Origin of the sequence: Ruegeria atlantica, from assembly GCF_013033965.1 — a bacterium.
Taxonomy (GTDB): domain Bacteria; phylum Pseudomonadota; class Alphaproteobacteria; order Rhodobacterales; family Rhodobacteraceae; genus Ruegeria; species Ruegeria atlantica_D.
Genome location: NZ_WQFE01000007.1, coordinates 1 through 57,451, shown reverse-complemented (window position 1 = coordinate 57,451; position 57,451 = coordinate 1). Strand labels below are relative to the sequence as shown.

The window sequence follows — 57,451 nt, the reverse complement described above, 5'->3', positions numbered from 1 at the left end:
CAAAATATTTAGGGTGATAGGCGGTCACCGTATGGCTGTTTCCCGGGTCCCGGTTGGTGAAACGAACGGTTGAACCCGGCGTCACCGAAAGGCCGAGCGGATCAAACCAAACCTTCTCTCCACGGGCGCTGCCGCGCATTTTGACATCAGTAACCGTTTGCGCGCCTGAGGAACGTGTGACTGCGCAGACGGCGATCGTACCACCTGCGAGCCACAGTGCATGACGTCGTGTACAGTTCATTCAGCCAGCCGTTCTTTTGCCCCCTCATCATGAAACAACACAACATGAGCGTGGGGTTTCTCCACTCCGGGGTGACCGGCATTGAAATAGACATCGGTCGAACTGACGGTGTGCGATCCAAGATTGAGCCCGTCGAATGAAACTCCATTCTGCAGGTCGTCGAGCGGAGTCATGTAGACCGTCGCCGACAACCGTCCGTCGCGATCATACGCCAGAAACGGACCGGCGGGCAGGGTGGCAGGGTCTACAAACAGCGTGCCAAGGCCCGGGATGAATTCTGGCAGAGGCAGCACATCGCTTACTTTCACATAAGGCTCACCGGCGGGTGCATTCATAAGGGCTTTTTCGTCATGCGCATTGGCAAGCGTTGTCGAGACGAACAACAGTCCTATTGCAGTCATAGAGATTTTAGTCATGGGCTTGTCCTTTCCAGGCTTCACATCCGGTGCGTAATTTTTGGCACCTGTGATATTGGATGCGCCGCAGACGAAAAGGTTCCCAAGTTTCTGAAATGGTTTTCCGGCAACCAACTGAGTCGTGGTCAGCTGTTTTAGGTTTCCCGGCGACAAGGAACGTGTTTGGGGCGTTTTTGTGTGGCTCGGCTTTGCTAGTGGGCGGTTCTCCACCTTATACCCAAATCCGACAGATGCCTTTGGACGCGGCCAGGATAGTCAGACACTATTGCATCCACGCCCAGTTCAATCATCCTGCAGATATCATCGTGTTCATTGACGGTCCAAACCGCGACGCACAGGCCTAGCTCTTTTGCCAATGCCACATTTTCAGCTGTCACATCCGCGAAGTACGGGCACCAAAGTGAACCACCGGCTTCCTTGACCAACACTGGGATTTCGTCGCGACGGCCACGAAAGTCCGGACAAACAGCTTTCGAAGAGTCCTCGCCTACGTCGTCTGAGTTATCTGGCAACTGCGTCAAGTAAGAAGAAGGCATATCAGGAGCCTGATGCTGGCATTCCTCCAACAAATTCCAATCAAAGCTGTGCAGGACCGCGCGTGATGACATGCTTTTCGCACGAAGTTCTTGAAGCACGCACTTTACGAATTTCTGCCTATGGGATGCATCATGGGCCAAGTCGGGATCCGACTTAAGTTCGAGCATCAAGCAGGCATTGCCGTATTTTGGACTTTCGACCAGTTCCAGCAAGTTCATAAGCGTCGGAACACGAATACCATCCAATTGAGCCTGATCCGGGAAGCGACGACCATAGGCAGATTGACCGTCCAATCGCCCGATGTCGAATTGCTGAATCTGCTCGACGGTCAGGGACGAGACCTTGGGTTCTTCCCCCGCTAAAAACCGACCAGTGGTATCACGAAAAGTCGGCGCATGTAGCCGGTGGTTGTGGGTTATGACCGGCACGTCATCTGCCGTCAGAACGACATCAAACTCAAGAAGCGGGACATCGATCGACAGTGAAAAGTCAAAGCCGATCATGCTGTTTTCCGGTAGAACGCCTCTTGCCCCGCGATGTCCCACAACCCGGATCAGGTTTTCACCGCCCCGAAAGGCTTCAACCTGTGGAAATGCCATTAGCTTTCCAGCCTTTCGCCCGTCGCGTGGTCAAACAGGTGCATGTTCTCCGCGGCGACCGAAAACCGCATTTTCGGGTGCCGGCCTTCGATCGGGTGGACACCCGGAAGGCTTATCGTAATCGCACCGCCAGAACCGGTAAGCTGGCCGTGCAATAACGTGTTCGCCCCCAATGGTTCGGCCATCTGAATCGCGGCTTCCATCGGACCCTTGTCATCCAACAACAGGTGCTCTGGCCGTATCCCCAGCTTTATCGCGGTATCTGGCCCCGGGGACGCGCCAACTTCTATATCGCCGATTTTGATTGCCCCATTTTCACGCTGGGCTTCAAATACATTCATTGCGGGGCTACCAATGAACTGGGCCGCGAAAAGGGTTCTTGGTGTTTCGTATACCTCTAAGGGCGTTCCAATTTGTTCGGCTATGCCACCATTCATCACGATCATCCGGTCTGCCATCGTCATAGCTTCGACCTGATCGTGAGTAACATACAGCGAGGTGATCCCGAGCTTTTCCTGAAGCTCGCGAATTTCCAAACGCATCTGAACCCGCAGCTTGGCGTCTAGGTTCGAGAGCGGCTCATCAAACAGGAAAACTGCCGGTTCACGTACGATGGCACGACCCATTGCCACCCTTTGGCGTTGACCGCCTGACAATTGCCGCGGCTTGCGGTCCAGCAAGGCTTCAAGCTGCAGTAGCTTGGCCGCCTCGGTAACTTTTTGATCGATTTGATCTTTGGGCAACCCGGCAATTTTCAGGCCATAACCCATGTTCTGGCGCACGGACATATGCGGATAAAGCGCATAGTTCTGGAACACCATGGCGATGTCGCGATCCATCGGTTCCTTCTCGTTGGCCCGTTCTTCGCCGATCCGAATTTCTCCGGAGGTTATCGTTTCAAGCCCCGCCACCATCCGCAAAAGCGTGGATTTCCCACAACCCGAGGGGCCGACGATCACGATGAACTCTCCATCTGCGATATGGACATCGATTCCGTGGATCACATCCGTCGGGCCGAAGCTCTTTTTGACATTCTCAAGGGTTACTGTTGCCATTTCTTATTTCTCGCTATCGACAAGGCCGCGGACAAAGAGCTTTTGCATCGACACCACCACGATGACCGGAGGGATCATCGCCAGAATTGAAGTCGCCATGATTGTCGGCCAGTGCGCAAAGTCGTCTCCGGACGGGAACATTTGCTTGATGCCCATCACGATGGTGTTCATTTCAGGATCTGTCGTGATCAGCAGCGGCCACAAGTATTGGTTCCAGCCATATATGAACAGGATCACGAACAGCGCCGCGATATTGGTCCGGCTCATGGGCACCACGATGTCGATGAAAAATCGCATGGGGCGCGCGCCATCCACGCGGGCGGCTTCGGCCAACTCATCCGGGATTGTCAGAAAGAACTGACGGAACAGGAACGTTGCAGTTGCAGAGGCGATCAGTGGGAAGATCAGCCCGTAATAGCTGTTGAGCATGCCAAACCCCGCTACAACCTCGAAGGTGGGAACGATCCGCACTTCAACCGGTAACATCAGGGTCAGGAAGATCAGCCAAAAAAATGTCGTCCGGCCGGGAAACTTGAAATAGACGATCGCAAAAGCGGACAGTAGCGAGATGACTATTTTACCCACAGCAATGCCAATGGCCATCACCAGACTGTTGAACAACATCGTCGCGACGGGCACGTTAATACCCGAGAACAGCGCCGCCTTGTAGTTCACCCAAAACTGATCGCCCGGCACAACTGGCATGGGCGGTGAGACGATATCGGCTTGTGTCACGGTCGAAGCCACAAAGGCCAGCCAGATCGGGAAAAAGATGATCAGAACGCCAAGTATCATGAACGCATGGGTCAACCAGATGCCCGCGCCGCGCTTTTCGACCATTCCGTGTTGTTGGGCCGCCATCAGTAATGCACCCTCTTTTCCACGTATTTGAACTGGATCACGGTCAGCAGGCCGACCACGATCAGCAGAATGACCGATTGCGCCGAGGATGAGCCAAGGTCTTGTCCGACAAACCCGTCTGAGAAGACCTTGTAGACAAGAATCGTAGTCGCCTGTTGCGGGCCGCCGCCGGTGATTGTGTGGATAACGCCAAAGGTTTCAAAGAAGGCGTAAACAACGTTGACTACCAGCAAGAAGAAGGCTGTCGGGGATAGCAGCGGCAATACAATCGTGAAGAACCGGCGCCAGAAATGGGCCCCGTCGATCGCCGCAGCCTCGATGACCGAGCGGGGTACGGATTGAAGCGCTGCAAAGAAGAACAGGAAGTTATAGCTGATGCGGCCCCAGGCCGAGGCGACAACAACCAACCCCATAGCTTCGGTATCATTCAAGACATGGTTCCAGTCATAACCAAGCTGGCTGAGATACCATGACACCACGCCGACGCGTGTATTGAACATGAATAGCCACAGCACACCGGCTACGGCGGGGGCAACTGCGTAAGGCCAAATCAGCAATGTCCGATAAACGCCCGACCCTTTGATCAGCCGGTCTGCGATAACCGCCAGAAACAGCGCCGGGATCATCGAACAGAGTGTTACAAGCGTCGAAAACACGGCCGTTGTGACGAAAGAAGCGCGATAATACTTGTCGCTGAGCAGGAATTCAAAGTTTCCCAGCCCCACAAACTGAGATGACAGGCCGAAGGGGTCAGGTATGAACAGAGACTGCCAAACGGCCTGACCAGCGGGATAAAAGAAGAAGACGGCGGAGATGATGACCTGAGGGGCGATCAGCGCCAATGGCAACAGCCAGCCGCGAAAAGTGACGCGTTTTTCCATCCTGAAAACCCACCGAAGAAGGAAAATGCGGGCCTTAAGAGGGCCCGCATGAAATTACGACTTATTGATTGGCGGATTCGAACCGGCGCAGCAGCGCATCACCGCGTTCTTTTGCGCTGTCCATCGCTTCCTGAGCGGTTTTTTCGCCGGACCAGACGGCTTCAAGCTCTTCGTCGATGATGCCGCGGATCTGGTCGAAGGATCCGAGCCGAAGACCTTTGGAATTCGCAGTCGGCTCTTTCGCGGTCATCTGAATAACGGCGATGTCGGTGCCGGGGTTTTCGTCATAGAAGCCCGCTGCTCGGGTCACCTCACCCGCTTCAGCCGTGATCGGAAGATAACCCGTGTTCTGGTGCCAATTGGCTTGAACGTCGGACGAGGACAGGAAGCTCAAGAATTCACCAACGCCTTTGTACTCTTCGGGATCATGGCCTTCCATAACCCAAAGGGATGCACCACCGATAATGGTGTTTTGCGGCTCGCTGGTGACAGCTTCCCAATAGGGCAGGGGACGCACGTCAAAATCAAACTCGGCCTCTGCTTTGATGCCCGCGTATCCGGCAGAGCTTTCGGTGAACAAAGCACACTCACCTGACCGGAAGTTAGCTCCACCCTCGTTTCTGCGTCCGGTGTAGATGAACTTGCCATCCTTGGCCCAGTCGCCCATCGCGGTCAGGTGTGCCACTTGCGCCGGGCCGTTCAGCATCAGCTCGGTATCCAGACCGGCAAAGCCGTTGTCCTGTGAGGCAAACGGGACGTCGTGATAGGCCGACATGTTTTCAAGGTGAATCCAGCTTTGCCACGCGGTGACCAGCGGGCAGTCTTCTCCGCCAGCTTTCAGCTGCTCAAGCACGTCACCAACTTTTTCCCAAGTGGACAGGTCCGTGTCAGGATCGACTCCTGCCGCCTCGAACGCGTTGCGGTTGACCCACAGAACCGGTGTGGACGAGTTGAAGGGCAGCGAAAGCATGTCACCGTCAGTGGTCGTATAATACCCTTTGACAGAGCCAATATATGCGTCCGGATCAAATGACGCGCCGCTTTCTGCCATCACTTCATAGACCGGCCTGATCGCGCCTTCGGCCGACATCATCGTAGCGGTGCCAACTTCAAAGACCATCAGGACGTGCGGTTGTTCACCAGCGCGGAAGGCGGCGATGCCCGCGTTCAGGGTTTCCGAGTAGTTTCCTTTGTGGCTTTCGACTACGACAAACTCATCCTGGCTGGCGTTAAACTCTTCAACCTGAGCTTTCACCAGTTCACCCAGCCGCCCTGTGAAGGCATGCCAGAACTGGACTTCGGTTTGCGCCATTGCCGCCACCGGGGACAAGGCAGTTGTGACGGCGAGAGCGCCGAGAAAATTCTTTTTCATGATTCCTCCCATGCATCAGGCTCGATGCTTCGTTGAATACCGACCGCAACGCGTAATCGGCACACATGACGATTTCACGACGTTAACGTTACAGTTTTATAATTCAAGCATTTATTTTTTGAGAAAAACATAACATAACATTATGCAGTAAGTAAGCAGACAACGAAATCGGTTGGAAAATGAGTCAAACTTTGAGGATCCGACAGCTGGAAGCGCTTATGGCGGTATCCACAAATGGCTCGGTAACGGCGGCAGCGATGGACCTTGGGGTCAGTCAACCCGCCGTCAGCAGGCTCCTATCCGATCTTGAAAAATCACTTGGGTTTCAACTTTTTGACCGGCGCGAGGGTCGATTGGTTCCAACGCAGGAGGTGCGTTATCTGCAACCCAGCGTAGAGCGTGTTCTGGAGTTGATGAAGCAGATTTCGGATGTCAGCCAAGACATCACGCAACGAAAAGCCGGTCATATCCGCGTGGCCTGCCTGCCTGGATTTGCCACCAGTCACCTGCCAAACGTCGTCGCCGATTTTCTCAAAAACCGGCCCGGCGTCACCATGACGATCGAGCCTGACAGGCCGGAACGCATTCTGGAATGGATGATCGGCGAGCAATATGACTTTGGGATCACCGACGGCTTTAATGGCCATCCGGCCGTGGAAAGCAGAAACATCAATGTGCGCACAGTTTGTGTGTTCCCCAAGGGTCACGATCTTGAACACGTCCCAGAAGTGACGCCAGCCGACCTTGCGCATGCGAAAATCATCCATACGCGACGTGATAGCGACTTTTTTGCACGCCTTTCCAAGGCGTTTCTAAATGCCAATGTCGAACTGAACTCGCATATCGAGGTCAGGCAATTCACGGCGGCATGTGAACTGGCCGTGAAAGGTGTGGGCGTTTCTGTCGTGAGCGAACTGGATGCCGTACAGTACACTGCGCATGGGCTAAGTTATCGACCTTTCAAGCCGTTTTTACCGCATACCCTTTCACTCGTACGCCCGATTTTGAAGCAACCGTCGCTGGTGACCCTGGAGTTCATCGAACTGTTTCAAGAAAGCCTTGAGGTTTTCAAAGCAGATTGATCACCCTCAATTCGGTTGTTTTGATTCCTGTGATTGGTGTGTCGGATTGCGTTACATCGCATTCGGTATTTGGCGCGGAAACTCTCCTGTTGTTCTGACGGGTCACCGTATCGGCGGGCGGAAATCACTCTATTGCCCGATTGGCCTGACGTTCACCGAAGATAGCGCTGCCGCCGACTGACAAGAGCAAGGGTTTTGCTAGCGTGCGATCCAAGCCGCGCTAGTGGATTTCTATCTGTCCAAAATTAAATCTTGCAACCGGTTGCAAAAATCATGATGGTGTCATCGAAGAATTGATTCGAGGAACCGTATGCTAAAAATCGGATTGCTGGGGGCTGGACGAATTGGTCGCGTGCATGCGGAAGCAATTTCGGCGCACCCCCAAACCGAAATGACGGCTATTTCAGACGCGGTGAATGCCGCTGCTGTTGATTTGGCTGGGGAATACGGAGCCAGAGTACAAAGCTCGGAAGAGATTATCGGTGATGCAACAATAGATGCGGTTCTGATCGCAACGCCAACCGACACTCATTCCGAACTGATCGAGGCGGCAACACAGGCCGGAAAAGCGGTTCTGTGTGAAAAACCCGTCGACCTGGACCTTGAGCGAGCGAAGATTTGCCAAAAGGCTGCCGCCGCAACTGGTCAACCGGTCATGCTGGGTTTCAATCGTCGCTTCGACCCCAATTTTCAAGCGCTGAAAGCTGCCTTTGATTCAGGCGAAGTGGGGAAAGCCGAGCTGTTGTCAATTACGTCGTTTGATCCGGCACCGCCTCCGGTGAGCTACGTCAAGGTATCCGGTGGTTTGTACCGGGACATGATGATCCATGATTTTGATATGTCCAATTACCTGATGGGGCAGATGCCCGTCACGATTTCAGCCGTGGGAACCTCGGTTGTTGATCCGGAGATTGGGCAAGCTGGAGACGTGGATACAGCCGTCGTAACAATGACTTACGCGGACGGAAGTCTGGCTGTCATCAAGAATTCGCGACGGGCGGCCTACGGGTATGATCAACGGGTCGAATTGCTTGGGTCACAGGGGCTTTTGCAGGCGCATAATATCCTTGAGAATTCGGTTGTTAAGTCTACGGCTGACGGTGTGACGGGCGCAAAGCCCACATATTTTTTTCTTGAGCGCTATATGTCTGCTTACCGTGCCGAATGGGATGCGTTTACCCGCGCTGTTCAATCCGGGTCGGACATGCCGGTGACGCTCAAGGACGGCGTCGCGGCGTTGGCGATGGCCGAAGCCGCAACACGTTCGGCGCGGTCCGGACGGCCGGTTGCAATGGAGGAAGTTTTTTGAAACCGGTTGCAAAATGATCGGAATTCCGGAAACTGAGGGAAGCCCGATCACGGATCGGAGCGAAGGAGATTCGGTTTAGCCGAATGGCCGGGCTGACCCGGCGACAAGTTTGACTTTTCTATTGGGAGGAATGGAAATGAAGAAGTTCGTAAAAGGGGTGCTGATGGCCAGCGCAGTCGCATTTGCCGGTGCCACCGGCGTTGCGGCAGAAGGCGAGAAGTACATTCTGGTCAGCCATGCTCCGGACAGCGACAGCTGGTGGAACACCATCAAAAACGGTATTGCCCTGGCGGGCGATCAGATGGGGGTTGAGGTCGAATACCGCAATCCGCCAACCGGCGACCTTGCCGACATGGCGCGGATCATCGATCAGGCTGCGGCATCGGGGCCGAATGGCATCATCACAACTCTGGCTGATCCGGATATTCTGGAAGGCCCGATTAAGGCTGCCGTGGATTCCGGCATTGACGTTATCATCATGAACACCGGTACGCCGGAAAAAGCGCGCGAAGTTGGTGCGCTGATGTATGTCGGCCAACCGGAATATGACGCGGGTTTTGCTGCAGGTCAGCGGGCCAAAGATGATGGTATCGGTTCTTTCCTGTGTGTGAACCACTACATCGTGCAGCCATCCAGTCAAGAACGCTGTCAGGGCTTTGCAGATGGCCTGGGCATCGAACTCGGTGAGCAGATGATCGACGCAGGCCAGGACCCGGCCGAGATCAAGAACCGTGTTCTAGCGTACTTGTCGGCGAACCCCGAAACGGACGCCGTTCTGACGCTCGGCCCGACCTCGGCAGACCCGACCATTCTGGCGCTGGAAGAGAACGGCATGGCCGGCGACATCTATTTTGGCACCTTCGATCTGGGTGGTGAGATCGTCAAAGGCATCAAAAGCGGCGTGATCCAGTGGGGCATCGACCAGCAGCCCTTCCTGCAGGCCTACCTGCCTGTCGTCGTAATGGCGAACTACCACCGTTATGGCGTGCTGCCGGGCAACAACATCAACTCGGGACCAGGTTTCGTAACCGCGGACGGGTTGGAAAAGATCGAAGAGTTTGCGGGCGAATACCGCTGATCTTCAAAATGGTGCGGACGCCGAATGTGTGTCCGCACCACCTGATGCAAGCATTCAGACGCACGCGCCAAGGAGGCAACAATGGCTGAGTCAGCGCAATCCGCAGTTGGTGGTGACGAGCGGATAAAAGAGATCTCACCCCTGCGCCGGGCCCTGATCCGCCCAGAATTGGGCGGTATGGTTGGTACCGTTGCGGTCTTCACGTTTTTCCTGCTGTTTGCTTTTGACAGCGGCATGTTCACCAGTCAGGGCGTGATGAACTGGTCCGTGGTTTCTGCGCAGTTCATGATCATCGCCGTTGGTGCTTGTTTGCTCATGATCGCAGGTGAGTTTGACCTGTCCGTCGGCTCGATGATCGGGTTTGCGGGCATGATGATCGCGATCTTCTCAGTCACGCTCAGCTGGCCGGTTTGGATGGCCATCATCGTGACCTTTGCGCTTTGTGTCTCGATCGGGGCAGTCAACGGGTACATCGTCGTACGCACCGGATTGCCCAGCTTTATCGTGACGCTGGCCTTCCTGTTCATCCTGCGCGGCTTCACCATCTACCTGCCCCAGACCATCGAACGGAAGACCATCATTGGCGGTATCCGGGACGTGGCCGAGGGTGACTGGCTCGCGTCCATCTTCGGCGGTAAAGTCGGGCAAGGCTTTTTCGTCTGGCTTGGTGACAACGGCCTAATCGAGACTTTTGAGCGCGGTACGCGCCAAGGGCAGCCCGTGGTTGATGGCATTCCGATGCTGCTGATCTGGGCGCTGGCGATCATTATCTTTGGCCACGTGCTGCTGACAAAAACAAAATTCGGAAATTGGATCTTTGCCTCGGGCGGTGACGCCGAAGCCGCGCGGAACTCTGGTGTTCCTGTGAACCGGGTCAAAATCCTGATGTTCATGTTCACAGCCTTCTGCGCGACAGTTTTTGCAACCTGTCAGGTCATGGAATTTGGCTCGGCCGGAGCGGATCGCGGGTTGCTGAAGGAATTCGAGGCGATCATCGCAGTGGTGATCGGTGGCGCACTGCTGACCGGCGGATACGGCTCGGTTCTGGGGGCGGCTCTTGGGGCGCTGATCTTTGGCGTGGTGCAGCAGGGACTGTTCTTTGCTGGGGTCGAAAGCTCACTATTCCGGGTGTTCCTGGGCGTGATCCTGCTGGGTGCTGTGATCCTCAACACCTACATCCGTCGCATCATCACAGGAGAACGCTGAGATGACCGAAGATTCCAAATTCCATCACGGCGATACAAATGCTCAAGAACCGATCATCCGGATGATCGACATCCAAAAGCACTTTGGCTCTGTGATCGCTCTTGCCGGGGTCAGCTTTGATCTGAAGCCAGGGGAGTGTCACTGTCTGCTGGGCGATAATGGTGCAGGCAAATCGACTTTCATCAAGACCATGTCCGGGGTCCACAAGCCGACCGCGGGTGAGATCATCTTTGAAGATAAGCCGATGCATTTTGAAGACCCGCGCGATGCGATCGAAGCCGGTATCGCAACGGTGCACCAACATCTGGCGATGATCCCGTTGATGAGTGTCAGTCGAAATTTCTTCATGGGCAATGAGCCAACTCGCAAGGTCGCAGGGATCAATTTCTTCGACAAGAAACTTGCTGACGAAATCACCATGGAAGAAATGCGCAAGATGGGCATCAACCTGCGTGGCCCTGATCAGGCTGTGGGTACGTTGTCAGGCGGAGAGCGCCAGACAGTTGCTATTGCACGCGCAGTGCATTTTGGTGCCAAGATCCTAATCCTGGACGAGCCGACTTCGGCGCTGGGTGTGCGCCAGACTTCGAACGTTCTAGCGACCATCGACAAAGTGCGCAGTCAGGGTGTGGGTGTGGTTTTTATTAGCCACAATGTGCGCCATGCATTGGCCGTCGGCGACAGGTTTACTGTGTTGAACCGGGGTCAAACGCTGGGCACGGCCAAACGCGGCGAAATTTCGCCCGAAGAATTGCAAGACCTGATGGCAGGTGGTCAGGAATTGGCCGAGCTGGAAGGGTCTTTGGGCGGAACGGTCTGACGCGGTCCCGCGCAGACCCAGCTTTCGAAAACTGGTATTCAACGGACTGGCCGGGTGGCCTTGTGTTGAAAGGGATCAATATGGGCAAAACTATCAGACTGACCGCAGCGCAAGCTCTGGTCCGCTATCTGGGCGCGCAAATGAACGAGGCCGGAGAGCCGTTTATCGCAGGCGTCTGGGCTATTTTCGGCCACGGTAACGTGGCCGGTTTGGGTGAGGCGCTGCACGCTGTGAAAGACAGCCTGCCGACCTATCGCGGCCATAACGAACAGACAATGGCGCATTGTGCCATTGCCTATGCCAAGCAAATGCGGCGCACGCGGGCGATGGCGGTGACCTCGTCCATCGGGCCGGGTGCGACCAATATGGTGACAGCCGCTGCGCTGGCGCATGTGAACCGCTTGCCGGTTCTGATTATTCCTGGCGACGTATTTGCAACGCGTGGCCCCGACCCGGTGTTGCAGCAAATCGAGAGTTTTGGCGACGGAACAGTCAGCGCTAACGATTGCTTTAAACCCGTCAGCCGGTACTTCGACCGCATCTCGCGGCCGGAACATCTGCTGACCGCGTTGCCGCGGGCGTTCCGCACCATGACGGACCCTGCCGATTGTGGCCCGGCGACACTGGCCTTTTGTCAGGATGTGCAGGCCGAGGCCTATGATTACCCCGAAAGCTTCTTTGAGCCGCGCGTCTGGTATCAGCGCCGCATCCGCCCGGATGAAGGCGAACTGGCCCGCGCTGTCGCGGCCATCAAGGCGGCAAAGCGCCCGGTAATCGTGGCCGGAGGCGGTGTTCATTACTCTGACGCGACCGATGCGCTGCAGAGTTTTGTGGAAACACACAATATCCCGATTACGGAAACGCAGGCTGGTAAGTCCGCCTTGGCGTGGGACCACCCGCTGAACCTTGGACCGGTGGGTGTGACTGGTGGCGAGCCGGCTAACTCGATCTGTTCCGAGGCGGATCTGGTGCTGGCGGTCGGCTCTCGCCTCCAGGATTTCACCACCGGCTCGTGGGGCCTGTTTTCGAACCCTGAACGTGAGATGATCTGCCTGAATACGGCCGCCTACGATGTGGACAAACACGGCGCGGTGCCGCTGCAATCAGACGCACGGGTCGGGTTGGAAGAGCTGGGCGCGGCGCTGCAGGGATACCGCGCTAATCCTGTGGCGGATACGCTAAAGGCGGAATGGTATGGCAAGGTCGACAAGCTGACGGATGCCCCCGGCGACGGCAATGCGCTGCCGACCGATATGCAGGTGGTCGGCGCGGTTCAACGAGCCTCGAACAACGATACTGTCGTCATGTGCGCGGCGGGCACCATGCCCGGAGAGCTGCACAAGCTGTGGAAAGCCCCGCGTCCCGGTGCCTATCACATGGAGTACGGCTTTAGCTGCATGGGCTATGAAATTGCCGGCGCTATGGGCATCAAGACGGCCCAGCCTGATCGTGACGTGATCTGCTTTACTGGTGACGGCACCTACATGATGGCGAATTCGGAAATGGCTTCGGCGGCGATGATGGGTATCTCGTTCACCGTGGTGATCACCGATAACCGGGGCTTTGGCTGCATCAACCGTTTGCAGATGGGCACTGGTGGGGCAGAGTTTAACAATCTGCTGGATCACGCGGTGCACGAAACGCCCTCGGCCATCGATTTTGCCGCCCACGCGGCGGCGATGGGGGCGACCTCGGTCAAGGTCAGCTCGATTGCCGAGCTGGAAGACGCGCTTGCCAAACGTGGCGATGTCAAAGGCCCTTACGTGGTGGTCATCGACACCGATCCGTACCCGTCGACCGAATACGGCGGCACGTGGTGGGAAGTTGCGGTGCCCGAGGTCAGCATCCGCCCCGAAGTGAACGAAAAACGCGCAGCCTATGAGCTGGCGATTAAGGAAAGAAACACGAAATGAGCGTGAAAATCGGGATTTCTCCGATCGCCTGGCAAAATGACGATTTGCCGGACCTGACGGCGGCGTACACGATGGAACAGGCCCTGAAAGAGGCGCGCGAGATCGGGTACACCGGTGTCGAGCGTGGTCAGCGGATGCCCAGCGATACTGAAGGGCTGCGTGCCTATCTGGAAGGCAATGACATCGCGCTCTGTGGCGGGTGGTGCTCGGGTGCCTCGCTGGTCAATGATTTTGCGGCAGAACGCGAAGCTGTGCGGGAGCAGGTTGAACAGTTTGTTGCGCTGAGCAGCCCATGTATCGTCTATGCCGAATGCTCAAACACCGTTCAGGGTCTGGCTGGCACGCCGGTGAACCACCGACCCAAGCTGTCCAAAGACGAAGTGTTGGCTTATGCCGCCAAGATCACTGAGCTGGCCAAATGGATGGCCGACCAAGGTATGCCGATGGCCTATCATCATCACATGGGCACCATCATCGAGACCGAGGATGACGTGAACTGGTTGATGGAAGGTTCGGGTCCCGAGGTGAACTTGTGCTTTGATACCGGTCACCTGCTTTTCGGGGGCGGGGACGTGATGGCGACCCTCAACCGCTGGGGCGACCGTGTGCACCATGTGCATTTCAAAGATATCCGCCCGGCTGTGGTGCAGGACGTAAAGGACAATGATCGCAGCTTTCTGGACGCGGTCGTCGGCGGAGCGTTCACCGTGCCGGGTGACGGTTGTATCGACTTTCAGGCCGTAGCGAACGCCCTTAAGTCCATGAGCTACGACGGCTGGATTGTGGTTGAGGCCGAACAGGATCCGGCTAAGGCTCCGCCGTATGAATACTCCAAGAAAGGCTACGAGCACATCCTCGACGTTTGCGGGCGGGCAGGATTGGAGGTTCGGGCTTAAAAACACTCCCTGTGGGGTTAACACCGAAGCCATGAAAAAGGAGAACTCTCATGGTAAATCAGGAACTAGGTTTTGTCGGCTATTTCGACCGGGAATCCTGTGATCTGGATGAATTCAAGGTGTTGACCTCGCAAAACCTTTTGGCCGCGGACGTCCCGCACGCCGCCGCGATCGAAAAAAATGTTCCAATCTACGATATGTACGCGCTGCGCCCTGCACTGGAGGACACCGGTAAGCGCAAAGCTCTGCTGGCAGAGTGGGGGCATGTTTTGAACAATTTGGCGGGTGTGATTGTTCTGAAAACTGCGTTCGCTGATACCTCTGTTATTGATCGCGCCACCGATGTCTTTCGCCAGATCATAATTGACGAAAGACAAAGCGACGCGGGCGAGGGCGATCACTTTGCCGCGTCCGGGGCCAATGATCGGATATGGAACGCCCTGCAAAAGCAATGTCTGCGTGACCCCGAGGGCTTTGCGCTCTATTTCGGGAATACGGCTGTTGCTGCAGCCTGCGAGGCATGGTTGGGGCCGAATTATCAAGTTACCGCGCAGATCAATCAGGTGCGTCCAGGTGGAAAGGCGCAACAGGCGCACAGGGATTACCACCTTGGGTTTCAAAGTGCGGGTAGCGCTGCGCGCTATCCCGCGCACGCGCATCTGGTCACAGCATCACTAACGTTGCAGGGGGCGGTTGCCCATTGCGACATGCCGATTGAAAGCGGCCCGACCAAACTGCTCCCTTTTTCGCAGCTTTATCCCCCGGGCTATCTGGCGTTTCACGACGAAGATCATCGCGCATATTTCGAGAACAGCTATATCCAGCTGGCACTGGACAAGGGGGATGCTGTGTTCTTTAACCCTGCGCTGTTTCATGCCGCTGGTGAGAACTGCAGTGCAGATATCGACCGGATGGCGAACCTGTTACAGATCTCGTCCGCCTTTGGCCGCGCGATGGAAGCAATTGACCGAAGGTCCATGTCTGAGGCGGTGTTCCCCTGGCTCGTCGCGTTGAAACAGCGGGGCGTGTTGGTAGGTGCCGAATTGGATGCGGCCATCGCCGCCACGGCCGAGGGATATCCGTTCCCGACCAATCTGGATACGGACCCGCCTGTAGGGGGCAACGCACCGGAAAGTCAGGCCGATATTCTGCGTCGCGCTGTGTCTGAAGGCTGGACCGAAACACAACTGTCCGAGACGTTCTCGGCGCTGCAAACAAGGCAAGCTGCCTGAGGGAATACGGGCGGGCTTTCCAGCCCGCCTTACACGGAGAAAAACACATGGCCGATCTGCTCAAAAAGCCCTTTGGGACCAGAGGTAAAGTGCACGACATCACTCCGGCCAGTGCCGGTTGGCGTTATGTGGGGTTTGGGCTTTACCACCTTCGGGCAGGCGATACAGTGGCCGAGGCGACGGGTGATCGCGAGGTCATTCTGGTCATTGTCGAGGGCAAGGCTCGTATCGCCGGAGCTGACCGCGACTGGGGTATTCTGGGCGATCGGATGAACGTTTTTGAAAAGACGCCGCCGCATTGTCTTTATCTTCCAAACGGCGCCGAATGGACGGCCACGGCCGAAACGGATTGCGTGATTGCGGTGTGTTCTGCCCCTGGCAAAGGTGGCCACGCTGCGCGTCGCATCGGCCCCGATGGCATAACCCTGACCGAGCGCGGTAGGGGCGTGAACACGCGCTATATCAACAACATAGCGATGGAGAATGAGGACTATGCCGATAGTCTGCTGGTGACCGAAGTGTTTACGCCAAACGGGCATTGGTCATCATATCCCAGCCACCGTCATGACGAGGATGATTTTCCGCGGATCACATATTTGGAAGAGACCTACTATCATCGCCTGAACCCGGCGAACGGGTTCGGGATTCAGCGTGTCTATACCGATGATGGGCAGTTGGACGAGACAATGGCGGTATCGGACGGCGATGTGGTATGCGTTCCCCGCGGTCATCATCCCTGCGGTGCACCTTATGGGTTCGAGATGTACTATCTGAACGTTATGGCCGGCCCCCTGCGCAAATGGCGCTTTGTTCCGGCCCCCGAAGTTGAATGGATCATGGAGCGCGACGCGTAACGCCCACGCTTACCTTTGCGCGGGCGCACCAAAGGCCCGAATGACCATACGGGCCGCGGCCTCGACCGGGTCGTGGGTCTCTTTCAGGATCGCAACACGGTCAAATCTGTCAGTGTCGTGGTTGACTGCCTCGCGCAGCGCGTTGCCGAAAGCCATACGCAGCTCGGTGCCAATATTGAATTTGCAGATCGACGTTTCCCGCGCCAAACGGCTGCGCTGTTCCACAGGCACGCCCGAGCCGCCATGAATGACAAGCGGAACCTCAGTCGCGGCATCGATTTCGGCGATGCGTTCCTCGTCCAAACCGCCTTCTTTGTTCTGTTGCAAGTGGACGTTTCCGACTGAGATGGCCATCGCGTCGACACCGCTTTCGCGGGCAAACTGTGCGGCCTCGGTTGGGTCAGTCCCGTTTGATCCTTCGCCACCTGAATAGCCGACAAACCCGATCTCACCTTCGCAAGAAATACCTGCGGCGTGGGCCATTTCGGCAATGGCAGCAGTTTCGTCGATGTTTTGCTGAAGTGGCTTGCGTGACCCGTCAAACATGAGCGATGTGAACCCGCTGTCCAATGCGATCTTGCAGTCCTCGAACGTATAACCATGATCCAGATGCGCCACGACCGGAACCGAGGCATTTTTGGCCAGATAGCGAAACATTTCGCCCAGAACAGGCAGCGGCGTGTGTTCGCGGCAGCTGGGGCCAGCCTGCAGGATCACCGGGGCGTTTTCAGCCTCGGCCGCGGCCACATAAGCGCGCATGTCTTCCCAGCCCAGTGTGACCAAACCGCCGACGGCGTAGCCTTGCTTATAAGCGGGGGTCAGGACGTCTTTCAGAGTGACTAGGGTCATTTGAACTTTGCAATCATATCTTTGATGCCAGGAATTGTCTCGATCTGGTAGGCATGCGTTGGTTGGAAAAATTGCACCAACGAGCGCTGGCTGAGGCCGCCAAGAATGGTGAAATAGTACATCTCGTACCCCGGAAGCACGCAGCACGGGTGATAGCCATTGTCGATACAGATCGTGGATCCGTCGACGATGTGGTACGCGTCGCCCGGCTCGTTATCCTCACGTTGCAACATCTGCAGACCTGACCCCCACTTGGGTTTGAAGCGGAAATTGTAGGTCTCGTCATGACGTGTCTCGTCCGGAAGACGGTTGGTGTCGTGTTTATGGCTGGGGAACCCGGACCAGCCGCCCTGACCAACGGTGAAAAGCTCGCTGACCAGAAGGCGTCCGACTTTGTCGTGCTGTTTTTGCCCGAGGATGTGTTTAATCTTGCGATGCGTTTTGGTGTCATCGCTGCCGTATTGAACCAAATCGTGTTCGCGAACATCGAAGGGTTCCAGCACCTTGTCGTATTTGGCGCCCGCTACGAAAACCTCGGCCTCGGCGGACACACAAACCAGTTGGGCTTTCGCACCAACCGGTACGTAAACGCCTTCTGGGTCACCATCCCAGACATCCTCGCCCCGATTGCCGAGCTTGGCGAATTGCACGCCTTCTACATCGACATCAACACTGCCGGTGGCCGGGACGATGCAGGTCTCATAGCCCGGCACCTGATACTCGAACGCTTCGCCTTTTTTCAGTTTGACGATGTTGAAGTAGTTCAGCGGAACGGTTGAATCCTCGGCGTCGACGATCGGTTTGTTCTGATTGTCATAGGGAGCGATGTGCATGAGGGGTTCCTATGTCGTTGGGCCGGGATGGGAGGCAAGAAATGCGTCCAGTTCCGGCGTTGTTGGCATGGCCGGAGCGCAGCCCGGTTTGGACACGACGATCGAGGCACAGGCTGAGCCGCGCATGACCGCATCCTTAAGCTCGCTCCCGGCGGCGATAGAGGCCAGTAGACCCGCCATAAAGCTGTCACCGGCACCGTTGGGTTTGACGGCGGTGACCGGATAGATACCTGTTTCGATTTCCTGTCCATCCACAAAGGTTACCGCGCCTTTTTCGCCCATTTTGTAGATCACGATCCGACCCGGTTTCGCGGCGAGTTCCCTGGCCTTTTCAAAGCCTTTGTCAATGCCGCCTGCCATGAACCCGAACTCTTCGTCATTGCCAACGATCAGATCGCTTGCCTCGCCTGCGCGCGACAGGACCTCGGAAGCCACCTCAGGGGATGGCCAGCTGTAGGGGCGGTAGTCGATGTCAAAAATCACTGGCAACCCTGCCTTGCGGGCATTGTCAAAGGCACGAAACGAGGCACTGCGCGAGGGTTCTGCGGCAAATACGGTTCCGGCAGATATCACTGCTGAAAATTCACCGTAATCGACCTTGTCCATGTCCTCCTCGGTCACCTGAAAGTCGACGGCGCCATTGCGGTAGATGACGTTCTGGAAATCTTCGATCCGGCTTTCGTAAACCGCCAGCGACATGCGGTATTCACCACCGACGATCCGGATGTAAGAGGTGTCTACACCATAGTGCGTCAGCTTGTTCAGGCAGAAGCGGCCAACAGCATCGTCTGAGACCGAAGTGATCAGCGACGCCTGGCTGCCCAGTTTGACCAAACCGGCGCAGATATTTGCCGATGACCCACCAAGGTCGGCGTGAAATGCGTCGGCATCTTCGCTTTTGACACCAACGGGATCGGCATAAAGGTCCATGCCCGCGCGTCCGAAGACCGCAAACCGGTTTCCTTTGATACCGTCTATCAAAGCGCTCACGTCATGTCCTCCGGCAAAAAGGGGCTGGCGAGGATCGTTGGTCCTTGCGTTGAATCGATTCACACGATACTGATTTTGCAACCGGTTGCAAATACATTGTTCGGAGCCGTTGCAGATGCCTGAAATCGGAATTGGAATCATTGGCGGCGGCTATATGGGCAAAGCTCATTCGGTCGCGATGTCGGCAGTTGGCGCGGTGTTCAACACGGCGTTGCGACCGCGACTTGAAATGATCTGCGCGTCCAGCCCCGCAAGTGCCGAGCGATACCGAGCGGCCTACGGCTTCCGTCGCGCGACCGAGGATTGGCGCATGTTGGTCAACGACCCGGCGGTCGAGGCCGTAGTGATTGCTTCACCGCAAACAACGCATCGTCAGATTGCTGAGGCTGCGTTTGCGTTGGGCAAGCCGGTGCTGTGCGAAAAACCCCTTGGATCTTCGTTGGATGACGGGCGAGCCATGGTATCAGCGGCAGAAGCCGCTGGCGTCACCAATATGGTCGGGTTCAACTATGTACGGACTCCTGCCACCCAGTTCGCGCGCCACCTGATTTCGCAGGGGGAATTGGGCGAAGTAACATGGTTTCGTGGTGAGCATACCGAAGATTTCTATGCCGATCCCGAAGCTCCGGCCACATGGCGGACCACCGGAATGGCCAACGGTACGATTGGCGATCTCGCCCCACATATGGTCAACGGTGCGTTGGCTCTGATTGGCCCGATTGCCGAGGTTATGGCCGAAGTGGAAACCGTTCATCACGAACGCCCGGGCGGGAAAGTCACAAACGATGACCATGCCCAGATCATGTGCCGTTTTGCGAATGGCGCGATGGGCAATATCTATGTCAGTCGGATCGCGACGGGGCGAAAGATGGGATATGCCTATGAAATCACGGGCACCAAAGGAGCAATCAGGTTTGACCAGGAAGATCAGAACGCGCTTTGGTTCTATCGCCACGAAGGCCCAGAGGCGCATCGTGGTTTTACCAAGATTCTGACAGGCCCAGCCCATCCGGATTACGAGCCCTTCTGCCAGGGACCAGGGCACGGCACCGGGTATCAAGACCAGATCATCATCGAGGCCAAGGATTTCCTTGAGTCCATCCATTCAGGCCAGACAATCTGGCCCACATTCCGTGACGGGCATGAGGTCAATTGCGTTCTGGACGCTGCGCTGAAATCGTCAGAGCGGCGGCAGTGGCAAGAGGTAAGCGCCTTCTGAGCGCTGGAAACAACGAAAACACCTAAGAGAGACTAGATCCATGGCAAAGCTGAAATGGGGAATGATTGGTGGTGGCGAAGGTAGCCAGATCGGGCCAGCGCACCGCTTGGGCGCCTTGGCGGATGGGATGTTTGAATTCGCCGCCGGAGCACTGGATCATCGGCCCGATGTTGGTCGCGAATACGCCCAGAGGTTGGGCGTCGCCGAGGATCGCTCTTATGGAAATTGGCAGGATATGCTCGCTGGAGAAAAAGATCGCGCCGACCGAATTGACCTGGTGACGATTGCCACCCCAAACTCAACCCACTTCGAGATCGCCAAGGCGTTCCTTGAGGCCGGGTTCAACGTACTCTGCGAAAAGCCCATGACCATGACCGTGGAAGAGGGCGAAGAAATCGTTCGGGTGGCCGAGGCTTCGGGCAAGATCTGCGCTGTAAACTACTGCTATTCCGCTTATCCGATGGTGCGTCAGGCCCGTGCAATGGTGCGTGCTGGCGAGATTGGCAAGGTCCGTCTGGTCGTGACCAATTTCAGCCATGGCCATCACGGCGACGCCACGGATGCCGACAACCCACGTGTGCGCTGGCGCTATGATCCGGCGATGGCAGGTGTGTCCGGCCAGTTCGCCGATTGTGGCATTCACGCGCTGCACATGGCCAGTTTCATCAGTGATGATGAGGTGAAGTCCCTGTCTGCCGATATGGCGTCGACCATTTCAAGTCGCGAGCTGGAAGATGACGCGATGGTCAATTTTCGAACCGAAGGCGGTGCTGTCGGGCGGTTGTGGACCTCTTCCGTGGCAATTGGGCGTCAGCACGGGTTCGACATACAGGTTTTCGGCGAAACCGGAGGTCTTCGCTGGGCGTCCGAGCAGCCCAATCAGTTGATCTACACGCCAGTTGGTGGCCGGACGCAGATCATCGAAAAAGGCGAGGGTGGTCTACACGACGATGCGCAACGATTGTCCCGCGTCGCGATTGCCCACCCCGAGGGGTTTCCGCTCGCTGTTGCCAATATCTACTGCGATCTAGCCAATGCCATTTGCGGTGAGGCACGCGATGGCCTGCCGACACCCGCTGACGGGGTGCGGTCGATTGCAGCGGTGCATGCCGCAGTGGCGTCGTCGAAAAATGACGGAGCATGGACGGACGCGCGCCCGCCGATGTTCCGGTGATCAGGGGCGGGGCCGCAATGTGCCCCGTTCGATTACGCGGCACGGGAAAATACGGGCCTCGGGGTAACGTTCGGGGTCTTTCAGCATCTCTTCGACCAGATCAACCGACGACGTGATGATCTGCTTGATGGGCTGATGGATCGTCGTAAGATCCACGCTCTCCCATCGCGACATTTCCATGTCGTTAAGACCGATGATGCCGATATCCTTACCCGGTTTAAGACCATTGTCGGACAATGCGGACAGGGCGCCTATGGACAGAATATCGTCGCCACAGAAATAGCCCTCAGCAGGTCCCTCTGCCAGCAGCCGTAGCATTTCGGCACGCCCGGCTTCAAAGGAATAGGCGCCTGCGAAACAATGCGTCACATCGAGTTCCGGGTGTTTTTCGACTTCTTCCATGAACCCGCGATATCGATCCATCGCCGATGTCGCATCTTTCGGACCGCCCAAATAGCCGATACGACGATACCCCCGCGCCAAAAGCTCGCGCGCGGCCATACGTCCACATTCGACGTTGTCGATGCCAACAACATGCACCTCAGGTGAAGTCGCCGATCGACCGAAAGTGTGCACGACGGGAACCCCCGCATCGTGGAACGCCTTGGCAAAACTGGGCGGTAGGGTGGACGAGGCGACGATAGCAGCATCCACAGAATATTGCCGTAGCATTCGGACCGAATTTGCCGGTTCGGTTTCATCGGTCAGATTCACAATCAGCGGGCGCAGTCCACGTTCTTGCAGAGCGCGTGTGAACTGGTCGAAAACCTCAAGAAAGATAGGGTTGTGAAAGTTGTTGGAAATCAACCCGATCAGCTTCGTGCGTCCGGTTGTCAGCGATGAGGCCAATGCGTTTGGGCTGTAACCCAGTTCAGCCGCCGCCTTTTCCACCTTGCTGCGTGTTTTTGGTGAAACTGATGCGCCTTCGGTAAATGTTCGAGATACGGCAGAGCGGGATACACCGGCCAGTGCGGCCACTTCTTTGAGGGTCACACTCATGGCTGGCACCGACGGGTTCGGGGATGGCTATCAGTCAAATTCATGAGGAAATACTATGCTCTAATGGGTCAGGTTTGCAATCGGTTGCAAGGTAATGTCCACAAAGACGTTGGGTTCATTGAAACTGGACCCGCATTTGTTTCAGCAAGTGCATCAAACGCCACGACTGTGACGTAGCGCAATCAACAGCTTGATGGCATCCCATCGCCGAACTCATTGAAGCAATGACCATTCAAGATGGTGATCTCTGCGCCGGTCAGCCCGAGCCCGAATTGTCCCGCCTTTGGTGGGTGCATTGACGATCATTCCTTCTTCGACTGGCGACAAGGGTGTTGCCGTCCATCTAAGACGTTGCTCCGGCGTCACATGCTTAAGAGGGCGTTGCAGACTGGGTTCTTCAAGAAAAACGGGTCGGTGAGGTGCGTAAACGTTCAGAGATGTCATTTTGTAAGCGGTGAACACATCGAATGGCTTACTCCGCTTTATGGCCGCCAGAATAGCCATCCGCCACGCTTCCAGACCGGTTGGGGTCATATACAGAATTGCTATTGCGCCGGCCATTGAGTGCAATCGCAGCCAATCGCTGTTTTCCGTGGAAGCAAGTGCAAGGTTGTAAAGTGCGCGATGGCCGAAGCGTTGTACGTATGGACGTGCCCAGGGAAAACAACCGAAGGGTGAAACGCCCAAATATACAATATCGGCATCTTTGGGGACTTCGGGAATAGTCAGGTTTCCAGTTGCAGGGGATACATCATCCTCCAGCACCAAGGCTGGGAACGTTTTGATGGAGTCCAGAGCCGCAAGGTGGGCCCGGGCGCAGTTCAGCGCATGGCTCTGACCGTTTACTCCATCCGAAAACGTAAACTTGATACCGTGATCGTTCATCAGGCTGGTCATATGAAGCCGCCTGCTTTTGTTTTCGGGTAAATTGATAACCCGGCAGTCTGAAACGGTCGCGCTTAGCTTCATAGTTCTGATGTCCGTAAGGCGTTGCCAAGCAAACTCGGCAGCTGATGAGTTGTCTTTGTTCGGAGAAATATAGATGCTTGAGCTTCGGCGGTGTTGCAATCGTTGCTACGGATTTCAACTCTTGGAGACAAATCACATTCCTATCCGTCCTATCCGTCGGACTTTCTGACTTACCAAAATTGTTAATGATATGCCTCTTGTTTGGCGTTGGCTAAAGTCGGGGCAATAAATGTGCTGCGGTAAAAAGCATGAGTTCGGTCGCTTCGTATGACAACGCCTGTCAGGCAAGAGCCAATGTTGGGCTGTTCTTGCATAGTTCGGATGCCCGCAAAAACAGGACGTCCTCAAAATCTTGAAGCGCTTGGGACTTTTCCTGTGTCGCGGGGTACAGCAAGCCAAATGTCATCCAACGCTCTGGAACGATGGGAACCAGGGACAAACCCGCTGTGGATTCCTGTGCCGCGACCAACTCGTCAGCTATTGTGATGCCAGCGCCTTCTGCGACAAGTGAACAGGCGAGCTGAGAGGCTGCGACTTCGCAGGTATGTCGGGGATTGACACCTGCAGACCGGAAGATGTCATCAAGCTGCTCGCGCAGCAAAAGCCCGTTCATCAGGCGAATGACCGGTTCGCGGGCAAGATCTGTGGCTGTGACTGTGTTGCGGTCGGACAATGGGTGCGCGACTGGCAGAATGGCCTGCGCCCGAACCCGCAGCAGAGGTTTTGTTCTCACGCCCGGGTGCTCGACCGGCAATGCGCCGATGCCGATGTCATATTCACGGCCGGCAAGCCATTTGCTGGCCTCACGCCGGGCGCGTATATCCAGAGTTACATTGGTATCAGGATGAGCTTGCAAAAAAACTGCTAGTGCTGGTGCGGAAATTGCCCGAGCGATACGAGGCATCGTTACAACGCGCAGTGTTTCTGTGCGTCCTGCGCGGATCTCGGCTGCGATGCGGGGTACTTCGTCAAGGTTATCCAGGATACGCCCGGCCTCGCGGTAGAACGCCAAACCCTCACGCGTGGGTGTCAGGTTGCGGCCACTGCGATCGAAAAGGGTCAGGCCCAATTCTGCCTCCAGTCCGGAAATCAAACGGCTGATTGCCGGCTGGCTCAGGTGCAGGATTTCAGATGCCGCGATCAGCGATCCTTCGGAGAGGGTTGCGCGAAAGGCGCGCAAAGCTTTGATGTTCATCCCTAGAACTCTTTACGATTTTGCAAGAGAAGATAACACATTTGCATTTTTTTTAACACAAGATTTGCCCTAATTTAGGTATATCTCAGGGAGGATGCTATGAAGCGTAGAACTATTCTCACCGCCGTTCTTGCGGCAGTAACCGTAACTGCAACCGCAACGGCAAGTTTCGCAGCCGATTGGCCGAAACGCCCGATCAATCTGGTTGTCCCCTACAAGGCTGGTGGCGGTACAGACGCCTATGCCCGCGCTATTTCGGCCGCGGCTGAAGGAATTCTGGATGTACCGGTTGTAGTCGTGAACAAGCCCGGTTCGGGCGGCCTGAACGGCGCAAACTCGGTCGTGGGTGCACGTCCCGACGGCTATACCTTGATGATGACGTCCGGCGGTTCGTTCCTGTTGTCGACCATGACACGCGACACCGATATTGACGCGCTGGAAAGCTTTGAGTTTGTTGCTCAGGTCGGTCAGCTGCAAACGTCGCTGATGGTGCCGTTGAACAGCCCCTTCGAGTCGGTTCAGGACGTGATCGACGCGGCCAAAGCTAACCCGGGCCAACTGCGTTGGGCTCATTCGGGCCGCGGAGGTTTCCACCACGTTGGCGGCATGGGTTTCCTGGCCAATAACGACATCGAAGCGCAGGACGTACCGTTCAAAGGTGGCGGACCGACCCGTGCAGCACTGATCGGCGAACAGGCTGACTTTGGTTTCCTGGGGGTACAGCAGTTGGCAGGTTTTGAAGAGCAACTCCGCGCTCTGGCGGTTAACAGCCAGGATCGCGATGGCATCATGAAAGACGTTCCCTCGTTTGGTGAGCTGGGTATTCCGTTTGCCGCCGTCTCCTCACCGGTGATCGTGTTTGCTCCGAAGGGCACACCGGCCGAGGTCGTTGCCGCGATGGAAACCGCGTTGGAGCAAATCGCCGCAAAACCCGAATTTGCCGAACTTCTCGCCTCGCGTGGCACAGGCCCAGTCTATCAGAATGGTGCGGACGCCAAAGCGACGTTGTCCGCCATGAAAGAGGACGCCGCTCCCCTGGTCGAAAGCTTGACCAACTAAAGTCCTCGGGGCCGGGTGGATATTCTTCCCCCGGCCTTTTTGTATCTAACGCAATCAGGGAGGAATGATATGCGCGCCTATGCAGAAGGCCTTGTGCTTGCCCTTATTTCCATTGTTGCCATTTGGGGCGCTTGGCAAGTGCCAGCAGCTTCACCGGGGGATACCTGGGCTGGCATCGTCCCATTTTCAGCCTCAATTGCATTGTTGTTTCTTTCCGGTCTGTTGCTTTTGAGCGCCGTTCGTCAAACGGCAGGCGACACTGGTCAGGAGCAGGACAACGGTGCCACCCTTCAGATCATCGGGCTGTTCATCATTGCCCTGATCTATCAGCAGTCGTTTCGCTGGTTTGGCTACCTGTTGCCAACAGCGATTGCGGCACCGATTGTCCTGTATTTCTTCGGAGTACGCAGCTGGATCGGTCTGGCGCTATCTGTCGTCCTTTGCCCGCTGATCTTCCACCTCATCTTTTTTGTCTTGCTTGGTGTGTACCCGCCTTATGGCGAAGTCTTTGACCTGCTCAGCTGGATTCAGGGGTAAATCACTATGGAAATTTTTCCCGCACTTCTTTCGGTCATAACTGATCCCAGCCTGCTTTTTGCCATCGTGCTGGCCGCAGTCGTGGGCATGATTGTTGGGGCCACACCCGGTCTGACCGCCTCGGCAGCGATTGCGATGTTGCTGCCCATCACCTTCTACATGTCGCCACTCTTCGCGCTGGCCTTCCTGTATGTGATCGGTAAATCCGGCCGCTATGGCGGCTCGATTGCGGCTATTTTGTTCAATACGCCCGGCACGGCGGCCAGCGCTGCCACACAGATCGACGGGTATCCGCTTGCGCGCGCCGGCAAAGCCGGAAAGGCGATGAAAGTCGCGACCATCTCGTCAGTCATCGGTGACCTTATGGGGGACATCCTGTTGGTCATTGGTGTCGGTTTTATTGCGGCCATCGCATTGAAACTGGGGCCGCCTGAGACATTTGCCATCTACTTTGCGGCGTTTGTGGTCATCGGTTCGGTTATCGGAAATTCGATCGTCAAAGGATTGGCATCTGCTCTGATGGGCATTCTGATCGCTATGGTCGGATTGGACCCCATCTCAAGCGAAGAGCGTTATACATTCGGCTCGTTTGATCTGTCCAATGGGATTGGCCTTGTTCCCCTTATGATCGGCGTATTCGTTCTGGGCGAGGTTTTTGCTCAATTGGAATCCCGGCGTAAGGCCACAGGCGAGACACAAGAGAATGAAAGCACTGCAGAAGGCAACAACTTGACCTGGGAAGAGTACAAACCTTGCTTGCCCCATGCCTTCCGTGGCGGCTTTATTGGCGCAGGTATCGGTGTATTGCCCGGTCTGGGTTCAGCCATCGCTGCATTCATTTCATACGGTGAAGGTAAGCGCCGGGCGAAAAACCCCGAGAAATGGGGCAAGGGTGCATTGGAAGGCGTTGCAGCCCCAGAGGCCGCCAATAACGCGGTTTCCGGTCCGTCGATGGCTCCGCTGCTGACCCTCGGTATTCCGGGTTCGACGATCGGTGCGATCCTCTTGGGTGTTTTCCTGATCCACGGAATTCAGGTTGGGCCAACCTTGTTCCTGACCGACAAAGAGCTGGTCTATAAACTGTTTGCATGCGGGATGCTGGGTATCCTGGCTTATGGTCTGGTCGGCTATTTCGGTGCCACTCAGGTTGCGCGAATTATCCTGAGGATCCCGACCAATGTCCTCTATCCGCTGATTTTCCTGACTGCGTTTGTTGCAGCGTATTCAGCGCGTGGATCAATGTTTGATGTCACAGTTATGACCTGTGCAGGCTTTGCTGGCTGGCTGATGCGCAAATACGACTTCAACGTTGCGGCCTTTGTCATTTCTTTCGTGCTGGCCAAAGGCGCAGAAGAGACGTTTCGCCAGTCGTTGCTGATGTCCGATGGTGGTGCCTTGATCTTTGTCGAACGCCCGATCGCTCTGGCCTTCCTGGTTATTGGTGCAGGCGCAATTGCCTTCCGCATCCGTGGGATCATGAAAGAGCGCAAGATCGCAAAGGGAGCGTTGGATGATGCTTGAACACGGTCTTTACCGCGACTGCTTTTCCAGTGCCGATATGCGGTCTGTCTGGTCGCAACATGCCACGATTTCCGCTTGGCTGAAGGTTGAACAGACACTGGCCCGTCATCAGGCGCTGGAAAACCTGATCCCACAAGAAGCAGCGGATGCGCTGGAGGCAATTTCGGTCTGCAATCTGGACACAGAGCGCTTGCACGAAGACATGATGCTTGTCGGGCGTCCGATCGTTGGACTGGTCGAACAACTGAAAAGGCAAGTCGGCGACCATGCGGCGAAAGTCCACTACAGGGCGACAACGCAGGACATTATGGACACTGCTCTGGCGCTGCAGATGAAGATCGGTCTGGAACACATCCAGACCGGGTTGCAAAGACTGACCAGCGCTATTGAGCAACAAGTCGACGAGCTTGACGATACAGCCATGATTGGTCGCACAAATGGGCAACATGCCTTGCCCATACGCGCTGGCACCAAGCTGACCGTCTGGAAAGTCGAATTGCAGCGGCGCGCGCAAGCATTGGAAGAAGCGGGCGCGCGGGGTCTGAATGTCCAGATCGGTGGTCCCGTTGGAGATCTGCGGGGTTACGAAAACGGGACAGGTCATCGCATCAAGGAAGGCATCGCGGCCACCTTGGGTTTGAATGTCGTCGAACCGCACTGGCAAAACGCACGTGACGGGCTTGCCGATGTTGTAACTGCATTGGGAGGTTTGTGTGCGACGCTGTGCAAGATCTCGCACAACGTCAATCTGTTGTCCTCGTCAGATATTTCAGAATTGTCTGAGGTACACCAAGCCGGTAAGGGCGCTTCTTCTGCTATGGCACACAAACAGAACCAGCGCGCATCGGAATTCGGAGAGGCTGTCGCCCGGCTTGGGCGCCAGCGTTCCGAACAGATTGGCGAATTCACAACCCATCAGCACGAACGGTCGGGTGGTATGTGGATCGGCGAATGGATCGTTATCCCCGAGACGTTCTTGCTGACTTCAGGCGCATTGTCGTGGGTTGAAACGATCTTTGCGAACCTGATCGTGGATTCTGAATCCATGGCCCGCAAGGTCGCTGACTTTGAACTTAGCGCGGCAGCGAAAACTCACTGAGGTGATCAGGTCACTTAAATCACCGCTCGGTTTCCGAACGGTGATTTTTGTCACTGGAAGCAAGTTTACGGGTTTGAGGTCAGAACCGAGGGTCTCGCTTTTCCAGAAATGCGTTCATGCCTTCTTGTTGGGCGGGCAATCCATAAAGCGCGTGATACATCTGCCGTTCAAACCGCAAACCTGATTCAAGCGTGCTCTGTTCGGCCATATTTACACAGGTGCGCGCCATGCTTACGATGTCATCGGCGTAGTCTGCGATGATTTCGGCCACCTCATAAGCCGTGTCCGACAGGGTGTTCTGCGTGACAACCCGGCTGACCAGACCAATCTGCAGGGCCTCGGACGCATCAATCATGCGTCCGGTCAGGATCATGTCCATGGCCCTGACACGACCGATTAGCCGCGTTAGCCTCTGGGTGCCTCCAATGCCCGGAATGCAACCGATTTTAATTTCGGGCTGACCGAATTTGGCGGTGTCTGAGGCCAAAATGACGTCGCACATCAGTGCAACTTCACACCCGCCGCCCAAAGCATAGCCACTAACCGCCGCCACCTTGGGTATGCGAAAGGCTGCAAACCTGTCCCACTCGGCAAAGTAGTCGTTGGTCTGCATGGTCGCGTAGGTTTGCACCGCAAGCTCGCCGATATCCGCCCCGGCAGCAAAAGCACGATCATTGCCCGTGAGGATCAAGCATCCGATGCCGGGGTCCTTGTCGAATTCGGTGGCGGCGGTCAGGACTTCGTGCATGAGTTGTGTGTTCAGCGCATTCAGCTGATCGGGCCGATTGAAGCGGATCGTGGCGACCCGCCCCTGTGTTTCGGTTTCGATTGTCTCAAACATGCTCAGCTATCCCAAATTGCGCCATAGGCAGGAATGCCCAGGCTTTCCATGTCGTGCACAACCTTCCGGGTCAGCTTTTGGTTCGAGATCACGATAACGGCTTCGGCCCCGCTTTCTCGAACGGCATGCAAGGCTAGGGCCGACAGATTGGGTTTGCCGTCTTTGTCTGTGTCCCAGATCAAAGGCTGCTCGGTATTGGCCTCGATCTCATCCACCAGCGCGTCACCATAGGTTTTGCGCGGGCTGCGGGTGGACCAGATCAAACGGTTTGGCACATCCTTGGCCAGTAGATGCGGCAGGATTGGTCCGATGCCCGACCCGGTGCCCACATATACCACTTTTTTGAAAAGCACTTCGATCCGTGCCACACCCGATGTCGTGATCCCCTTGACCCAAACCTTGTTTGGTGGGTTATCGATGAATCGGCCAGTCCAGTCACCAGCGCGGCTAATGGCCAATCGGTAACCCGACCGGTCCGGAGCGGGGATATTGGCGAACGAATGGTACTCTCCAAACCGAGTATGGCTGATGGCGTTCGAACTGCCGGGAAATGGCGTATCCCCATAGTCGAACTGTGCAATCACCGCATGGCTTGAGGGCTTCTCGATCCTGACATCCACACGTTTCAGGGTCAGCCAGGGAGACAGGATTGATAAAGTGATCAGGCAGAGCATCCAGAAAGCCGCGCTGTGAAGCAACATACCCCCGGCGTCATTTGTGACCGAGACTGTCTGCGCCCAGAACAGTCCCAAAACCGTCCAGCCGACAAAGCGGTGTATTTTCTCGAACACATTGTGGAACCGCGCGCGGATCGGTCCGAGGGCCGATGTCACCATCAATGTCATCAAGGCGACCATGGTCGCGCTTAGGACAAGTGTCAGATCCGAGGGTACGGCAGACCCGTTGGCACGGTTCCAAACCATCGCAAAAAGAAGAAAGCTGAACCAGATGGTCCCGGCAACGGTGCCCCCTGAATGCAGCCCGCCGAAGTGGAACACCTTGCCAGCCCCCCAACGGATCCACAGAGGCCATGACGTCGGAATGCGGGTGGCCAGCCAGAACAGGGCGTTGATCACCCGCTGCTGTCGGATCAGTATGCCAAGGCTGAGGTTGATCAGCGCCATGTTCGCAATCGGGCTGAGTGCGAAAGCGCTGTTGGCGAACCAAACCCCGTCGCGCAGTCCAACCACGAACACGACCAGATTCGCCACCGCAACCAGCATTGCAAGGCGGCGGTATTCCATCAGGGCGGGGTGGCGGGTCACACGCCTCCAGTTCAGACCGCCGGTATCTAGGTTTGTCGTTTGCGTGGTCATCAGTTTAACTCCGCACCGGTTTCGGCGATATGGTTGCGTGCCATATCCAGCAAAAGACGTTTATCCAGCTTGCCGCGCGGTGTGCGGGGTAGGGTGTCCATGGGGACAACAACGGTAGGGCTGCAGTAGTACGGCAGTCGATCTGATACGCATTGCACTGCCCGTTTCGGGCAGGCCGAAGATGGCGAGATAAAACTGACCAGATTGCGGTTGTCGTATTGCAAGGTCACCGCTTGCTGACAGCAAGGTGACGCCTCAAGGGCGGTTGTAACGCCGTCCAACTCAACCCGGAACCCGCGCACCTTCACGAGGTCATCAACGCGCCCGAAATGCTCCAACTCGCCGGTTTCCGTCCAACGGCCCAGATCACGGGTGCGGAACATCATATGGCCCGGCCGGAATGGGTCGGGTCGGTAACGCTCGGCCGTCAGCTTAGGGTTTGCGAGGTAACCTGCCGTGACGCAATCGCCGCCTGCCCACATCTCACCCTTCTCGCCGATGGGCACCGGGCGCAGGTTTTCGTCCAAAATGTAGACCGTGTTGTTCGGCGTCGGGCGCCCGATTGACAGAACCTGCTTGTCTGCGAAATGGGGTTCGGCCGTATTGATGATCGTAGTCTCGGTCGGACCACATGAGTTGTAGAAGGTGCAAAAGCTCGACCACCGATCTGCCAGCGGGCGGGGGCAGGGTTCGCCTGCTACAGCAACTGTTTGGACCTGGGTACAGCGCGTGTGGTCCAGCGCGTTCAGGATCGAAGGTGTGGCAATCAGAACGTCCACATTCTCGGCTGTTTCCTGAATCGATTTGCCTCGGACGACCAGCGTTGCGCCATTGGACAAAGCGCCTAGGATTTCCCATGCCGCCATGTCGAACGAAATCGAAAGGATCTGTCCAACTCGCTGGCCCGGTCGCATCCCCAGATCGCCAGGGCTAGTCAGCAGGATATTCGCCAGATTTCGGTGATTGACTTGTACACCGTTCGGAACGCCGGTCGTGCCAGACGTAAACAATATCATCGCCAGGTCGTCGGGACTGGCCCGATGTGTATAGCCGGGTGCTGGCGCGTCCAACATTGGATCGAACATTGTCGTATCAATGGTGATCAGCGTCTGATCCAGACCAACCGGGATTTGATCTGTCAAATCGCTGAGGCTTAGGATTATTTTTGAACCGGTGACCTTCGCTACGTGGCGCAGGGTTTCCGTCGGTGCAACGCCGACATGCTGCGGGACATAGGCCGCCCCAAGTTTGATTGCCGCGACAATACCCACGACCATCTCGACCGAACGATGCAGGAACAAGCACACGGCGTCGCCGCGTTTTACGCCGTGCGCGCGCATGACATTCGCCAACCGGTTTGAGGCTTCGTCCAGCGCCCGATAGCTGAGGCTATGGCCAGCACATTCCAGTGCGGCGGCATCGGGCTGATCCCGCAACGCGTGGCGCAGCGCGTCTGCTATTGTCGCATGCCGGGGTGAAGCCTGCGGCCCCCAGCCAAAAGAAAGAAACAACTCTTGATCTTCGGGGCTCAGTGCGTTCAACGCATCTTGCCCGGCTGCACTGGCTAGATCTGTTGGTGTCAGGGGGGCATAGTTTGTCTGGGGATCGGTTGCGATAAGGTGCATGTCATTCTCCAGTTCAAGAAGGGGTCACACCTTAGTGATAATGGGAAAAAATCCCATTAAAGTTCACATTCGATCACATTTTGAACACGAAAGCGTTGAATTCGTTAATTCTAGGAAAATGTTATCTGATAAGCATCCGTGACGAGTTCTCAAATGTCGAATGACCCCAAACCTCCCCTTGAGACCGCGCTGTCTGCGTTGCTGGTACCACTGGCGCAGGCAATGGTTGCGCATGGGGTCACACTTGGAACCGTGACCGAAGCGCTCAAACAAGCCTTGCTGACGGCAGCGGAACAAAGCACGCAAGGAAAGCTGAGCGACAGTCGCGCCAGCCTTTTGACGGGCCTGCATCGAAAGGATGTCAAAAGACTGCGAAATGTCGACGATGATGCACCCTTGAAACGCCGCAGTAACGCAGCGGCATTGGTTGTCAGCTATTGGTCGACGACGCCTGAATTTCTGGATGGTGCAGGCGCGCCTCGGGTCCTGAGCCGCAAGGGCGACGAAACTGGCCCGGGATTTGACGATCTGGTACGGCGGACACGTGTGGACATGGCGCCCGGCACCGTTCTGGAAACGTTGGTTGACCAAAAGAGTGTGGAGCAGGATGAAAAAGGAAAACTTCGCCTGCTTTCCCCAGCCTTTCTTCCGTCTAGTGGCAGCGCCGAACAAGTGGCCGCTTATGAGGCGACGCTGTCCGCTCATTTACAGGCGGCAACGCAGAACCTGCTGGCTGAACCGGATTCTCAACGCAATTTTGACCGCGCGGTACGCTATTCGCACCTGTCGTCAGAGTCGATTGAGCAATTGCTCCAATTCTCGTCGGATCGGGCGCAAACGTTGCTGCAAGAGGTCAATACTCTCGCCCGTGAACTGCAGGAAAAAGACAGTAACGGTGATCACAGCGGCCGGTTCGCAATGGGTGCTTTTGTCCTGCCCTCACCACAAAAAGCCCAACTAAAAAGAACGAAAGAGGATGAGTAGTTATGGGTGTTTTCCTGCGTTTGTTCGCGATGCTTGCCTTATTGACCTGGCTATCCGTTCCGCTTCAGGCTGAGGACAAAGGCAATTCTGAGCGTGAAGGCGGTATTATCGGTACGGGTATTGTGGGCACAATCACCCATCTGGGCAGCATCCATGTGAATGGACAGCGTATTCTGTTCGATGACCAAATGCCGGTTGCCAATGCGGTTCCCCCGATCAGGGCGGACGAGTTGAAGCCGGGTCACACCGTCGCAATTGTTGCGACGTATGAAAATGACGAATGGCACGCAAGACACATCCGTCAAGTCTTGCCTCTGGTCGGACCAGTGTCCAGTGTGCAGGACGGCCAAATTTCGGTTCTTGGGACCGACGTTACGGTCGAATGGAGTGTTGACGTCCAGGTTGGCGATTGGGTCGCGATCAGCGGGTTGTGGCGGGGTCATAAAGTGCGCGCGTCACGTGTCGAAAAACTGTCAAGCGATGTGTATCCGGCGAGGTTGTCGGGAACATATCTGGGGTCTGATCCACAGGCGCGAACTTTGATAGGGGCAAGCGTTATCAGCGGAATTGAGCCTCAACATTTGTCGCCGGGTGATCTTGTCCGAGTGATCGGACAGCCGACGTCGGACGGAATCAGAGCGGAACGACTGGAAGCGGGACTATTCGCCGGAGCGATTGGAGTTGTTCAGGTTCAGGGCTTTTACTCAGAGCCTCAACCCAGCGGCTTGTACACGGTGTTGGGAAGCGGATTGATCGCATTCAGTGATCAGCCCGAGATGATTGACCAAAACACTGAAGTTATCCGCTGCGGCGATGGTGGAGAGCTGGTGAATTCAGACGGTGCTGGTCTGTTGAACCTGTTGGGGTGTTGACACACGAATTTTGAAGATTGGTTGTCACATACCCTCTTTGATCCGGGGGATTTGACAGCAAATTGAACCTGTTCTTGTGGGGGGCTGTGCCCGGCGCGGCTGGAACAGCGAAGACACGAAACCGTGTCAGAATTGAAACGGGAGGTGATTTGCCCAAATGGCAAAGCTGAACATATCGTCGCAGGTAAGTTAGGCACTCCGTGTGCAGCGCAGCGCAATTTCTCTGGTAGAACAAGCATTGGAGGAAGCAAGTCAGATGTCTGAAAACAACTCATCGAGTGACGTCGCACTTACCCAAGAGCAATCTGATAAGTATTGGGAGGATGGGTTTCTTTTTCCGCTGACCATCTTTTCCAAAGAAGAAGTCGCCGAGCGTCGCGCAGAGCTGGAGCGGATTGAGCGGGAATGGCTTGATGCTGATCTGCCTTTGCCGCTGAATACCTACAAGCGGGTCAACGCGCATCTGGTGATGCCGCTTGCAGCAAGTGTCGCGATGGATCCCCGCGTTCTGGATGTGGTGGAGGGCGTGTTGGGGCCGGACATCATGATTTGGTCGGCCGAATTCTTCATCAAGGAACCGCAAACAGCCCATACGGTCGGGATGCATCAGGATCTGACCTACTGGGGGATGGGCGAAACCCCGGATCAGGTTACCGCATGGATCGCGTTGTCTCCGGCGACAGTTGAAAGTGGGTGCATGGATTTTGTGCGCGCCAGCCATAAGAACCCAATTCTTCCGCACAATGATACGTACTCTGACACCAATCTTCTGTCGCGCGGACAGGAGGTTGCGGTGGACGTCGACGAGGAAGACAAAACCCACATTGAACTGGCACCAGGGCAGATGTCTCTGCATCACGGGCTGACGATCCATGGGTCTGGTCCCAATCAATCCGATGACCGGCGTATTGGACTTGCGATCCGCTATCTCAACCCGAATGCCAAGCAACTGGTCGCGGAACGCGACTATGCTTTGTTGGTACGCGGGCAGGACAGCCAAAGCAATTTTGTTCACGTTGATCCGCCGACCGAGCTGTTTTCTGCGGATGCTTTGGCCCTGTATGAGAGGGTTCGCAGCGATCAGAGCAAAGCGCTGGCGGAAGGGGCCAAGGGATCGGTGCCGCTTTATGCGTCGACTTGATTCCTCGGCTCGAACCGCTTGCTGACGAGATATCAACACCTGACAGCGTCCTTGGCTTGCATTCAGGCGGATATTGCTGTTTCAGAGATTACACACACGTATCGTGAACTTCCTGGAACGCAACCATGACCAAAACAGCACTGATAACCGGTATCACTGGGCAAGACGGATCCTATCTTGCCGAGTTTCTGCTGGAAAAAGGATATGAAGTTCATGGAATCAAGCGCCGTGCATCTTCGTTCAACACACAGCGCATTGATCATATCTATCAGGATCCGCATGTACCCAATCCGCGTCTTCACCTGCACTATGGGGATCTGAGCGATACCTCGAACTTGACCCGCATCATTCAGGAGGTTCAGCCCGACGAGGTCTATAACCTTGGCGCCCAGTCCCACGTGGCGGTCAGTTTTGAATCGCCCGAATACACTGCCGATGTGGACGCAATCGGTACGTTGCGCTTGCTTGAGGCGATCCGTTTTCTGGGTCTTGAGAAAAAGACGCGCTTTTATCAGGCGTCCACGTCCGAACTCTACGGTTTGGTACAAGAGACACCGCAGCGCGAGACAACGCCGTTCTATCCGCGTTCCCCTTATGCGGTAGCCAAGCTTTATTCCTATTGGATCACTGTGAATTATCGCGAAGCGTATGGCATGTATGCCTGCAACGGCATCCTGTTCAATCACGAAAGTCCGCGCCGTGGCGAAACCTTTGTGACGCGCAAGATCACTCGTGGTCTGTCCAACATTGCTCAGGGTCTCGAGGATTGCCTGTACATGGGCAATATCGACAGCCTGCGCGATTGGGGGCACGCTAAGGACTACGTCCGTATGCAGTGGATGATGTTGCAGCAAGACACCCCTGAGGATTTCGTAATTGCAACCGGCGTGCAGTACTCGGTGCGTCAGTTCATCGAATGGTCTGCAGCTGAACTTGGGGTAACGCTTGAATTTTCAGGCGAGGGTGTCGATGAAATCGCCACGGTCAAATCCGTTGAAGGCGACGACGCGCCTGCATTGGAACCAGGTGATGTGATCATGCGGATCGACCCACAATATTTCCGCCCGGCGGAAGTGGAGACATTGCTTGGCGACCCTTCGAACGCCAAAAACAAATTGGGATGGGAACCGGAACTGACGGTTCAGGAAATGTGCTCTGAAATGGTTGTCGAGGACCTCAAGACGGCCAAGCGTCATGCCTTGCTGAAAGAGCACGGCTATGAATTGCCGGTCACGCTGGAAAATGGCTGAGGCGGGCGGCGTGCGTAAGATCTACGTGGCCGGGCACCGCGGAATGGTCGGCGGTGCGATCCTGCGCCGTCTGCAGGACCGCCAGGCATCGGGCGAGGCGTTGGAGCTTGTGACGCGGACGCATTCGGAACTTGATCTGACCAATCAAGCTGCTGTCCGAGATTTCATGCAAGCTCAGCGTCCCGACGTCGTCATTTTGGCCGCAGCCAAAGTCGGCGGCATTCATGCCAACAACACCTATCCTGCAGATTTTATTTACGAAAACCTGATGATCGAGTGCAATGTGATTCATCAGGCGTTTTCTGTGGGCGTTAAATACCTGCTTCAATTGGGCAGTTCCTGCATCTATCCCCGCGCTGTTCCACAGCCGATGCGGGAAGATGCTTTGCTGACCGGTGTGCTAGAACCCACGAACGAACCCTACGCGGTGGCGAAGATCGCCGGCATCAAACTGTGCGAAAGCTACAATCGGCAGCACGGCGTAGACTATCGTTCCGTTATGCCGACAAACCTTTATGGGCCTGGCGACAATTTTCACCCCGAAAACAGTCATGTCTTGCCCGCCCTGATCCGCAGATTCCACGAGGCGCAGCGTGATGGTTTGGATGAGGTTGTCATTTGGGGCACTGGTAAGCCACGACGCGAGTTTTTGCATGTCGACGATATGGCTGAGGCTTCACTATTCGTACTGGACTTGTCCCGTGATGAGTATGAGGCCAACACCCAACCCATGCTAAGCCATATCAATGTTGGATGCGGTGTGGACGTCTCAATTGCGGAGCTCGCGGGTATGGTGGCTAATGTGACAGGATATACCGGTCGGATCACGCAAGATGTCAGCAAACCTGACGGCACGATGCGCAAGCTGATGGATGTTTCCCGTCTGGCAACCATGGGTTGGCGGGCGAATATCAGTCTGGAAGACGGAATTCGCGAAACCTACGCGTGGTTCCTGGAACAAGCTGACGCGGATATTCGCGCAAAGTGACCACCCGGAATATGATCCGGGCAGTCTAACGGATTAGAACCAGCGGCCGATGGCTATGGCGGTTGGGGGGAGGACCGTTGTGTCGGAAGCGGACGAAAGTACTTTGTACGCGACTTGAGTTTCGGTCGGCTCATCCACCCCCAAGAACCTCCCAGTTGCGCCCCCACTGCCGCTGATCGCCGGGTTGGTGCCAGCCGCAAAAACAGCCGGGAAGGCCCAGGTGTCCGACGTGCTGGCGTACAGGGCACCTTCGGAATTTGTGCAGGCAGTAGCATTCAGCGTGGCCGTGCAAATCTGAGTGCCATCAGCAAACCGGACAAACTCACCACTCGCAGAGGTTCCGCGCTCAATCACAGCGCCGGTTGGGGTTCCGCCATTTTGCGTGACGGTCCCGAGAACATTACCGGGCCCGTAGCCATAGTCTGCCCGCATCAGGCGCCCCGTAGTTGTATCATCTGCGCTGCTTTGCACCGCCGCGCCTGAGGCCACCCCGGACGCTGGATCAATGCTCAGCGCTTCGGACCAGTTGGTGCCATCTGGCGAGACCTTGATGGAAAAACCTGTATTACCCGACAAACCCATTTCGGCATGCCCGGTCCAATTGGATTGAAACAGCAGAGAAGCGGTCTCAACAGCATTTGCCTTGTTGATCTTTAGTTGGTGCCCGCCGCCCTCGTGGCTTAGCAAAGTCGCGGGTGCGCGAACGGACAGGCGATTTGTACTGTCGTGCCCGGTGGCAATACCAACACCCGGAAGATTTTGCGTCGCGGTCGGGGGTTCAATCCATGCTGAACCGTCCCAAATTTTCAGGCGATCACTTTCCTGATCCCACGCACGCCAGCCCAATTCAGGTGTTACGAAATGCCAGCCGTCATCCAGCCAGGCGGCAAGTTCTCCTTCGTGACCCGCCCAGTCTCCGGCGGGTGACGACCCAATGGCATGGAGCTCACCCTGTTCCGGCACTGAGGGCGGTGTAGAGGCACCGGTTGACGCGATACTTAGTTGGACGATCAGATCAAGACGTCTCAGGGCTTCGTTGTGCGTGATGTGTTTTTGCGCCTGAGAAGGTTGTAGAAATGGTAGGTTCAACTTGGGCGAATTCTGGGACAAGGGGCATCCTCCGTTGGCTATCGGATCGACATTTGCATTGCGGGCTACACTGCCGCGCTGCCCATGAAACCCGCCTGACCAATGGGTTCGTCCGGTTAACGTCTTGCCAAGATTTTCCTGGGTTAACGGGTGCCCAACAATTCGAAGGGCGCTTGCAACCTCATCGCAAGAAAAAGGGCAAGCGCGTTGCCCGCAGCTTGCCCCTTCTGTCTGTGCTGATTACCTCGTATGCGAGGTTGCGGCCTCTGGTTACTGAGCAGCCTGACCGGTGGCGGCAACATCGTGTAGGTATTTTTGCAAATCCTCTCGAAGGTCGTCGCGCGCCAGCGCAAACGCAACTGTTGCCTGCAGGAAACCCGCCTTGGATCCGCAGTCGAACCGCTGGCCATCGAATTTGTAACCGAAAACCGGAACACCGTTTCTGATATCTTCCGCGATGGCGTCCGTGAGTTGAATCTCGCCACCACTCCCCTGTTTGTTCTGGTTAAGGTTGTACAGAACCGAAGGTCTCAGAATGTAACGACCGATAACCGCCAGGTTGGAAGGTGCTTCCTGGGGATTCGGTTTCTCGACCATTCCGCGCGCGCGCACCACTGTGCCGATATTGTCGCCGACATCCAGAACGCCGTAAGAACTTGTTTTTTCCGAGGGAACTTCCATAGTGGCAACCATGTTGCCGCCGGTTTCCTCATAGGCTTCTATCATCTGCTGCAAGCAGGGTTTTTCCCCGGCGATGACGTCGTCAGGCAGCATGACCGCAAATGGCTCATCTCCGATCAGGCGACGCGCGCACCATACGGCGTGGCCCAAACCCAGCGCCTTGTGTTGCCGAATATAGGCGATTGCCCCGCTTTCCATGTTGGTCGCATTCAGCGTTGCCAGCAGGTCATCTTTGCCTTTTTCCTTGAGCGACTGCTCAAGGATCTGATTGTGGTCAAAATAGTCCTCAAGCGCAGATTTCCCGCGGGACGTTACAAAAATGAACTCGGTAATTCCGGCGGCTCGGGCCTCGTCGATTGCATATTGAACCAGCGGGCGATCGACTAGGGTCATGATTTCCTTAGGTACCGATTTAGTCGCGGGCAGAAAGCGCGTGCCGAGACCTGCAACCGGGAAAATCGCCTTTGTGACCTTACGTACCATGCTACCTCTCAGCAAAATATCTTGTTCGAATGTATGCGTTTTGTTGATGCCACCTCTTAGTGCGCGCGGCTAGAACAATCAACGCAAATAGGCAATGCCAAACAACTAGGAGAAATCGTGCCACCGGTGAAATCAGAAGTCAAAATGCTGTGTAGATGCCGGTTAAGTCATAGCCTCTGTAGCTGCTGCTTGTCAGTACAAAGATCGCTGAATGGTGCATATTGGCCGCAATGCAGAAACAGTTCAGAATCCTTCATATAGCCGGGAGGAACCCGCCCCGAAGGCAATAACTTGCTTCGGGGCAGGGAAGTTATGCCTTTGCCATGATCGCTTCGAGCGAGTCGTGTTCGGCCACAAAATGATTGGGTTTCACTTCGCTCAACCGTGGAACATAGTTCGTCTCCCCAGCCGCCAAACGACTTGGCAGGAACCTCAATGCCGCTTTGGGATCCATCGGTGAAGGCAATTCGCCCGGCAATTTCAGGCGTGTACGACTACGCTCAACGTCCGGGTCCGGAATGGGAACGGCCGAGATCAGCGATTTCGTGTACGGGTGGATCGGATCAGAACAGATCACTTCTCCGTCACCCAATTCCACGATCCGGCCCAGATAAAGCACCATGATCCGGTTCGATACCGCCCGAACAACAGACAGATCGTGACTGATGAAGATCATCGACAGACCAAATTCCTGTTGCAACTCACGTAGCAACTCCACGATCTGCGCCTGAATTGACACGTCCAGTGCCGACACAGCTTCGTCACAGATGATGAGTTTGGGTTTGTTGATCATCGCTCGCGCAATACCGACACGCTGGTTCTGGCCGCCGGACAGTTCATGCGGATATCGGTTGATCATGTTAGCTTTCAAACCGACCCGCTCCATCATTTCGGAGACCAGCTTTTTGCGTTCCCGCTCAGTCAGGTCAGGGCGATAGGTCTTCAATGGCTCAGCAATCGAGGCCGAAATGGTCATACGCGGATCGAGGCTGGCCAATGGATCCTGGAACACGATCTGCAAATCCTTACGGTATTTGTTCAGTTCGCGCCGTTTCAGCCCGACGATGGGATGGCCCAGCCAACTGACGTTGCCCGCGCTGGGCTCGATCAGTTGCAAAACGGCCCGCGCCAAAGTGGACTTGCCGCAACCAGACTCGCCCACAACACCCAGCGTTTCGCCCTTGCGGATGTCAAAGCTGACTCCATCGACGGCTTTCAGCGGAACTTTGTGTCCAAACAGCCCGCCCGAAACGTGGATCGGAAAGTGCACCTTTACGTCATCGACTTTCAGCAGCGGATCATCGACTTTTTCAAGCGCCTTAGGCGCATCGCCGGCATCGATGCGCGGCATCGCTTCCAGCAACGTCTGGGTGTACTCATGCTTCGGCGCGCGGAAAATCTCGCGTGTCTCACCCGACTCGACGAATTGACCCAATCGCATGACCTGGACGCGGTCGCACATACGCGCGACGACACCCATGTCATGTGTGATCAGGGCGATCGCCGTGCCTTCGTCTTTTTGTAGGCGTACCATCAGATCCAGAATGTCGGCCTGAACGGTCACATCCAAGGCTGTTGTCGGTTCATCCGCGATCAGCAGCTTGGGATTGCACAGCATGGACATTGCGATCATGACCCTCTGGCGCATACCACCGGACAACTCATGCGGATACTGGTCCAGTCGCCGCTTGGCTTCGGGGATGCGCACGCGATCCAGCCATTCAAGGCAGCGTGCCCGCGCAGCCGAACCTTGCAGCCCTTCATGAACCTGCAGAACTTCACGCATCTGCTGGCCAATCCGCAGGTGCGGGGTCAGGGCAGTGAGAGGATCCTGAAAGATCATGCCGACATCGTCGCCACGAATTTGGTTCAGCTTGTTTACCGGCAGGTTCAGAATTTCCTGACCGTTCAGCATGGCGGAACCGGTTGCTTGCCCGGCGGGTGGCAACAAGCCCATTGCAGCCATGAAGGTCTGGCTTTTGCCGGAGCCACTTTCGCCTACGATGCCCAGGCATTCGCCCGGATTGATATCGAAACTGATGCCTTTTACAGCCTCAACAACGCCATCGGGCGTGTTGAACTGGACGCCCAGATCTTTTACGGAAAACAGACTCATATCAGCGATCCTTCGGGTCCAGAGCGTCACGCAGCCCATCACCGATGAAGAACATGGTTATGATGATTGCGACGTAGAATGTTAGTGGGAACAACAGCTGCCACAAGGTGCCATAGCCCATCGTTCCGGCTCCTTCGGCGATCAGTCGACCCAGCGAGGTATAGGGCTCAGAAATCCCAAGGCCGAGGAACGAGATGAAGCTTTCCGTCAGGATCATTTCAGGCACGAGCAGCGAGGCGTACACGATCACCACACCCAGAAGGTTGGGCAGGATATGGCGATACATGATGGTGAACTCGCTAACCCCAGCTGCGCGTGCGGCCTCGATGAACTCTCGGTTCTTCAGGGTCAGGGTTTGCCCCCGAACAATCCGTGCCATCGTCAACCAGCCGACCGCGCCAAGTGCGATGAACAGCATTACGAACGACCGGCCGGCAACGACCAACAACAGTATGATGACCAGAGTCGCCGGAATAGCCAGCAAGATATCGACGAAGCGCATCATCACGCCATCAGTGCGGCCACCGATATAACCCGCGGCAATACCGTAGCAGGTACCGACAATCAGGGCAGTCGCAGCGCCGATCAGACCCACCAGCAGAGATGTGGTGGTTGCCTGAATGACGCGGCTATAAAGATCGCGGCCCAGATCGTCGACGCCGAAGAAATGTCCGGTCTCCGTGGACGGCATTCCCAAGCCGCGCACATCGCCCATGACATTCCAGTCAATCTCCTCGTTGCTCCATACGGCAAAGTAAGGACCAATGATTGTGAACAACACGATCATTGCCAGAATGAACAGGCTGGCCATGGCCGCTTTGTTGCGAACAAAACGCATACGTGCGTCTTGCCAGAGTGAACGCCCCTGAATGACCGTGTAATCGGTGATATCTTCGGCCAGATGGGCGGCTTTTTGTGATTTACCAAGCATTGCCAGCCCTCAGTAACGGATTTTCGGATCGAACCAGGCATAGGCCAGGTCGGTCAGCAGGTTCACCAGTACGGTCAGGACGCCATAAAGGATCGTGACCCCCAGCAGCACGGCATAGTCGCGAGACAGAGCCGAGCCTACATAGGCCTGCCCCAGTCCGCCGGTGGAGAAGTAGATGTCCACAAACACCGAACCGGTCAGTACGTAGACAAATACCGGTCCCAGATAGGACACGACAGGCAGCAAGGTTGGCTTCAGCGCGTGGCGCCAGATCACAGTTCTTGTCGGCAGACCCTTGGCGCGGGCGGTGCGGATGAAGTTCGAGTTCAGAACCTCCAGCATCGAAGACCGCGTGATCCGCGCAATGGACCCCATATACGATGTGGCGAGCGCGATAACAGGCATGATCAGATATGGCCACTGGCCGCCATTCCAGCCGCCGCCTGGCAGCCATCCCAGCCACAATGTGAAGGTCAGGATCAGGATCGGGCCCATGATGAAGTTCGGCAGCGCCTGTGCCGCGATACCCAGACCGACGGCGAAATAGTCGATCCAGCTGTTGTGTTTGATCGCGGCGGCAATCCCCAGCGCGACTCCGACGGTTGTTGCGACCAGGAAGGACAGCGAACCATAGGTCAGCGAGATCGGGAAACCTTGCGCGATGATGTCATTCACGTCCCGATCCTTGAACTTGAAGGACGGGCCGAAATCGAAATGCACGACGATGTTGTAGAGGTAGTCCCACAGCTGTTTCCACAGCGGCTGGTCCAGCCCGTACCGCGCCTCGATATTGGCCAGTACCGCGGGCGGCAGCGGCCGCTCCGAGGTGAAAGGCCCACCTGGCGCGAAGTGCATCAGAAAGAAACTTGCAACGATCAGCAAAAGGATCGTTGGGACGGCCATAAACAACCGCCGGACGATATAGGCAAGCATTTCATGCCCCCAATTATTGGCATTGCCCCGAAGAAAACTCCGGGGCAACACGTGGTCTAAGGATGATTATTCGGCGACTTTGTAGAGGTTCTTGGAATACCAGTTCTGCTCTACGTTGTTGACCGGCCAGTTACCGACATCGCTGTCCATCATGTAGACACCAGCATAGTGATAGATCGGGATAACGGGGGTCTCTTGCGCAATGATGCGCTCAACCTCGGTGTACAGAGGTGCCGCATCGTCAGAGGTTTTGGCTTCGGACAGCAGCTCGTCAACGCGTGCGTTGTTGTACTTGCCGTCGTTATAACCAGAGTCCGACTGCAGGAGGTCAAGGAAGGTCGAGGCTTCGTTGTAGTCGCCGCACCATGCGCCACGGGCCAGATCGAAGTTCTGGTTGCCGCGCTCTTCCAGGAAGATCTTCCATTCCATGTTGGCCAGCTCAGCGTTGACGCCCAGCTTTTGCTTCCACATCTGGCTCAGCGCCACGGCGACCTTCTTGTGTGCCTCCGAGGTGTTGTAAACCATCTCAAAGCTCAGTGGGTTGTCGGGACCATAACCAGCTGCAGCCAGCAGCTCTTTGGCCAGTTCGTCACGCTCGGCCTGAGACATGGACGCCATTTCTACGTCCGGAACGTCAAAGCCAGCGGTCGCTGCCGGAGCAAAGGTATAAGCCTGAGGCTGTCCACCTGCCATGATGTTTTCAGTGATGATCTTGCGATCTACGGCCAGGGACAGCGCCTGACGGACGTTCGGGTCTTTGAAGGCCTCGGGGCCGCCATCGGACAGGTTGAACGTGTAATAATAGTTACACAGACGCGGGAAGCTGATTGCCTCTTCCGGGTGCTCTTTTTGCAGGCGTGGGAACTGACCGGCGGGAACTTCGGTGCGATCCAGCTCACCTGCCAGGTAACGGGTCAAGGCGACGTTTTCATCGTTGATGACCAAGGCGACAACCTTGTCGATGATGGTGTTGTCGTTGTCCCAGTAGTTTTCGTTCCGCTCACGAACCGAACGTTCCTGCGGCAGATGTTCGGTCAGGACATAAGCACCGTTCGAAACGATGTTTTCAGGCTTTGTCCAGGCGTCGCCAAACTCTTCGATGACTTTTTGCGGGGCAGGGAAAGTGGTCGAGTGCGTGGTCATCTGCGCGAAATACGGCAGAGGGGCGCTCAAAGTCACTTCAAGTGTATGGTCGTCGATGGCTTTTACGCCCAGGTCGTCAACCGGCTTGTCACCCGCGATGATTTCAGATGCGTTTTCGATCGACATCAGCTCCATGAACCACGCGTAAGGCGAAGACAGAGCGGGATCGACGGCACGTTTCCAGGCGAACACAAAATCGCCGGCAGTTACCGGATCACCGTTCGACCATTTCGCATCGTCGCGCAGCGTAAAGGTGTAGACATCTTTGGTGTCGTTAGTGGTGTAACTGGTCGCAACACCTGGGACCAGGTTGCCGTCTTCGTCCTGGTTCATCAGGCCTTCGAACAGATCACGCACGATCTCGGCGCCGGACACATCTTCGACAACCTGAGGGTCGACCGAGCTGTGTTCGTCCAGAATACGATAGGTAAAAGTCTGATCATCCGCCAGCGCTTCGCCGGTTTCCGGGTGGGTACCTGCGGCAAAGGCAGCGCCTGTAATCATGGTCGAGGTCAGAAGCCCCGCAAGAGATGTACGAATATACTTGTTCATGTGTTTCAACTCCCGTTTTTTTCAGCGACCCACGCGCATCCCTTCAGGATGGCTGAAGGCCACCATGTTTGTCCGACCCAGAAAGAGACCGGGACTGGTTCGAATTTTGCTTTTTCAGATCGCAATGAACACCGCGTCGCAGTCTTTCGGTTTGCAGTCGGGAACGTGTTTGCAAAAGTCGCCTTTCACTGACGCAGAAGGTGGCACTATTTCAAAAAAGGTTAAAGCCTTTGCCTGCAAATTGAGCAACCAGAGGTGGATTGTGATAGAATTTCGGGGTTCAGCGGAATTTTTGTACCGAAACCCCAAGGCTTCGTGACATTTTAGTGAAGCACGAAGATTTCAGTTTGGCTGTTTCCGCATGGTCAAACAACACAGGGGTCTCAGGATCAGGGCGAATCGCTACCGGATCAGCGTGGCCTTCATGCCCGCGTCCGGAAAGCAGGTCGGAACCTGACCAATTGTTTCTTGCCAGCGTCCGATCGAGCGGCGGGTCTTGAACCCTGGCAGGCCGTCTGCGCCGCCTACGTCGTGCCCTTGTTGTTCCAGTGTACGCTGCATGGCCGCGATGTCGGACCTGTACATGGCGTCGATCTTGCCCCATCGCCCCGAAAAATCGCCAACGTTGTATTGAATACGGTCACCGACATGCCCAACGAACAAGGCGTAGAGATCGCTCTTGTTGTATTCTTTGAGGACATAGAAGTTGGGTGTGACGATAAAGGCCGGGCCGTTCCGGCCAGCGGGCATCATCAAAAATCCTTCTCCGCCCAACTCGTGCTTAGGAAATGGTTTGCCTGACACGCGTACAATACCCATTTTGGCCCAGTCCCGTATGCGCCTGCCTTGATCGGGGCCTTCCAGCGCGCAGGAAATGGTGTCGGGAACGATGACTTCGAACCCCCAATCGCGTCCGGTTTTCCACCCGTGTTGCGCCAGGTAATTCCCGATCGACGCAATCGTATCTTCGGCCGAGGTCCAAATGTCGGTTTTCCCGTCTGCGTTTCCGTCGGCCGCATAGGTCAGAAAATTGGATGGCATGAATTGCGGCTGGCCTAACGCACCCGCCCAGCTGCTTTTCATTGTACCCGGCGGTGCATCGCCTGCTTCAGCGATCTGCAGCGCCGCGATCAACTCTGCGGTAAAATAGTCAGCGCGGGTACTCATGAATCCTTTGGTACCCAGCACCTGAAAGGCGTTGTGCCGAATTGCAACTTGCCCATAACCGCTCTCACGACCCCAAATGGCCAGAATAATGCGGCCTGGCACGCCGGTTTCGGCTTCGACGCGCGATAAGGTTGCCGCGTGTCTTCGGGCCATCTTGCGCCCAACAGATGTTGTGCCCTGAACGGAACCCGCGCTGAAGTACCGACCCGGAGACCCGAATTCAGCTTGCTTTTGCTGTTTCGGAGATTTGACCGGTTGCCCGGGCGGCACCAGATCCGGCAATTTCCAATTGAGTGTCACACCGTCAAAGGCCTGTAGCATCGTGCGTTTAGAAACACCCTCGGCTCGGGCCATCGGCCAGACGGTTTCTTGCAACCAAAACTGAAATTGCCTTTCGACCGCAGCACGATCCTGCGCGGTTGCACTTGTGGACAGGCACCAAAGACCAAGGATGAAAGCTATCCAACGCATCACCTAAGGTCTGTCTCGGCCAGAACGGCAAGTCAACAGCAGCTTACTTGAAGTTTTTGTCTGCACTTGTTGCTGTCGTTGGTCAGCGTCAGTGGCAGCAGACCGGGCATTTGGGAAAAAGCCTTGAGAAATTTCATTTGTCTGCCGATAGTTGGCCCGAGAGGTTGCTTCAGGAGGACTATCAGGCGTGGCCCTATTCCGAATGTCACCAAAGGCGATGCATGTCGTGACCACTGCCGCGGCTCTCTCCTTAATGGCGCATACTGCTTGCGCCAGTGACAGTTTCATGGACCCACAAGGTCCGATTGCCGCTGTCCAAAAGGTGCATCTTTTGCGTGCCACTGCTCTGATTCTGCTAGCCGTTGTTCCGGTTCTTGTTTTGGTTCCGCTGATTGCTATCCGATATCGGCGCCGCAAAGAGGGCAGTGCCCTTTATCGGCCCAAGTGGGATTTCTCCGGGAAACTGGAATTCGTTATGTGGGGCGTGCCGGTCCTGATTGTCGCGCTGCTGTCATTTTATCTTTGGAAGGCGACCCACCGATTGGATCCCTATTCAGATCGCTTTGGTGAAATGCCTGCGTTGAACGTTCAGGTCGTTGGGCTGGACTGGAAATGGCTGTTCATCTACCCCGACCTTGGCATCGCCAGCGTCGGAGAGTTTGGAATACCGGTCAAACAACAGGTCGCGATGACGCTGACGACCGATACCGTCATGCAGTCATTCATGATCCCGGCATTGGCTGGCCAGATTTACGCTATGCCCGGCATGACGACAGAATTGCATGTCGTGTCGGATGTGCCCGCGACAATGCAGGGCGAGAACACGCAGTACAATGGACGTGGGTTTACCAAGCAGAAATTTCAAACCGTCTCCATGCCAAGCGAAGAATTCAGTTCGTGGGTCGAAAAAGTGCGCAACAACGGTATAGCACTGAACGATGAAACGTATCGCATTTTGGCCATGCGGTCGGACAGGGACGAGGTGCAGGCCGCCTTGGGAACCGCGCAAATGCCTGAAAACGTTTTGTACTTCACGCTCGAGGACGGCAACCTGTTTCAATCAATTGTGCATCGGTATCACGGTGGCAAAGCTCTGAGCGCCGAGCAACAGCCGGGGACGGTAGAATTCGGGCAGGAGGTACAGCAATGACCACCAATGGTTCTGGCTTCTTTGGCCGTCTGGATTGGGACTCTTTCCCGATTGCGGGACTTATACAGAATCCCAACACGAACGAGATCGTTGCCAATGCGGCGGCTGCAATTGTGATCGTCGGCGTCATAATCGTCGTCGGGGCATTGACGTGGTTTCGCCTTTGGGGGCCATTGTGGCGTGACTGGCTGACCAGCACGGATCACAAGAAGATCGGCATCATGTATATCGTGTTCGCAATCGTCATGCTGGCGCGCGGCGTGCTGGAAGGCGTTGTCATGCGGGCGCAACAGGCGGCGGGACCGGGCGACGGGTTTCTAGAGGCTGAGCATTTCGCCGAACTCTTTAGCACCCACGGCACGATCATGATCTTCTTTGTGGCCGTTCCCTTTGTGTTCGGCCTCGCGAATTTCCTGGTCCCACTGATGATCGGTGCGCGTGATGTTGCTTTTCCGGTGATGAACCAGATCAGCCTTGGCCTGACCGTTTCGGCCGGGATGATGCTGATGGTCTCGCTGGTGGTGGGCGAGTTTTCGACCGGCGGCTGGACAGCTTATCCGCCCTACACCGGTGCGGCGTTCAATCCCGGTGTCGGCCCAGACTACTGGATCTGGGCGATCGTTGTATCCGGCATCGGAACGACACTCACGGGCATCAACTTTGCCGTCACAATTTACAAGCTGCGTGCGCCGGGCATGAAATTCATGCGGCTGCCCATGTATTGCTGGACAATCATCTGCAGTTCGATCCTGATCGTTTTTGCCATGCCGCCTCTTGGGGTTGCAGCGCTCATGCTGGCGGCTGACAGGTATTTGGACTTCCATTTTTTCACCAACGACCTTGGCGGCAATATGATGAACTATGCCAACTTGTTTTGGCTGTTCGGTCACCCCGAGGTCTATCTGTTGGTTTTGCCGGCCTACGGCATCTATTCCGAGGTGTTTGCCACGTTCTCGGCTAAACGTTTGTACGGCTATAACTCGTTGGTCATCGCCACGATGTCGATTGCGGTGCTGTCCTTCACAGTCTGGCTGCACCACTTTTTCACGATGGGTCAAAGCGCGCTAATCAACGCAGTTTTTGGCATCGCGACAATGCTGATTGCCATTCCGACCGGCGTGAAAGTCTATGACTGGATGGCGACGCTGTTCCGGGGGCGTATCCGGTTCTCTGTGCCTATGCTTTACGGCCTTTCTTTCCTGATGCTGTTTGTGATCGGTGGCCTTTCTGGCGTGATCCTTGCCAACCCCACGGTGGACTATCAGGTTCACAACACTCTGTTTCTGGTCGCCCACTTTCACAACGTCTTATTGCCGGGGGTGCTGTTCGGGTTGCTTGCCGGGTACAATTATTGGTTCCCCAAAGCCTTTGGGTTCCGTCTGAACGAGGCTTGGGGCCGAGTCTCGGTCGCGTTGTGGACCGTCGGATTCATGGTGACGTTCCTGCCGCTGTACTTCGTTGGACTGATGGGAATGCCCCGCAGGTCATTCAGTTGGGAGGACCCGAGCTTCCACCCATACATGATTATCGCGGTCGTCGGCGCATTGATCATCTTGGCCGCCTTGCTTTCGGTCGTTGTCCAGCTTTGGATCAGTATCCGTAACCGGGAAAAGACACGTGTTCCAGTGGGTGATCCTTGGGATGCGCGCACATTGGAGTGGTCCATCCCGGCGCCGCCGCCCCCGTATAACTTTGCCATCATCCCCCATGTCACCGATCGCGATAACTTTGCTGCTGCGAAAGAGCGCGGCACCGCGTACCCGTCACCAGATGCCTATGAAGACATCTCGGTGCCGCTGAACACCGGCATTGGTTTTATTCTTTGCGTGCTCAGCGGGGTCTGGATGTTTGCGTTGGTCTGGTGGATCTGGTGGCTGGCTTTGTTGATGTCAGTCCTGATGCTTGCGTCCTTTATCGCATGGACGTTCAAGTCCGAAACGGAACGGATCATTCCGGCCGAAGAGATACGCAGGCAGCACGAAGCCTGGTTGGATCTGGTCCATAACTCTCAGCCTGTTGATCGTGATTACGAAACAGCACCCGAAAACCGCGGTTTGGCCCGCCCGGATCTGGAGGCCGCGACATGAAACGCGCGCCCACCCATAGCTATCCCGGTCTGAACCTTGGACGACGGCACGCAAGCGCCGACAAGGCAAGCGAAGTCGTTACGTTCGGGTTCTGGGTCTTCTTGATGAGCGATCTGGTCTATTTCGGCCTGATGTTCGCGATCTACATCACGATGATCGACGCACAGGCTGGCGGACCGGGACCGGCTGAATTGTTCGACCTGAAAAGCATTTTTGCCCAGACGCTTATTCTTTTGACCAGCAGTCTGACTGTCGGTCTTGCAATGCTTGCTCTCAAATACAACCTGCCGCGGTGGCGGATCGTGTTCTGGTTCTGCGTGACATTGGTTCTTGGGCTCTGTTTTTTGTTTTTGGAAATTCGCGACTTCATGTCCATGGCCGAGAAGGGCGGCATCCCGCAGCGCAGCGGATTTCTATCTGCGTTCTATGGGCTGGTGCCCCTGCACGGGCTTCATGTCACGGCCGGGTGTATATGGTTGATCGTGCTGGGTATTCAGCTGCGGGTCTTTGGCCTGACCGATCTGCTGATGTCGCGCGTGGTACGGCTGGCGCTATTCTGGCACTTTCTGGACCTAATCTGGATCGGCATCATCACGATCGTTTACTTCGGAGGGCTGACCTATGGATAAACGCAGCGAAATGCATCGCCGCGAACGCCGCCGCTATGTGATCGGTTATGGTGGGTCGCTTTTGTTGACCTTTGCAGTATTCGGAATTGCTTATCGATACGGTATTGAGACACCGGGTGTTTACCTTGCAATCAGTTTGCTTGGATTGGCTCAGTTGATCGTACAGCTGGTTTATTTTCTGCATATCGACCGGCGGCGCAGCAGTCGCGAAGACCTGGACCTTATCTTGTTTTCCACGATGGTGCTGCTGATCATCATCCTGGGCACGGTCTGGATCATGGGAAATCTGGCGGTTCGTATGCATACTATTCCGATGTGACGTCTGACCGCACCAAGTGAAGGAACGGGTTCATGAAATCTCTCAAGGTTGTCGGTGCTGCAGTCATCGTGGGCGCAATCGCCGCTGGCCTTGTGTTGTACTGGCGTCATCAGGAACGCTACCCTTCGACCGATGACGCCTATATCGGGGCGAATATCATCTACGTGGCACCACAAGTCACCGGTCAGGTCGCAGAGGTGCTGGTGATTGAGAACCAGCCGGTCAAGACCGGTGACTTGTTGTTCACAATTGACGATACTCAATTCAAGGCTTCGGTCGATCAGGCCAAGGCCAATCTCGACAGCGCGGTGCAGCAGGCGCAGTCTTACAGTACGCAAATAGCGGCCGCACAAGCGGTGGTCGACAGCACGCAGTCGGCCTACAATACCGCTCAAAGCAATCTGGAACGTGCTAAGGCGCTGTTTTCAGATGGTGATCTGGCCCAGGCGTCACTGGATCAGTCGAGTTCGGAATTTGCGCGCGCCGCGGCGCAACTTACCACAAGCCAATCAGCCCTGTTGGCCCTACAAAGCGGTCTCGCGGCCAAGCAGGATGACATCCTGTCATCGCAAGCTCAGTTGGAAATCGCGCAGGCCAATCAGAATTGGACCAAGGTTTTTGCATCAGCAGATGGTTGGATCGCCAACCTGAGCCTCCGACCGGGGTCCTCGGTTTCCGCCAATGCACCGCAATTCTCGATCGTAGAGTCCTCTGATTGGTGGGTGGACGCCAATTTCAAAGAGACGTCACTGCCGCGCATCCGGCCCGGCCAACCCGTCAGCGTCAAGATCGACATGCTGCCGGGCCTGACACTGACAGGAAAGGTCGCGTCTATCGGACGGGGCTCTGGGGATACGTTCTCACTCCTGCCGTCTGAGAATGCCAGTGGCAACTGGGTCAAAGTCACGCGGCGTTTTCCGGTGCGGGTTGAGCTTGACCCAACGGACGCTCCACTGCGCGTGGGCGGTAGCAGCAAAGTAACTGTGGATACCACAGCGTCACAGGCCCAAAAATGACGTCCCCGGCAGCAGGCCACATCAATCCGGTGATTGTGGTTGCTGTTGTTCTCAGCGCTATCCTTGAAGTGCTCGACAGCACAATCGTCAATGTCGCGCTGCCCCATATTCAAGCAGCGTTCGGCGCAACGACGGATCAGGCCACGTGGATACTGACGAGCTATATCGTATCGGCTGTTGTAGTGATGCCGCTAACGGGCTTTGTCGCCCGCCGTGTTGGCCGTCGACGCTTGATCCTGACCGCCGTGGCCGGGTTCGCCACTATGTCGGTCATGTGTGGCCTGTCCTGGAGCCTTGAGACCATCGTCGCCTTTCGCCTTGCCCAGGGCATGTTCGGTGCCTTTTTGATCCCGCTGTCCCAATCTATTCTTTTCGACGCGTTCCCCCGCGAGAAGCGCGGGCAGGCGATGGCGGTCTTCGGCCTCGGGGTCGTCGTGGCCCCGGTGTTGGGGCCTACGGTGGGGGCAATTCTGACCGAGTATTTCTCGTGGCGAATGGTGTTCTTTGTGAACCTGCCGGTCGCCGCGATGGCGCTACTTTTGCTTGCCGGAGAGCTGCCAGACGATGAAACAGAAGAGGTTCGCATTGATTGGACCGGCCTTGCCCTTCTGGCCATCGGAATTGGCTGCCTGCAATTTTTTCTGGATCAGGGAGAAACCAAGGACTGGCTGTCATCGCGGGTCATTCAGGTTGCCGTCATCGCTTCGGTTTTGGGCGCGCTGGGGTTCATCATGCACGTGTTGACCACGGAAAAGCCGGTGGTCGACCTGCGTTTTTTCGCGGATCGCAATTTTGCGCTGTGCAATCTGGTTATCGCTGGATTTGCGATTTCCCTGTTCGGCGGCATCGCGATCCTGCCGACATTTGTTCAGAACCTGTTGGACTATCCGGTTATCGCATCCGGCCATTTGTTTATCCCGAGAGGGGTCGCTGCAGGTGTTTCGATGGTTTTGACCGGCGCGGTTTTGGTAACGCGTTATGACCCGCGTGTTCTGGCTGGGTTGGGAATGCTTTTGACGGCTGTCAGCAATTTCATGATGGGAGCTCTCAACATGGACGCGGGTTTTTGGGAGCTTGCCTGGCCGGGGGCAGTAAGCGGTCTGGGTATGGGCCTGGTGTTTGTACCAATGTCGATATTGGCTTTCGAAAGCATATCCAAATCGCGGCAGGACGAGGCATCCGGCTTGTTCAATGTGACCCGTCAGCTTGGATCATCGGTTGGAATTTCCTTGGTCGGGACGTGGGTTGTCCGTGGCTTGCAGACAAACACAGCTGTTCTCAGCCAAAACGTGACGCCCTATAACCCGGCCGCGCAAGCCTATCTTGCGCCTCTGAATTTGACGCCGGACAGTGCTCAAGGTGCGGCTATTCTGGGACAGGAGATCGCGCAGCAGGCTGAACTGATTTCATACCTGACCGTTTTCAACAATCTAGGGCTTTTGGCCTTGGCGACTATTCCGCTGCTGTTCTTTTGCAAGGCACCGAAACCCGGAACGCAGGCATCGGTGCATGCACATTAACGCATCAGGAACAGGCCAATTGCGAGCGCGGACCAGCACAGGCCCAAACTAAGAAGTATGTTGCCCACCGCCAGTGCGATGGTCCGCTCGCGCCGTAGCTCTAGCGATTGATAGGCAAAACTCGAAAACGTCGTGAAACCACCGCAAAAGCCGAAAACCAAGCGTTTTTCTTCTTCACCCATCTCAATTGGGTCGCCGAGATACCCGATCCAGAGACCCAGCAGCAGGCTACCCAGTATATTTACAATCAGAGTTGAAAATGGCAGGTCATGAACAACGCGTAGAGCGATCCAATGGCGCAAAACGGCTCCTAAACCGCCGCCCAATCCGAACATGGCATGAAGGAACAGATCGCTCATTCAGTTGCCCCATGCCTATGAAAACGCCGTCCGATTGCCTCGCCCAGTATAGCGGCGGCCAGCCCAGCCGCGATCTCCAACGCGGCGGCCGAGGTCGCAATCCAGATGTTAGACAACGCCAATCGCTCCAATTCCGCAACAAAAGAGGAAAAAGTCGAAAGACCGCCACAAAAGCCAACAGCACCAAGATGCAGCATGTGGGCATGGACGCGGCTTCGCACCGAATACAGCCAACCAAGTACGAAGCAGGCCACGATATTAATGCCAAAGGTCTGCGTCAGGAACCCGATGCCAGGTATGTTCACCGAGAACAGTTCGCGCATCAGAGAGCCCGCCGCGCCACCGATGAATACGGCACCAAACATCAATGCCGTGGTCCGAACATGCGTTCGTTCTTGTGTCACAGCCTGTCGTCCTGCCCAGATCCCGTTTCTTTTGGGATAATAGCTGACGTTGTCAGGATCAACAGCGCCCGAGGTCGGGGCTACATTTCACAACTTTGCCTGATTGCGTGAAAACAGCCACAATTGCTTGCAATCTAACGGCGATTTGGCCCACGTTGACGAAGGCTTCGCCTACCACAGCCGGCTGGAAACCACGCGACCCTGGGAGAGCACGAATGATTGTACGCAGACTCTATTATTTCCTAACATACGTGTGTCTGCCGTTGACCCTGTTGTGGGGGTTTTTCTGGCCGCCCGCCCATTGGTTGCTGGTTGTGCTGATTCCATACGCCGTGGTCGGCCTCTATGACATGCTGACAACCAAGCACAACGTGCTGAACAACTACCCGGTTCTCGGGCATTTTCGGTACATGCTGGAATTTGTCAGTCCGGAAATCCGTCAGTATTTTGTGGAAACCAACGAAAGCGGCCGCCCCTTCAACAGGATCGTTCGATCGCTTGTCTACTCGCGTGCAAAAGGGCAGGTGGATACGCAGGCATTTGGTACACAGTACGACGTGCTGACCGTCGGATACCATCGGGCAAACCACTCGCTCGCGCCCAAACATGTGGATGAAAGCGAAGAACGGATTATGCTGGGTGGGCCACAATGCACGCAGCCGTACAGTGCATCGCGGCTGAATGTATCAGCCATGAGCTTTGGGGCGCTCAGTGCCAATGCGATCCGGGCACTGAACGGCGGAGCCAAGGACGGCGGATTTGCGCATAACACTGGTGAAGGCGGCCTGTCCCCGCACCATCTGGCTGAGGGCGGCGATATCATCTGGCAGATCGGAACGGGCTATTTCGGCTGCCGCACGTCTGATGGCGGTTTCGATAAGGACCTGTTTGCCGAAAAAGCCAAGAAGGACGTTGTCAAAGCGATAGAGATCAAGCTGTCACAGGGTGCCAAGCCCTCGCATGGTGGCGTGTTGCCTGCAGCAAAAGTGGATAAGGAGATTGCGGAGATCCGCGGTGTGCCAGAACATCAGGACGTGATATCACCGCCCATCCACTCTGCCTTCGAAGGTCCGACTGGTCTGCTGAATTTTGTGCAGCATCTGCGGGAAATGTCTGGCGGCAAGCCGATCGGGTTCAAGCTGTGTATTGGCAGACCGTCGGAATTCATGGCGATTTGCAAGGCGATGCTGGAAACAGGCATCCTGCCGGACTTCATCACAATCGACGGTGCCGAAGGTGGTACAGGTGCCGCACCGGTCGAATTCACCAACCGCTTGGGTATGCCGCTTAACGAAGCCCTGATCTTCGTAAATAACTGCCTGCGTGGCGTAGGTCTGCGCGACAAAATCCGGATTATCTGTTCGGGTAAGGTGGCCACAGGCTATGATATGGTCGAGAAATTCGCGCTGGGGGCGGACATGTGCAATGCGGCCCGCGCGATGATGTTTGCCGTAGGGTGCATTCAGGCGCTGCATTGCAATACGAACCGCTGCCCGTCAGGTGTGGCCACTCAGGACCCGATACGGGGCAGGGCGGTCAATGTTCCCCAAAAACGCCAGCGCGTGCACCGCTTTCACGATGCGACGCTTGAGAGTTTCCGAGAGCTTTTGGGCGCTATGGGCAAAGAGAAGGTATCTGACCTGCGTCCAGGCGATATCCGCCGCCGCACGGCAGATGAACGGGAGCGGTCATACGCTGAACTCTATACCTTTATCGACGAAGGCGTATTGCTGACCGACGCAATACCGTCTGACTTTGCAGCGGATTGGAAATTGGCTTCAGCGGGCCATTTTTAATTTTTTACGGCCTCGCCAAGGATTGACGTTTTTGATTCGTCATACCCAGTGTGATGCGTATGAAAACATCGGATGAGGACCTGGCCAAAGCCGCCGCGGACGGAGATGCCGATGCGTTTGCGACCCTGTTGCAGCGCCACTATGACCGGGTCTTTCGTCTGGCCTTTCGTCTGACCGGACGGGCCGATCAGGCTGAAGACCTGACACAGGATATCTGTGCAGCCCTGCCTGACAAAATCGCGGGCTTTCGGGCGCAGGCCAAGTTCACAACCTGGCTTTATCGAGTCGTCGTCAACGCGGCCGAGGATGCCCGGCGTCGTCAGGCAAGCCATAGCCGCGCCGCCGCAGGGTGGGGCGATATTGAACAAATGCGACGGGCAGAGGCTTCTGAAACAGCAGAAGCAGTGGATTGGCTACAAGGTGCCATGCGATCGCTGCCGTCAGAGTTGCAGGACACATTGGCCCTGACACTAGAGGATGAAATGACACATGCCGAAGCGGCCGTAGTTCTGGGTGTGTCCGAAGGCACCGTTTCTTGGCGCATGTCCGACATCCGGAAACGCCTGCGCGCCCTACGACAAGAGGAATTGGCACAATGACCGATGATCTTGATGACTTCAAAGCTCTGATGGATGCCGCGACACCGACACCAAATACTGAGCGACGGGCAGAAAACCTGAAATTGGCACAAAAAAATTTCGTCGACACCCAAGGATCGCACACCGCGATGCGTCCGACTTCTGTGGTTGCCGCCCGGGATGCAAGAGATAAAAGTTAGTTACAGACGTGATC

Annotated in this window: 55 protein-coding genes (1 of these 55 cut by a window edge); 30 read left to right on the top strand and 25 right to left on the bottom strand. The window is 55.9% G+C overall.

What is annotated here, in order from left to right; all coding sequences use genetic code 11:
- The 7 genes from GOW16_RS13665 to ugpB all read right to left on the bottom strand — a co-directional run.
- A protein-coding gene (locus GOW16_RS13665) for a plastocyanin/azurin family copper-binding protein (RefSeq protein ID WP_170415896.1) crosses the window boundary here: on the bottom strand, positions 1-241 show its 5' portion. The gene continues 290 nt to the left of window position 1, outside the view; the window shows 241 of its 531 coding nt (coding positions 1-241); it begins with the start codon at positions 239-241; its stop codon lies off the left edge, out of view.
- Complete coding sequence (locus GOW16_RS13660; RefSeq protein WP_217354619.1) at positions 238-657, bottom strand: hypothetical protein; 420 nt, start codon at positions 655-657, stop codon at positions 238-240. The genes GOW16_RS13665 and GOW16_RS13660 overlap by 4 nt, the downstream gene beginning before the upstream one ends.
- Before the next feature lie 191 nt (positions 658-848).
- Positions 849-1,793, bottom strand: coding sequence for a glycerophosphodiester phosphodiesterase family protein (locus GOW16_RS13655; protein WP_170415894.1), 945 nt, complete (start codon positions 1,791-1,793; stop codon positions 849-851).
- Complete coding sequence (gene ugpC / locus GOW16_RS13650; protein ID WP_170415892.1) at positions 1,793-2,848, bottom strand: sn-glycerol-3-phosphate ABC transporter ATP-binding protein UgpC; 1,056 nt, start codon at positions 2,846-2,848, stop codon at positions 1,793-1,795. The genes GOW16_RS13655 and ugpC overlap by 1 nt, the downstream gene beginning before the upstream one ends.
- Positions 2,849-2,851: 3 nt before the next feature.
- A complete protein-coding gene (gene ugpE, locus GOW16_RS13645; protein ID WP_170416212.1) occupies positions 2,852-3,688 on the bottom strand; it encodes a sn-glycerol-3-phosphate ABC transporter permease UgpE in 837 nt (278 codons plus the stop codon).
- Positions 3,689-3,708: 20 nt separating this feature from the next.
- The gene (gene ugpA, locus GOW16_RS13640) at positions 3,709-4,590 is read right to left on the bottom strand and encodes a sn-glycerol-3-phosphate ABC transporter permease UgpA (RefSeq protein WP_170415890.1); all 882 of its coding nucleotides are present in this window, start codon (positions 4,588-4,590) and stop codon (positions 3,709-3,711) included.
- 61 nt (positions 4,591-4,651) lie between these two features.
- On the bottom strand, positions 4,652-5,962 hold the full coding sequence (ugpB, locus tag GOW16_RS13635) for a sn-glycerol-3-phosphate ABC transporter substrate-binding protein UgpB (protein WP_170415888.1): 1,311 nt from the start codon (positions 5,960-5,962) through the stop codon (positions 4,652-4,654).
- Between the two features lie 179 nt (positions 5,963-6,141).
- Between ugpB and GOW16_RS13630 the strand changes: the two genes are divergently transcribed.
- The 10 genes from GOW16_RS13630 to iolB all read left to right on the top strand — a co-directional run bounded on the left by GOW16_RS13630 (position 6,142) and on the right by iolB (position 16,352).
- On the top strand, positions 6,142-7,044 hold the full coding sequence (locus GOW16_RS13630; protein ID WP_170415886.1) for a LysR substrate-binding domain-containing protein: 903 nt from the start codon (positions 6,142-6,144) through the stop codon (positions 7,042-7,044).
- Between the two features lie 46 nt (positions 7,045-7,090).
- Entirely contained in the window at positions 7,091-7,225 is a 135-nt protein-coding gene (locus tag GOW16_RS22985) for a hypothetical protein (protein ID WP_302478069.1), read from the top strand.
- A gap of 129 nt (positions 7,226-7,354) precedes the next feature.
- Positions 7,355-8,353, top strand: coding sequence for an inositol 2-dehydrogenase (gene iolG, locus GOW16_RS13625; RefSeq protein WP_170415884.1), 999 nt, complete (start codon positions 7,355-7,357; stop codon positions 8,351-8,353).
- A gap of 136 nt (positions 8,354-8,489) precedes the next feature.
- Positions 8,490-9,431 (top strand): sugar ABC transporter substrate-binding protein, encoded by a 942-nt coding sequence (locus GOW16_RS13620; RefSeq protein ID WP_170415882.1) that lies wholly within the window; start codon positions 8,490-8,492, stop codon positions 9,429-9,431.
- 81 nt (positions 9,432-9,512) lie between these two features.
- The gene (locus GOW16_RS13615) at positions 9,513-10,637 is read left to right on the top strand and encodes an ABC transporter permease (RefSeq protein ID WP_170415880.1); all 1,125 of its coding nucleotides are present in this window, start codon (positions 9,513-9,515) and stop codon (positions 10,635-10,637) included.
- A 1-nt stretch (position 10,638) separates the two neighbouring features.
- Positions 10,639-11,457, top strand: coding sequence for an ATP-binding cassette domain-containing protein (locus GOW16_RS13610; protein WP_170415878.1), 819 nt, complete (start codon positions 10,639-10,641; stop codon positions 11,455-11,457).
- An 80-nt stretch (positions 11,458-11,537) separates the two neighbouring features.
- Positions 11,538-13,370: a 3D-(3,5/4)-trihydroxycyclohexane-1,2-dione acylhydrolase (decyclizing) gene (gene iolD, locus GOW16_RS13605; protein WP_170415876.1), complete on the top strand. Its 1,833-nt coding sequence runs from the start codon at positions 11,538-11,540 to the stop codon at positions 13,368-13,370.
- Positions 13,367-14,266: a myo-inosose-2 dehydratase gene (gene iolE, locus GOW16_RS13600; protein ID WP_170415874.1), complete on the top strand. Its 900-nt coding sequence runs from the start codon at positions 13,367-13,369 to the stop codon at positions 14,264-14,266. Before iolD ends, iolE begins: the two co-directional genes overlap by 4 nt.
- A 50-nt stretch (positions 14,267-14,316) precedes the next feature.
- Positions 14,317-15,498 carry a phytanoyl-CoA dioxygenase family protein gene (locus GOW16_RS13595; RefSeq protein ID WP_170415872.1) on the top strand — a complete coding sequence of 394 codons (1,182 nt, stop codon included), beginning with the start codon at positions 14,317-14,319 and terminating at the stop codon, positions 15,496-15,498.
- 47 nt (positions 15,499-15,545) lie between these two features.
- Positions 15,546-16,352, top strand: coding sequence for a 5-deoxy-glucuronate isomerase (gene iolB / locus GOW16_RS13590; protein ID WP_170415870.1), 807 nt, complete (start codon positions 15,546-15,548; stop codon positions 16,350-16,352).
- A 9-nt stretch (positions 16,353-16,361) separates the two neighbouring features.
- Here the strand turns inward: iolB and GOW16_RS13585 are convergent, their stop codons facing one another.
- From GOW16_RS13585 to iolC, 3 genes are read right to left on the bottom strand one after another with little or no spacing between them, the layout of a single operon-like run.
- Positions 16,362-17,201, bottom strand: coding sequence for a class II fructose-bisphosphate aldolase (locus tag GOW16_RS13585; protein WP_170415868.1), 840 nt, complete (start codon positions 17,199-17,201; stop codon positions 16,362-16,364).
- The gene (locus tag GOW16_RS13580) at positions 17,198-18,034 is read right to left on the bottom strand and encodes a 5-deoxy-glucuronate isomerase (RefSeq protein WP_170415867.1); all 837 of its coding nucleotides are present in this window, start codon (positions 18,032-18,034) and stop codon (positions 17,198-17,200) included. The genes GOW16_RS13585 and GOW16_RS13580 overlap by 4 nt, the downstream gene beginning before the upstream one ends.
- A gap of 9 nt (positions 18,035-18,043) precedes the next feature.
- Complete coding sequence (iolC, locus tag GOW16_RS13575) at positions 18,044-19,024, bottom strand: 5-dehydro-2-deoxygluconokinase (protein ID WP_368039904.1); 981 nt, start codon at positions 19,022-19,024, stop codon at positions 18,044-18,046.
- 115 nt (positions 19,025-19,139) lie between these two features.
- Between iolC and GOW16_RS13570 the strand changes: the two genes are divergently transcribed.
- Together GOW16_RS13570 and GOW16_RS13565 are read left to right on the top strand one after the other, a co-directional pair.
- Positions 19,140-20,243, top strand: coding sequence for a Gfo/Idh/MocA family protein (locus GOW16_RS13570; RefSeq protein WP_170415863.1), 1,104 nt, complete (start codon positions 19,140-19,142; stop codon positions 20,241-20,243).
- A 40-nt stretch (positions 20,244-20,283) separates the two neighbouring features.
- On the top strand, positions 20,284-21,417 hold the full coding sequence (locus tag GOW16_RS13565) for a Gfo/Idh/MocA family protein (RefSeq protein ID WP_170415861.1): 1,134 nt from the start codon (positions 20,284-20,286) through the stop codon (positions 21,415-21,417).
- Here the strand turns inward: GOW16_RS13565 and GOW16_RS13560 are convergent, their stop codons facing one another.
- From GOW16_RS13560 to GOW16_RS13550, 3 genes are all read right to left on the bottom strand, one after another.
- Positions 21,418-22,416 (bottom strand): LacI family DNA-binding transcriptional regulator, encoded by a 999-nt coding sequence (locus GOW16_RS13560; RefSeq protein WP_170415860.1) that lies wholly within the window; start codon positions 22,414-22,416, stop codon positions 21,418-21,420.
- A gap of 213 nt (positions 22,417-22,629) precedes the next feature.
- Positions 22,630-23,484 (bottom strand): hypothetical protein, encoded by an 855-nt coding sequence (locus GOW16_RS13555; protein ID WP_170415858.1) that lies wholly within the window; start codon positions 23,482-23,484, stop codon positions 22,630-22,632.
- A gap of 181 nt (positions 23,485-23,665) precedes the next feature.
- Positions 23,666-24,580, bottom strand: coding sequence for a LysR family transcriptional regulator (locus GOW16_RS13550; RefSeq protein ID WP_170415856.1), 915 nt, complete (start codon positions 24,578-24,580; stop codon positions 23,666-23,668).
- Between the two features lie 99 nt (positions 24,581-24,679).
- Between GOW16_RS13550 and GOW16_RS13545 the strand changes: the two genes are divergently transcribed.
- The 4 genes from GOW16_RS13545 (at position 24,680) to GOW16_RS13530 (ending at position 28,796) form a co-directional block, all read left to right on the top strand.
- The gene (locus GOW16_RS13545; RefSeq protein ID WP_170415853.1) at positions 24,680-25,639 is read left to right on the top strand and encodes a tripartite tricarboxylate transporter substrate binding protein; all 960 of its coding nucleotides are present in this window, start codon (positions 24,680-24,682) and stop codon (positions 25,637-25,639) included.
- 69 nt (positions 25,640-25,708) lie between these two features.
- Positions 25,709-26,176 (top strand): tripartite tricarboxylate transporter TctB family protein, encoded by a 468-nt coding sequence (locus GOW16_RS13540; RefSeq protein WP_170415851.1) that lies wholly within the window; start codon positions 25,709-25,711, stop codon positions 26,174-26,176.
- Between the two features lie 6 nt (positions 26,177-26,182).
- Entirely contained in the window at positions 26,183-27,697 is a 1,515-nt protein-coding gene (locus tag GOW16_RS13535; RefSeq protein ID WP_170415849.1) for a tripartite tricarboxylate transporter permease, read from the top strand.
- Complete coding sequence (locus tag GOW16_RS13530; RefSeq protein ID WP_170415847.1) at positions 27,687-28,796, top strand: lyase family protein; 1,110 nt, start codon at positions 27,687-27,689, stop codon at positions 28,794-28,796. The genes GOW16_RS13535 and GOW16_RS13530 overlap by 11 nt, the downstream gene beginning before the upstream one ends.
- Positions 28,797-28,875: 79 nt before the next feature.
- On the opposite strand, the gene GOW16_RS13525 is transcribed toward GOW16_RS13530, so the two are convergent.
- Genes GOW16_RS13525 through GOW16_RS13515 form a run of 3 tightly spaced genes read right to left on the bottom strand, consistent with a single transcriptional unit; the run spans position 28,876 to position 32,578 of the window.
- Positions 28,876-29,637, bottom strand: a complete 762-nt coding sequence (locus tag GOW16_RS13525) for an enoyl-CoA hydratase-related protein (protein WP_170415845.1) — start codon at positions 29,635-29,637, stop codon at positions 28,876-28,878.
- A 2-nt stretch (positions 29,638-29,639) separates the two neighbouring features.
- Entirely contained in the window at positions 29,640-30,953 is a 1,314-nt protein-coding gene (locus GOW16_RS13520) for a hypothetical protein (protein ID WP_170415843.1), read from the bottom strand.
- Positions 30,953-32,578, bottom strand: a complete 1,626-nt coding sequence (locus GOW16_RS13515; protein ID WP_170415840.1) for an amino acid adenylation domain-containing protein — start codon at positions 32,576-32,578, stop codon at positions 30,953-30,955. The genes GOW16_RS13520 and GOW16_RS13515 overlap by 1 nt, the downstream gene beginning before the upstream one ends.
- Positions 32,579-32,731: 153 nt before the next feature.
- On the opposite strand from GOW16_RS13515, the gene GOW16_RS13510 reads away from it, so the two are divergent.
- The 5 genes from GOW16_RS13510 (at position 32,732) to fcl (ending at position 37,813) form a co-directional block, all read left to right on the top strand.
- On the top strand, positions 32,732-33,562 hold the full coding sequence (locus GOW16_RS13510; RefSeq protein WP_170415839.1) for a DUF6502 family protein: 831 nt from the start codon (positions 32,732-32,734) through the stop codon (positions 33,560-33,562).
- 2 nt (positions 33,563-33,564) lie between these two features.
- On the top strand, positions 33,565-34,434 hold the full coding sequence (locus GOW16_RS13505) for a DUF5666 domain-containing protein (protein ID WP_170415837.1): 870 nt from the start codon (positions 33,565-33,567) through the stop codon (positions 34,432-34,434).
- A 256-nt stretch (positions 34,435-34,690) separates the two neighbouring features.
- Positions 34,691-35,575: a phytanoyl-CoA dioxygenase family protein gene (locus tag GOW16_RS13500; protein ID WP_170415835.1), complete on the top strand. Its 885-nt coding sequence runs from the start codon at positions 34,691-34,693 to the stop codon at positions 35,573-35,575.
- Positions 35,576-35,700: 125 nt separating this feature from the next.
- Positions 35,701-36,825: a GDP-mannose 4,6-dehydratase gene (gene gmd, locus GOW16_RS13495; protein WP_170415833.1), complete on the top strand. Its 1,125-nt coding sequence runs from the start codon at positions 35,701-35,703 to the stop codon at positions 36,823-36,825.
- Positions 36,794-37,813 carry a GDP-L-fucose synthase gene (gene fcl, locus GOW16_RS13490; protein ID WP_302478067.1) on the top strand — a complete coding sequence of 340 codons (1,020 nt, stop codon included), beginning with the start codon at positions 36,794-36,796 and terminating at the stop codon, positions 37,811-37,813. The genes gmd and fcl overlap by 32 nt, the downstream gene beginning before the upstream one ends.
- A 33-nt stretch (positions 37,814-37,846) precedes the next feature.
- Here fcl and GOW16_RS13485 read toward each other — a convergent pair whose 3' ends face one another.
- The 7 genes from GOW16_RS13485 to GOW16_RS13455 all read right to left on the bottom strand — a co-directional run bounded on the left by GOW16_RS13485 (position 37,847) and on the right by GOW16_RS13455 (position 47,379).
- Complete coding sequence (locus GOW16_RS13485) at positions 37,847-38,923, bottom strand: DUF2793 domain-containing protein (protein WP_170415831.1); 1,077 nt, start codon at positions 38,921-38,923, stop codon at positions 37,847-37,849.
- Between the two features lie 249 nt (positions 38,924-39,172).
- Positions 39,173-40,066, bottom strand: coding sequence for a UTP--glucose-1-phosphate uridylyltransferase GalU (gene galU, locus GOW16_RS13480; protein ID WP_170415829.1), 894 nt, complete (start codon positions 40,064-40,066; stop codon positions 39,173-39,175).
- A 310-nt stretch (positions 40,067-40,376) separates the two neighbouring features.
- The gene (locus GOW16_RS13475) at positions 40,377-42,182 is read right to left on the bottom strand and encodes an ABC transporter ATP-binding protein (RefSeq protein WP_170415827.1); all 1,806 of its coding nucleotides are present in this window, start codon (positions 42,180-42,182) and stop codon (positions 40,377-40,379) included.
- A 1-nt stretch (position 42,183) separates the two neighbouring features.
- Positions 42,184-43,113, bottom strand: a complete 930-nt coding sequence (locus tag GOW16_RS13470) for an ABC transporter permease subunit (RefSeq protein ID WP_170415825.1) — start codon at positions 43,111-43,113, stop codon at positions 42,184-42,186.
- 9 nt (positions 43,114-43,122) lie between these two features.
- Positions 43,123-44,046: an oligopeptide ABC transporter permease OppB gene (oppB, locus tag GOW16_RS13465; RefSeq protein ID WP_170415823.1), complete on the bottom strand. Its 924-nt coding sequence runs from the start codon at positions 44,044-44,046 to the stop codon at positions 43,123-43,125.
- A gap of 66 nt (positions 44,047-44,112) precedes the next feature.
- A complete protein-coding gene (locus GOW16_RS13460; protein WP_170415821.1) occupies positions 44,113-45,741 on the bottom strand; it encodes a peptide ABC transporter substrate-binding protein in 1,629 nt (542 codons plus the stop codon).
- A 402-nt stretch (positions 45,742-46,143) separates the two neighbouring features.
- Positions 46,144-47,379 carry a lytic murein transglycosylase gene (locus tag GOW16_RS13455; RefSeq protein WP_170415819.1) on the bottom strand — a complete coding sequence of 412 codons (1,236 nt, stop codon included), beginning with the start codon at positions 47,377-47,379 and terminating at the stop codon, positions 46,144-46,146.
- Between the two features lie 187 nt (positions 47,380-47,566).
- Between GOW16_RS13455 and GOW16_RS13450 the strand changes: the two genes are divergently transcribed.
- From GOW16_RS13450 to GOW16_RS13425, 6 genes are read left to right on the top strand one after another with little or no spacing between them, the layout of a single operon-like run.
- Positions 47,567-48,529 (top strand): cytochrome ubiquinol oxidase subunit II, encoded by a 963-nt coding sequence (locus GOW16_RS13450; RefSeq protein ID WP_368039903.1) that lies wholly within the window; start codon positions 47,567-47,569, stop codon positions 48,527-48,529.
- A complete protein-coding gene (locus GOW16_RS13445) occupies positions 48,526-50,616 on the top strand; it encodes a cbb3-type cytochrome c oxidase subunit I (protein WP_170415817.1) in 2,091 nt (696 codons plus the stop codon). Before GOW16_RS13450 ends, GOW16_RS13445 begins: the two co-directional genes overlap by 4 nt.
- A complete protein-coding gene (locus tag GOW16_RS13440) occupies positions 50,613-51,245 on the top strand; it encodes a cytochrome c oxidase subunit 3 (protein WP_170415815.1) in 633 nt (210 codons plus the stop codon). Before GOW16_RS13445 ends, GOW16_RS13440 begins: the two co-directional genes overlap by 4 nt.
- A complete protein-coding gene (locus GOW16_RS13435) occupies positions 51,238-51,564 on the top strand; it encodes a cytochrome o ubiquinol oxidase subunit IV (protein WP_254429771.1) in 327 nt (108 codons plus the stop codon). The genes GOW16_RS13440 and GOW16_RS13435 overlap by 8 nt, the downstream gene beginning before the upstream one ends.
- Positions 51,565-51,596: 32 nt before the next feature.
- A complete protein-coding gene (locus tag GOW16_RS13430) occupies positions 51,597-52,580 on the top strand; it encodes an HlyD family secretion protein (RefSeq protein ID WP_170415813.1) in 984 nt (327 codons plus the stop codon).
- Positions 52,577-54,100 carry a DHA2 family efflux MFS transporter permease subunit gene (locus tag GOW16_RS13425; RefSeq protein WP_170415811.1) on the top strand — a complete coding sequence of 508 codons (1,524 nt, stop codon included), beginning with the start codon at positions 52,577-52,579 and terminating at the stop codon, positions 54,098-54,100. The genes GOW16_RS13430 and GOW16_RS13425 overlap by 4 nt, the downstream gene beginning before the upstream one ends.
- Here the strand turns inward: GOW16_RS13425 and crcB are convergent.
- Positions 54,097-54,459: a fluoride efflux transporter CrcB gene (crcB, locus tag GOW16_RS13420; protein ID WP_170415809.1), complete on the bottom strand. Its 363-nt coding sequence runs from the start codon at positions 54,457-54,459 to the stop codon at positions 54,097-54,099. The genes GOW16_RS13425 and crcB overlap by 4 nt on opposite strands.
- Positions 54,456-54,863 carry a CrcB family protein gene (locus tag GOW16_RS13415; RefSeq protein ID WP_368039902.1) on the bottom strand — a complete coding sequence of 136 codons (408 nt, stop codon included), beginning with the start codon at positions 54,861-54,863 and terminating at the stop codon, positions 54,456-54,458. The genes crcB and GOW16_RS13415 overlap by 4 nt, the downstream gene beginning before the upstream one ends.
- 215 nt (positions 54,864-55,078) lie before the next feature.
- Between GOW16_RS13415 and GOW16_RS13410 the strand changes: the two genes are divergently transcribed.
- The 3 genes from GOW16_RS13410 to GOW16_RS13400 are packed head-to-tail and all read left to right on the top strand — an operon-like array spanning position 55,079 to position 57,437.
- Complete coding sequence (locus GOW16_RS13410; RefSeq protein WP_170415806.1) at positions 55,079-56,659, top strand: FMN-binding glutamate synthase family protein; 1,581 nt, start codon at positions 55,079-55,081, stop codon at positions 56,657-56,659.
- A 59-nt stretch (positions 56,660-56,718) separates the two neighbouring features.
- Positions 56,719-57,258, top strand: a complete 540-nt coding sequence (locus GOW16_RS13405; RefSeq protein ID WP_170415804.1) for an RNA polymerase sigma factor — start codon at positions 56,719-56,721, stop codon at positions 57,256-57,258.
- A complete protein-coding gene (locus GOW16_RS13400) occupies positions 57,255-57,437 on the top strand; it encodes a hypothetical protein (protein ID WP_170415802.1) in 183 nt (60 codons plus the stop codon). Before GOW16_RS13405 ends, GOW16_RS13400 begins: the two co-directional genes overlap by 4 nt.
- Positions 57,438-57,451: the final 14 nt, after the last annotated feature.

Bases quoted from the DNA above. Each gene is read 5' to 3' on its own strand.
- GOW16_RS13660 (WP_217354619.1), bottom strand. From the start codon at position 657: ATGACTAAAATCTCTATGACTGCAATAGGACTGTTGTTCGTCTCGACA.
- GOW16_RS13655 (WP_170415894.1), bottom strand. From the start codon at position 1,793: ATGGCATTTCCACAGGTTGAAGCCTTTCGGGGCGGTGAAAACCTGATC.
- ugpC (WP_170415892.1), bottom strand. From the start codon at position 2,848: ATGGCAACAGTAACCCTTGAGAATGTCAAAAAGAGCTTCGGCCCGACG.
- ugpE (WP_170416212.1), bottom strand. From the start codon at position 3,688: ATGGTCGAAAAGCGCGGCGCGGGCATCTGGTTGACCCATGCGTTCATG.
- ugpA (WP_170415890.1), bottom strand. From the start codon at position 4,590: ATGGAAAAACGCGTCACTTTTCGCGGCTGGCTGTTGCCATTGGCGCTG.
- ugpB (WP_170415888.1), bottom strand. From the start codon at position 5,962: ATGAAAAAGAATTTTCTCGGCGCTCTCGCCGTCACAACTGCCTTGTCC.
- GOW16_RS13630 (WP_170415886.1), top strand. From the start codon at position 6,142: ATGAGTCAAACTTTGAGGATCCGACAGCTGGAAGCGCTTATGGCGGTA.
- iolG (WP_170415884.1), top strand. From the start codon at position 7,355: ATGCTAAAAATCGGATTGCTGGGGGCTGGACGAATTGGTCGCGTGCAT.
- GOW16_RS13620 (WP_170415882.1), top strand. From the start codon at position 8,490: ATGAAGAAGTTCGTAAAAGGGGTGCTGATGGCCAGCGCAGTCGCATTT.
- GOW16_RS13615 (WP_170415880.1), top strand. From the start codon at position 9,513: ATGGCTGAGTCAGCGCAATCCGCAGTTGGTGGTGACGAGCGGATAAAA.
- GOW16_RS13610 (WP_170415878.1), top strand. From the start codon at position 10,639: ATGACCGAAGATTCCAAATTCCATCACGGCGATACAAATGCTCAAGAA.
- iolD (WP_170415876.1), top strand. From the start codon at position 11,538: ATGGGCAAAACTATCAGACTGACCGCAGCGCAAGCTCTGGTCCGCTAT.
- iolE (WP_170415874.1), top strand. From the start codon at position 13,367: ATGAGCGTGAAAATCGGGATTTCTCCGATCGCCTGGCAAAATGACGAT.
- GOW16_RS13595 (WP_170415872.1), top strand. From the start codon at position 14,317: ATGGTAAATCAGGAACTAGGTTTTGTCGGCTATTTCGACCGGGAATCC.
- iolB (WP_170415870.1), top strand. From the start codon at position 15,546: ATGGCCGATCTGCTCAAAAAGCCCTTTGGGACCAGAGGTAAAGTGCAC.
- GOW16_RS13585 (WP_170415868.1), bottom strand. From the start codon at position 17,201: ATGACCCTAGTCACTCTGAAAGACGTCCTGACCCCCGCTTATAAGCAA.
- GOW16_RS13580 (WP_170415867.1), bottom strand. From the start codon at position 18,034: ATGCACATCGCTCCCTATGACAATCAGAACAAACCGATCGTCGACGCC.
- GOW16_RS13570 (WP_170415863.1), top strand. From the start codon at position 19,140: ATGCCTGAAATCGGAATTGGAATCATTGGCGGCGGCTATATGGGCAAA.
- GOW16_RS13565 (WP_170415861.1), top strand. From the start codon at position 20,284: ATGGCAAAGCTGAAATGGGGAATGATTGGTGGTGGCGAAGGTAGCCAG.
- GOW16_RS13560 (WP_170415860.1), bottom strand. From the start codon at position 22,416: ATGAGTGTGACCCTCAAAGAAGTGGCCGCACTGGCCGGTGTATCCCGC.
- GOW16_RS13550 (WP_170415856.1), bottom strand. From the start codon at position 24,580: ATGAACATCAAAGCTTTGCGCGCCTTTCGCGCAACCCTCTCCGAAGGA.
- GOW16_RS13545 (WP_170415853.1), top strand. From the start codon at position 24,680: ATGAAGCGTAGAACTATTCTCACCGCCGTTCTTGCGGCAGTAACCGTA.
- GOW16_RS13540 (WP_170415851.1), top strand. From the start codon at position 25,709: ATGCGCGCCTATGCAGAAGGCCTTGTGCTTGCCCTTATTTCCATTGTT.
- GOW16_RS13535 (WP_170415849.1), top strand. From the start codon at position 26,183: ATGGAAATTTTTCCCGCACTTCTTTCGGTCATAACTGATCCCAGCCTG.
- GOW16_RS13530 (WP_170415847.1), top strand. From the start codon at position 27,687: ATGATGCTTGAACACGGTCTTTACCGCGACTGCTTTTCCAGTGCCGAT.
- GOW16_RS13525 (WP_170415845.1), bottom strand. From the start codon at position 29,637: ATGTTTGAGACAATCGAAACCGAAACACAGGGGCGGGTCGCCACGATC.
- GOW16_RS13520 (WP_170415843.1), bottom strand. From the start codon at position 30,953: ATGACCACGCAAACGACAAACCTAGATACCGGCGGTCTGAACTGGAGG.
- GOW16_RS13515 (WP_170415840.1), bottom strand. From the start codon at position 32,578: ATGCACCTTATCGCAACCGATCCCCAGACAAACTATGCCCCCCTGACA.
- GOW16_RS13510 (WP_170415839.1), top strand. From the start codon at position 32,732: ATGTCGAATGACCCCAAACCTCCCCTTGAGACCGCGCTGTCTGCGTTG.
- GOW16_RS13505 (WP_170415837.1), top strand. From the start codon at position 33,565: ATGGGTGTTTTCCTGCGTTTGTTCGCGATGCTTGCCTTATTGACCTGG.
- GOW16_RS13500 (WP_170415835.1), top strand. From the start codon at position 34,691: ATGTCTGAAAACAACTCATCGAGTGACGTCGCACTTACCCAAGAGCAA.
- gmd (WP_170415833.1), top strand. From the start codon at position 35,701: ATGACCAAAACAGCACTGATAACCGGTATCACTGGGCAAGACGGATCC.
- fcl (WP_302478067.1), top strand. From the start codon at position 36,794: ATGAATTGCCGGTCACGCTGGAAAATGGCTGAGGCGGGCGGCGTGCGT.
- galU (WP_170415829.1), bottom strand. From the start codon at position 40,066: ATGGTACGTAAGGTCACAAAGGCGATTTTCCCGGTTGCAGGTCTCGGC.
- GOW16_RS13475 (WP_170415827.1), bottom strand. From the start codon at position 42,182: ATGAGTCTGTTTTCCGTAAAAGATCTGGGCGTCCAGTTCAACACGCCC.
- GOW16_RS13470 (WP_170415825.1), bottom strand. From the start codon at position 43,113: ATGCTTGGTAAATCACAAAAAGCCGCCCATCTGGCCGAAGATATCACC.
- oppB (WP_170415823.1), bottom strand. From the start codon at position 44,046: ATGCTTGCCTATATCGTCCGGCGGTTGTTTATGGCCGTCCCAACGATC.
- GOW16_RS13460 (WP_170415821.1), bottom strand. From the start codon at position 45,741: ATGAACAAGTATATTCGTACATCTCTTGCGGGGCTTCTGACCTCGACC.
- GOW16_RS13455 (WP_170415819.1), bottom strand. From the start codon at position 47,379: ATGCGTTGGATAGCTTTCATCCTTGGTCTTTGGTGCCTGTCCACAAGT.
- GOW16_RS13445 (WP_170415817.1), top strand. From the start codon at position 48,526: ATGACCACCAATGGTTCTGGCTTCTTTGGCCGTCTGGATTGGGACTCT.
- GOW16_RS13440 (WP_170415815.1), top strand. From the start codon at position 50,613: ATGAAACGCGCGCCCACCCATAGCTATCCCGGTCTGAACCTTGGACGA.
- GOW16_RS13435 (WP_254429771.1), top strand. From the start codon at position 51,238: ATGGATAAACGCAGCGAAATGCATCGCCGCGAACGCCGCCGCTATGTG.
- GOW16_RS13430 (WP_170415813.1), top strand. From the start codon at position 51,597: ATGAAATCTCTCAAGGTTGTCGGTGCTGCAGTCATCGTGGGCGCAATC.
- GOW16_RS13425 (WP_170415811.1), top strand. From the start codon at position 52,577: ATGACGTCCCCGGCAGCAGGCCACATCAATCCGGTGATTGTGGTTGCT.
- crcB (WP_170415809.1), bottom strand. From the start codon at position 54,459: ATGAGCGATCTGTTCCTTCATGCCATGTTCGGATTGGGCGGCGGTTTA.
- GOW16_RS13410 (WP_170415806.1), top strand. From the start codon at position 55,079: ATGATTGTACGCAGACTCTATTATTTCCTAACATACGTGTGTCTGCCG.
- GOW16_RS13405 (WP_170415804.1), top strand. From the start codon at position 56,719: ATGAAAACATCGGATGAGGACCTGGCCAAAGCCGCCGCGGACGGAGAT.
- GOW16_RS13400 (WP_170415802.1), top strand. From the start codon at position 57,255: ATGACCGATGATCTTGATGACTTCAAAGCTCTGATGGATGCCGCGACA.